Below are 57671 nucleotides of genomic sequence, written 5' to 3'. Positions count from 1 at the left end.
TCCGAGGGATCGGGCTGGTAGACGTCGTCCCCCCAGCCGTCCGTGTCCACGACTACCTCCAGGTGGTGAGGACGGCCCGGTGCCGTCCCAGTGGGCGACGGGCCGTCGGCACGCACGGCACGGGGACACACCGGAAACCGCCAGGTTCCCGGGCACGCCCCCAGCCGGTGCCGCTTTCCAGCCTTCCACCCCTGTTCGGGACCGCGCAACGGCACGCGTCCCGACGGGGCCGCGCGCCCGCGCACGGGGACCCGGCCGGACCGACCGGTGCCCGGTCCCGGCAACCTGACGGTCGCCGGACCCGGTGTCCGGGACCCCGCCGGCTAGGACGGTTTCCCTGTCGGCGAGGGCGGGCGTCGCCACCGGCCGATCCGGCCGAGGGAAGCAACTGGGTCGAGCCGATCAAGCCGGGCGAGCGGACCGAGCTGATCAGGTCGGTCCCGCTGATCAAGCGGACCGAGCGGACCGAGCTGATCAAGCCGCCTGAGCTGATCAAGCGGACCGAGCGGACCGAGCTGATCAAGCCGCCCGAGCTGATCAAGCGGACCGAGCGGGCCGAGCTGATCAAGCCGCCCGAGCTGATCAAGCAGACCGAGTGGGCCGAGCGGACCACGCCGACCCGACCGAGCCGACCCGACCAGGCCCGCCCAACCGACCGAGTTGGTCGAGCCGACCGCGGCAATCAAGCCCGCTCCGCCGACCCAGCGAGCCTCGCCGGCCGCGCCCGCCCAGCCACCCTGTCCACCGCGACAGCGCAGCCGCAGCCACCGACCCAGCGGCCCCAGCTACCCCGCCACCGCCCCTTCCGGCGCAGTCACCCCCTCGTCCCGACCCCTGTCACCCCGATTTCACCCGTGCCAAGACCGCCACAGCGCCGCGTACGCGCCCTCAGCCGCGACCAGCTCCTCGTGGCTGCCCAGCTCGCTGATGCGGCCGTTCTCGACGACGGCGATCACATCGGCGTCATGGGCGGTGTGCAGACGGTGGGCGATGGCGACGACGGTGCGGCCGTCGAGGACACGCGCCAGGGAGCGTTCCAGATGGCGGGCCGCGCGCGGGTCGAGCAACGAGGTCGCCTCGTCCAGGACCAGCGTGTGCGGATCGGCCAGCACCAGCCGGGCCAGCGCGATCTGCTGGGCCTGCGCCGGGGTCAGCGCCAGACCGCCGGAGCCCACCTCGGTGTCCAGGCCGTCGTCCAGTGCCCGCGCCCACCCGTCCGCGTCGACCGCGCCGAGGGCCGCCCACAGCTCGGCGTCCGTCGCGCCGGCGCGCGCCAGCAGAAGGTTGTCGCGCAGGGAGCCCACGAAGACGTGGTGCTCCTGGTTGACGAGGGCGACGTGCGAGCGGACGCGTTCCGCGGGCATCCGGGACAGCTCCGCCCCGCCCAGAGTGACCCGGCCGTCCCGGGGCGCGTAGATCCCGGCGAGCAGCCTGCCCAGCGTGGACTTGCCCGCGCCGGACGGGCCGACGAGGGCGAGCCGGGTGCCCGGCGCGACCTCCAGGGAGACCTTGCGCAGCACGTCGACGCCCTCGCGGTAGCCGAAGTGCACCCGGTCGGCATGCACGACCCGTCCGTCGGGGGCCAGCGCGGCCTCCCCGGCCGCCGGCTCGATGTCCCGGACACCGACCAGCCGGGCCAGCGACACCTGGGCGACCTGCACCTCGTCGTACCAGCGCAGGATCAGGTTCACGGGGTCGACGAGCATCTGCGCGATGAGCGCGCCCGTGGTGAGCTGGCCGACGCCGATCCAGCCGTGCAGGACGAAGAAGCCGCCGACCATGAGGACCGAACCGAGCACGAGGAGGTGGACGGTGTTGATGACCGGGAAGAGCACGGAGCGCAGCCACAGGGTGTAGCGCTCCCATGCCGTCCATTCCTTGATCCGCCGCTCCGACAGGGCCACGCGACGGGCGCCGAGGCGGTGTGCCTCGATGGTGTGGCCCGCGTCCACGGTCTCGGCGAGAGCGGCGGCGACGGCGGCGTACCCGGCGGCTTCCGAGCGGTAGCCGGACGGAGCCCGCTTGAAGTACCAGCGGCAGCCGGCCACCAGGACCGGGACGGCGAGCAGTACGGCGGCGGCCAGCGGCGGGGCCGTCACGACCAGCCCGCCGAGCAGCAGCAGGGCCCACACGACACCGATGGCCAGCTGTGGCACGGCCTCGCGCATGGCGTTGGACAGGCGGTCGATGTCGGTCGTGATGCGGGAGAGCAGGTCACCGGTGCCCGCCCTTTCCAGCACGCTCGGCGGCAGTCCGACGGACCGCACGAGGAAGTCCTCGCGCAGGTCGGCCAGCATCCGCTCGCCGAGCATGGCGCCCCGCAGCCGCACCTGCCGGACGAACCCGGTCTGTACGGCCAGCGCGAGGACGAACAGCCCGGCGGTGAGGCCGAGATGAAGGTCCCTGTCCTCGTCCGTCACCCGCTCGACCAGGCCGCCGAGCAGGTACGGGCCCACCATGGAGGCGACCACGGCCACCGTGTTGACGGCGATGAGCAGCAGGAAGGCCCGGCGGTGCCGGCGGAACAGCTCGGTGACGTAGGCGCGTACGGTCGCGGCGGCGCCGACGGGCAGGGTGGTGGCGGTCGTCGGGGCCGCCGGGTCGTACGCCGGTGGCGCAACGCCGATCATGCGCTCTCCTCGATCTCTTCCAGCTCCTGGAACGCGTCCAGCAGCAAGCTGTCGCCGTCGTCGGCCGCGGCCAGTTCCTCGTCGGTCTCCCGGGTCACCACGGCTCGGTACCGCGGCTCGCCGTCGATGAGTTCGCGGTGCTCGCCCACCGCCACCACCTCGCCCTCGTGGACCAGGGCGACCCGGTCCGCGCGGTCGAGCAGCAGCGGGGAGGAGGTGAACACCACCGTCGTCCGCCCCGACCGCAGCCGGCGCAGCCCGTCCGCGATCCGGGCCTCGGTGTGCGAGTCGACCGCGGAGGTCGGTTCGTCCAGCACCAGTACCTCCGGATCGGTGACGAGCGACCGGGCGAGGGCGAGCCGCTGCCGCTGGCCGCCGGACAGTGAGCGTCCGCGCTCGGTGATGCGGGCGTCCATCGGGTCGGCCGCGTCCAGCGAACCCTGCACGAGCGCGTCCAGCACGTCCTCGCACTGCGCTGCCGCCAGCGCGTCCTCGGCCCGTACGGCACCGGAGGCGGGTACGTCGAGCAGTTCGCGCAGCGTGCCGGAGAGGAGTACCGGGTCCTTGTCCTGGACGAGGACGGCGGTGCGGGCGCTGTCGAGGGGGAGTTCGTCCAGGGGGACGCCGCCGAGCAGCGCCGACCGGCCCGGCTCCGTGGGGTGGCCGCCCAGCCGTTCGGCGAGCCTGCCCGCCGCGTCCGGGTCACCACAGACGACGGCGGTGAACCGGCCGGCGGGAGCGAGCAGACCGGTCGCGGGGTCGTACAGGTCGCCGCCCGGCACCTCCGCCGTGCGGGTGCCGTCGGTGGCCGTGGACCGCTCCAGCGACAGCACGCGCGCGGCGCGTTTGGCCGAGGGGCGGGAGAAGGAGTACGCCATGGCGATCTCCTCGAAGTGCCGCAGCGGGTAGTTCAGGACCATGACGGCGCTGTAGACCGTGACGAGTTCACCGATCGTGATCCGGCCCTGGCGGGCCAGGTTGATGCCGTGCCAGACGACGGCGATCAGCAGCAGGCCGGGCAGCAGCACCTGGACGGCGGAGATCAGCGACCACATCCGGGCGCTGCGCACGGCGGCGTGCCGTACCTCCTGCGAGGCCCGGCGGTAGCGGTCGAGGAACAGTTCCTCGCCGCCGATGCCGCGCAGCACCCGCAGGCCGGCGACGGTGTCGGAGGCCAGCTCGGTGGCCCGTCCCGCCTTCTCGCGCTGCACGTCGGCGCGGCGCGTCGCCCGGGGCAGCAGCGGCAGTACCGCGAGGGCCACGACCGGCACGCCCACGGCGACGACCACGCCGAGCGCGGGCTGGTACACGAGCAGGCTGACGCAGACGACCAGGACCGTGAGCGCGGCCGCGGTGAACCGGGAGACGGCTTCGACGAACCAGCCGATCTTCTCCACGTCGCCGGTGGACACGGCCACCACCTCGCCGGCGGCCACCCGCCGGGTCAGGGCGGAGCCGAGCTGGGCGGCCTTGCGCGCCAGCAGCTGCTGGATGCGGGCGGCGGCGGTGATCCAGTTGGTGACGGCGGTCCGGTGCAGGAAGGTGTCGCCGACGGCGATGCCGGTTCCGCACACCAGCATCAGACCACCCGTCAGGGCGAGCCGGGTGCCGGAGCGGTCGACGGCCGCCTGCACGGCGAGGCCGACGCAGAAGGGGAGCGCGGAGACGGAGACGAAGTGCAGCAGGCCCCAGGCGAGCGACTTCAGCTGCCCGCCCAGCTGGTTGCGCCAGAGCCACCACAGGAATCGGGGACCCGAACGCGCGTCCGGCACGCCCGGATCGGGATACGGAAGGTCTTGAATCTGCATGACGTCCCAGTGGCTCGTGTCAAGGGCAGGGAAGGAGCGGAACGTCGCGGTGAGCGACGACAAGCCGTGAAAGGTTCGCGTCGCAGAGTGGGGAATTTCAAACGGTTTTCTCCCGGCCCCGCGCAATTCGCCGAGTTCCGGCCAGGACCCGTCGTTCCGGCAGGCACACGTCACCCCGCCTGGCACGCGCGGCGCGGCCGTATCACCCCGCGCGCAGCCTGCCCCCCGACACGTGGATTGCCGGAAAGGACCCGCGCGCCGTATGACGGTCACGGGGACGGCCGTCGGAACCCTCCGGGCACTGTCCGCCCGCCGCACGACCACTACGACGCACGGCGCGCGGGGTGCCCACGGCCAGGCCGCACGGACCCCGCCGTCCCTCGGTCCCACGGCCGACCCGTCTCTCCGTCCCCGCGGCCGACCCGTCCCTCGGTCCCCACGGCCGACCCGTCCCTCCGTCCCCGCGGCCGACCTCGCCATCGACTGCGACGGCCGCAACGGCACCCTGCCGCGCGACCCCGTCCCCCTGGGGGAGGACAAGGGCGGCGGCATCCGGTCCCACATGGACCACGGCAGCGGCACCTCGGCTGCGTCAGCGGCTCCGAGGAGGTCATGGAGTTCCCGCTCACGGCCCGGTGAAGGCGCCGAGCCGCGGCCCCCGCGCGCGGGAGCCGGATCCCGGCTCGCGCGACGTCAGCGCTCGCCCGGCCGGGCGGCCTTCTGTCCCTGCGGTCCTGCCGCGCCGGACGAGTTGATCACGTCCACGTCGCTGGCCCGGACGTACGCGAGCCGGTGGCCGAGCTGGATCTCGTAGTACCTCTCGCGGCCCCACACCACCGGGTTGGGCGTGTCGCTGAAGGACTTGGCGGTGTAGGAACTGCCGACGCCGGCCTGGGTCACGTACCGCTGCCCCGCCAGGACGGGGTACGGGAGCGGCGACTCGGCCGGCCCGTCGATGTCCTCCGGGTAGGCCTCCTCCTCGGGGAGGGCACGGCCGTACACCGGGATCTCGTCCAGACCTTCCTTCGGTGTGACCATGCGTCCGCTCGCACCGACGGCGGTCGGGTGCTTCTTGGGGTTCTTGAACCACGCTTTGCGGCCCTGAAACCAGATCGCCGTCCAGTCGCCGCTGCGGTCGGCGACGGCGAACGTCTGGCCGGTGGAGACGCGAGATCCCAGGTCGTTGACGTCCTTCGTGGAGTCGTCGCCGTCGGGCTTGCGGCCCGGGTCCTGGATCAGCGGGGCCTTCTCGTCCGGTTCGGTGTACAGGCGGACGGCGCTGGAGCCGTGCGGCGGGCACGGTTTGCCGCTGCCGCCGCATCCCGTGTACTCGGGCTTGTGCTGGGCGAAGTCCGGCAGGATCGTCACCATGTCGCTGTCCGGTCCCGCCGTGGCCTTCAGCGGTGCGCCGAGGAGGTCGAAGTAGTGCCGCCAGTCCCAGAAAGGACCGGGGTCGTCGTGCATGTCGGGGATGGTGTCGGCGGTCGGCGCGGGTACATTGTCGTGGCCGAAGATGTGCTGCCGGTCGAGCGGGATGCCGTACTTCTGCGCGAGGTACCGCACCAGGCGCGCCGAGGACTGGTACATCCGCTCCGTGTACCAGGTCCCGGGCTGCGTGAGGAACCCTTCGTGCTCGATCCCGATCGAGCGGGCGTTCACGAACTGGCTGCCGGAGTGCCAGGCCTCGTCCTTGGTCCTGACGTGCTGGGTGACATGGCCGTCGCTGGAGCGGATCGAGTAGTGCCACGACGACTCCGTCGGGTCCTGCACCGTCTGGAGCATGCTCGGCAGCTCGGCCTCGGTGTCGTGGATGACGATGTACTCGATCGGCTGGTCCCTGGGCCGGTCGGCCAGGTCGTGGTTGCCGTAGTCGCTGTCGTCGATCTCCTCGTACGGCGCCCCCAGCCAGTCACAGACCAGTTCGGCGGGGCACTCGACCTGCTTCGGCCGCTGTGGTCCCTGAGCCCGGGGGGTGCGGGGGTGCGGCTGAAGGCTGGGAGTGGCGGGGAGCGCGACGTCCTGTCCTTCGGCGGTGGTGCGGTGTGCTCCCCGCCGGATCAGGGCGAAGACGTCGTCGGCGTAGGCCGCGGCCGACGCGACGTCACGGGTGCCCGGGAAGCGTGCGACCGTCTCCCACCAGTCCGCCGGGTCGGCGCTCAGGGGCTTGCCGAGCTGGCGTTGCGTGGCCGCCAGGAGTGCCGCTCCGCCGCGGACGTTGGCGACGGCGTCCGTGCGCAGGCGTTCCGGCGGGACCTGGATCAGGCGTGCCGCGTTCCGCAGGTCCGCCGGCTGCACGGCGTGGCCCGCCGAGGTACCCGCGGCGGGCTTGGCGGGCGTTCCCGCCGCGCCCGTCTGGGGCCGGGCCTGGGCGTCGAGCGGTGCCTGCGGCGCGGACGGCGCTGCCGAGGCCTGGACGCGGTCGGTGTCCACCAGGTGCATCGGTCCGAAGCCACCGGCGACGCTGGGCGTGCCCGGGTGGGAGTCCCAGCGCGACTGCATGTAGGACACGCTCATGAGCACACTGCGCGGCACGTGGAACTCGCGGGCGGCGTTGGTGAAGGCGTCCTCCAGGCGCTGGTCCGCCGCATCGTCGGTGCCGGACATCGGGAGGATCAGCAGCGGCGGCAGCAGAGCCGCCCCCGCGATCACACAAGCCTTACGGCGGCACCTCCGAATGGCACCCGGGATATGTGCAGAAACATTTCTTCTCATCGCAGAGGCTCTCCCAACCACGCTCGACCGCACCAGGACAAAGGAGTTGCCCGTAGCGCCACCCCTTGTACGTTTCCGTGCCCCGGGCGCCGTGTCGTGGCGAACGTCACCGGGGTGGACCAGCGGTCCGGTGCAGGCCACCCGGTCGGCGGCAGTGACTCGGCTGCCTGGGGCAACCACGCACGACCGCGGGGGCTCAGTCCTCGACCGGGTCCACCTGCCAGTCGGGGTGGCCCGGCATGGGCGGGGTGTGCGCGCCGTACAGCCACGGATTCAGAAACGGCGTCAGGTCCTCACCGGCGACCCGGGACGCGAGCGTGACGAAGTCCCGGGTGCCGGCCGTACGGCCCCGGTACTCGGTCACCCAGGCGCGCTCGATCTTCTCGAAGGTCTCCGCGCCGACCTTCTCCCGCAGCGCGAACAGCACCAGCGCCGAGCCGTCGTACCGCATCACCTTGAACAGCGTGGCGTCGGTGGGCTCGGCGGGTGCCCCTTCGTCGTGCCGCCACTGGTCGTGCTGCTCGTACGCCGACCGCATCACCGACTCCATGCTCACGCCGCCGTGCTCGTCGGAGTACAGGCGTTCGTAGAAACGGGCGTGCCCCTCGCTCAGCCACAGGTCGGACCAGCGCCGGATGGCGACGCTGTCACCCGTCCAATGGTGGGTCAGCTCGTGGACGAGGTTGCGTTCGGCGTCGACCCGGTCGCCCAGCAGGTCGTCCCGCGGCAGGACGGAGAGCGACTGGGTCTCCAGCGCCACCGGCAGATCGGTGTCCCCGACGAGCACGCCGTAGCGGCGGAACGGGTACGGGCCGAGCCGCCGTTCCAGCCAGGCCAGATGGTCCGGGGTGAGCGAGCGGTACTCCTCGGTGTCGGTGACCAGGCCGTCTGGGACCACGTCCCGGACGGGCAGCCCGCGCGGACCTCTGCTGTCGACGAAGGTGAACTTCCCGATCGCCAGCTGGACCAGTTGTGCCGCGAGGGGATGCTCGGAGTCGTACGTCCACCGGGTCCGGCCGTCGGGTCGCCGGACGGTGCCGACGAGCCGGCCGTTGGCCACCGCACTGAGCCCCGGCGGGGTGGTGATGTGGAACGTGACCGGTGCCCGCAGGCTCGGGTGGTCGTTCGCCGGGAAGATCATGCGGGCGCCGTCGGGCTGCGCGCACACGACGGTGCCGTCGGAGGTGGGCACCCAGCCGTAGTCCTGGATCGCGTCGTCGCGGTGCCGTCCCTGCGTCGGATCGGCGGTGTAGGCGACGCGGACGGTGAACGCGCTGCCGCGGGCGATCGGTCGTGCGGGAGTGACGACGAGTTCGTCGCCGTCGCGCCTCGCGGTGGCCGGCACGCCGTCGACGGTGACGTGGTGCAGCGCGTTGCCGGCGAAGTCCAGGTCGAAGCGGGACAGGGCCTGTGTGGCGGTGGCGTGGACGGTGGCGGCGGCCTCGAAGGGCGTGCGGGGTGCCCGCCAGTCGAAATCGAGGGTGTAACGGCGGACGGTGTAGCCGCCGTTGCCGGCGAGCGGCATGAGCGGGTCGCCGATGCCCGGTGCGCCGGGGGCCGGGGGCGGGCCCGACGAGGCGGCCGGACCGGGGGCCGGCGTGCCGTCGGCTCCGTGCGGCAGCATGCCGGCGAAGACCGCGGTACCGGTCAACGCGCCCGCTCCGGCGAGGGTGAGGGCCAGCGTCGCGCGACGGGTGCGGAGGGCATGGCGGGGGCGCTTCTGCCGGGGTTCCTGGTGTGCGGATTCCTCGTCTGACCCCTTGGTGATCTCCATGACCGCACTATGCCAGTAAGATCCGTTTATATCACCAAATGTTCCTTCGCTGGGTGTTCGCCCGGTGCCGTGCGGCGACCGGCCTCATCGTGCCGATCCGTCCGAGGCGTCATTGCGGCGCGGTCCGTCTGCCCGTAGAACACCGGGCATGAGAAGACGGATCGTCATGTCCATGCTCGCCGGGGCGACCCTCGTGGTGAGCGCGCTCTTCGGCACGGGAACCCCCGCCGCCCGAGCGGCCGGTGCACCCGCCGAGTTCGGCACCGACTGGCATGACCCGGTGACCGCGGCACCACCCGTCGACCGGCCCCACACCAAGTCCTGCCAGGTCACCCTCGCCGAGGCCCAGTTCGGTGACTTCACGCCCTACCGGGGCGCGTACACACCCCCCGAGGGCTGCGGCGACCGCTGGAGCAAGGTGGTCCTGCGCCTCGACGGCAAGGTGAAGGGCCGTCAGTACGACCGGCTCGGCTATCTGCACGTCGGCGGCGTCGAGATCCTGCGCACCTCCACGCCGGAGCCCTCGCCCGACGGGATCGCGTGGCACGTCGAGAAGGACGTCACCCGCTACAGCGACACGTTCCGGGCCGCTCAGGACGTCGAGATGCTGATCGGCAACGTCGTGGACGACACGTACACCGGTGTCATCGACGTCCACGTCACGCTGACCTTCTACGCGGGACGCCCCACGGCTCCCGCCCCCGACCGCGTCATCACCCTCGCCGACACGCCCACCGGTACGACCCTCACCACCCCGCGCAACAGCGAACGCGTCGTCGCCGAGGTGTACGCGACCGGCTCGGGCGGTGGGTGCGAGGAGTTCTGGTACCTGACCGTCGCCGACCCGGCGCCGTACTCGTGCAAGGCCGACCGCGGCCCGTACCGCGAGGTGCAGATCAGCGTCGACGGCCGGCTCGCCGGTATCGCGGCGCCGTTCCCGAACGTCTGGACGGGCGGCTGGTCCAACCCCTTCCTCTGGTACGTCGTCCCGGCCCCGCGCGCCTTCGACGTCCGGCCGATCGAGTACGACCTCACGCCCTTCGCCGGCCTCCTCAACGACGGCCGCCCGCACCGCGTGGAGGTGTCCGTCGTCGGCGTGCCCGCGGGACAGCCGGGCTGGAGCGCGCCGGTGAACGTGCTCGTCTGGCAGGACGCGCACCGTGCCCGCGTGCCGGGCGCGCTCACCGAGGACAAGGCGAGCGACCTCGCCGATTCCTCCACCTTCACCCCCGGCGCGGAGAACCGCGTACGCACCGGGGCAGGGCACCGGCTCACCGTCTCCGGGTACCTGGACACCTCGCACGGCCGCGTGACCACCACCGTCACCCGGACCCTCGCCCACACCGCCGTCCACCGCTGGACCGACGGCGAGGCGGTGGACGGGCTCGACGCGACCTGGACCGACGACGAGGAGGTCGGTGTCGCCGGCCACGGCCCCGCGCGGACGACCCGCACGCACCGGACGTACACCATGAACGGCGCGACGACGCTGGGCGCGGACGACCGGCTGCGCACCGTGCTGACCCTCGGCGACCGGGCCTCGGCGGTGACACGCGAAGGCGGCCGGCGCACCGCGTGGTCACGGCTGGACGACACCTACACCGGCGACGCGACGTACACGGTCAACGTCCCGCGCGACCAGCGGCACGCGGTCGGCACATCGGCCGAGCGCTACCGTCTCCTCGGCCCGGACGGCTGCTACGACCGTTCGCTGACGACGGTTCAGGGGGTGCTGACGGAGGACCGCAGCCGCTGCTGAGGCGGGTGGTGCGAGGCGCCCCCCCGCGGGCTGATCCGCGGGGCTGGGCTGGAGGGGGCGCCGTCCAGCCGGAGGCGGACGAGGGCCGTCGCCGTTCAGCAGCGCTGGGCGGCGTCCCCGTCGATCAGGGTGTCCAGCAGGACGCCGAGCACCTGGCGCTCCTTCTCCGTGAGCGGCGCCAGTATCTCCTCGGCCGCCGAGCGGCGGGCCCCGCGCAGTTCGCTAAGGGTCGCGCGCCCCTCGTCCGTCAGCTCGATCCGGGTCACGCGCCGGTTCGCGGGGTCCGGCGCCCGCCGTACCTTGCCGCTCGCCTCCAGCCCGTCCACCAGCGTCGTCACCGCGCGGGGCACGACCTCCAGGCGCTCGGCGAGGTCGGCCATGCGCGGAGGTGAGCCGTAGTGCGCGAGGGTGCGCAGCAGCCGGGACTGCGCCGGGGTGACGCCCAGGTCACGCTGTTCCAGATGGCGCTTCTGGATGCGGTGCACCCGGCGGGTGAGCCGCAGCAACTGCTCGGCGAGCAGGCCGTCGGGATCGGGGGTGGTCATGCGGGAACAATATCAGGATGCCGTTCATTGTGAGTATAGGTAACAATGAGCTATGATCCGTTCCGTTGTCGTCGGCCGACCCCTGACCGGCGCCCGCTCGCCCCGTAGGAGCCCATGCACCCCGACCGTGAACCTTCCTGGACCCCACCTGCCGACGCCGGCGAACAGCCCCGGCAGGTGCGCCGCATCCTGCGGCTCTTCCGTCCCTACCGCGGGCGGCTGGCGATCGTCGGCCTGCTCGTCGGCGCCTCGTCGCTGGTCTCGGTGGCCACGCCGTTCCTGCTGAAGGAAACGCTCGACGTCGCGATCCCGCAGGGCCGCACCGGCCTGCTGAGCCTGCTCGCGCTCGGCATGATCCTCAGCGCCGTCCTGGGCGGCGTCTTCGGCGTGCTGCAGACCCTGATCTCGACCACCGTCGGCCAGCGGGTCATGCACGACCTGCGCACCGCGGTCTTCGGCCGTCTGCAGCGCATGTCGCTGGCCTTCTTCACCCGCACCCGCACCGGCGAGGTGCAGTCCCGCATCGCCAACGACATCGGTGGCATGCAGGCCACCGTCACCTCCACCGCCACCTCCCTGGTGTCCAACGCCACCAGCGTGGTCGCCACGATCGTCGCGATGGTCGCCCTGGACTGGCGGCTGACGATCGTCTCCCTGCTCCTGCTGCCGGTGTTCGTGTGGATCAGCCGCCGCGTCGGCAACGAACGCAAGAAGATCACCACCCAGCGGCAGAAACAGATGGCCGCGATGGCGGCCACGGTCACCGAGTCGCTCTCGGTCAGCGGCATCCTGCTCGGCCGCACCATGGGCCGCTCCGACTCGCTGACGGCGTCCTTCGCCGAGGAGTCCGAGAGCCTGGTCGACCTGGAGGTGCGGTCGAACATGGCCGGGCGCTGGCGCATGGCCGTGATCTCGATCGTCATGGCCGCGATGCCCGCCGTCATCTACTGGACCGCCGGCCTCGCCCTGCGGTTCGGCGGCCCCGAGGTCTCCCTCGGCACCATCGTCGCCTTCGTCTCGCTCCAGCAGGGCCTGTTCCGCCCGGCGGTGAGCCTGCTCGCGACCGGCGTGCAGATCCAGACCTCGCTGGCGCTCTTCCAGCGCATCTTCGAGTATCTGGACCTGCCCGTCGACATCACCGAGCGCGAGCGGCCGGTCCACCTCGACACGATCAAGGGCGAAGTCCGCTTGGAGGACGTCGAGTTCCGCTACGACGACAAGGGCGGCCCCGTGCTCGACGGCGTCGACGTCACCGTGCCGGCCGGCGGCAGCCTCGCCGTCGTCGGCCCGACCGGCGCCGGGAAGTCCACGCTCGGCTATCTGGTGCCCCGCCTGTACGACGTCACCGGTGGCCGCGTGACCCTGGACGGCGTCGACGTCCGCGACCTCGACTTCGACACCCTCGCCCGCGCGGTCGGCGTCGTCTCGCAGGAGACGTACCTCTTCCACGCCTCGGTCGCCGACAACCTGCGCTTCGCCAAACCCGACGCCACCGACGAGGAACTGCACGCGGCGGCCAAGGCGGCCCAGATCCACGACCACATAGCCGCGCTGCCCGACGGCTACGACACCGTCGTCGGCGAACGCGGTCACCGCTTCTCCGGCGGCGAGAAGCAGCGCCTCGCGATCGCCCGCACCATCCTGCGCGACCCGCCGGTCCTCATCCTGGACGAGGCGACGAGCGCGCTCGACACCCGCACGGAAGCCGCCGTCCAGGAGGCCATAGACGCGCTGTCGGCCGACCGCACGACGATCACCATCGCGCACCGCCTGTCCACGATCCGCGGCGCCGACCAGATCGTGGTGCTGGACTCCGGACGGGTCGCCGAACGCGGCACGCACGAGGAACTCCTGGAGCGGGACGGCCGGTACGCGGCCCTGGTGCGCCGGGACGCGCAACTGCAACCCGTGAACTGAACACACGACTGCGGCCGACAAGCTGAACATATGCCGGGTTTGTGAGGATATGCGTATTACCGTGCCCGCATGCAGACGAACACTCCGTCACGGAGCAGGACCCGCCTGACACGCCGCGGCAGACTCGCCGTCCTCGTGGCCGGCGCCGTCATGGCCGGCACCGCCGTGGCGGTGCCGCTGCTGACGCTGGCGACCGGCAGCGACCAGGCAAAACCCGCCACGCTGGTCATCCGGGCGGGCTGGCGCGCCAGTCAGATCTACGACGCGATCGACAAGGCGCTCAAGCTGCCCCCGGGCAGCACCCGATCCTCACTCGGCAAGGCCGCCCTGAAACTGCCGAACGAGGCCGGGGGCAACCCGGAGGGCTATCTCTTCCCGGCGACGTATCCCGTCCGGAAGGGAGCGACGCCCCAGTCCATGCTGCAACTCATGATCGACACCGCGGACCAGAAGTTCAACGGCGCACCCGTCGCGGCCGGGGCCCAGCGCAACGCGATGAACGTCTACCAGGCGGTCACCATCGCCAGCATCGTCCAGGCCGAGGCCGCGACGAAGGCGGACATGGGGAAGATCGCCCGGGTGATCTTCAACCGGCTGAACAGCGGAATGCCGCTGCAGATGGACTCGACCCTCCACTACGCCATGAACCGCAACACCGCCGACACCAGCCAGAGCGACACCCAGGCGGAGAGCCCGTACGACTCCCACCAGCGCATGGGACTGCCGCCCACGCCGATCGACAACCCCGGCGAGGACGCGATGCGCGCCACGCTCAACCCCACGCCGGGCGACTGGCTGTACTTCGTCACGATCGCCCCCGGGGACACCCGCTTCACCGCGGACTACAACACGCACCTGCGGAACGTGGCCGAGTTCAACGCCCTCCACCAGAACGCGGGGACGGCCCAGCCGAGCGGTGACGGCCCGCCGGCGCCTCCGTCCGCGCCCTCCAGCCCCCAGCCCGCGCTGAGCTGAGCCGGCGGGACGTCACGCGGCGACCGGTTCCCCGGCGAGCAGCCGCCTGATGTCCCGGACGGCCGCGCGCCCGGCCCGGTTGGCCCCGATGGTGCTGGCCGAGGGGCCGTAGCCGACGAGGTGGATCCGCGGATCGGCGACCGCGCGCGTGCCCTCCACCCGGATACCGCCGCCCGGCTCGCGCAGCCTCAGCGGAGCGAGATGGTCGAGTGCGGCACGGAACCCGGTCGCCCACAGAATCACATCGGCGGACACCTGCCGGCCGTCCCGCCACGCCACGCCGTCCGGGGTGATCCGGTCGAACATCGGCTGCCGGTCCAGGACCCCGTACGCGAGCCCCTGCCGGACGGCGTCGTTCAGCGGGAGACCGGTGACCGAGACCACACTGCGCGGCGGCAGCCCCTGACTCACCCGCTCCTCCACCAGCGCGACGGCCGCACGCCCCGCCTCCTCGTCGAACGGGCCCTCGCGGAAGACCGGGGGCCGCCGGGTGACCCAGGTGGTCGAGGCGGCGTACGGAGCCAGCTCCAGCAGATGCTGGGTGCCCGAGGCGCCCCCGCCCACCACCACGACCCGCTGCCCGGCGAACTCCTCGGGACCGGCGTACTGCGCGGTGTGCAGCTGCCGGCCGCGGAAGGTCTCCTGCCCGGGGTAACGCGGCCAGAACGGGCGGTCCCAGGTGCCGGTCGCGTTGATCAGCGCCCGCGTCGACCAGGTGCCGTCGGACGTCTCCACGAGCAGCCGCCCGCCGGTGCCCTCGCGCACCGCGCGCACATCCACGGGCCGCCGCACCCGCAGGTCGAAGGTGCGCTCGTACCGGTCGAAGTACTCCCGGACGACCTCGGCCGAGGGCCGCGCCGGGTCGGCGTCGGTCAGCTCCATGCCGGGCAGCGCGTGCATGCCGTGCACCTTGCCGAAGGTCAGCGAGGGCCACCGGAACTGCCAGGCGCCGCCCGGCCCGGGGGAGTGGTCCAGGACGACGAAGTCGCGGTCCGGCTCGAAGCCGGTGCGCCGCAGGTGATAGGCGGCGGCCAGACCCGCCTGACCGGCACCGATGACGACGACCTCGACCTCACGCACTTCGTTCACGCTTCAAGCAACAGCGAGCCGCGCACGGATCTTCCCCGCTGTTCAGTCCTTGGCCGGGGTCGTCGACGGCGGCAGGTCGCCGTTGTACCGCGGGTCCGTGAAGTCGGCGAAGTCGACCTTCCCGGGGATGAGCCTCAGCTCGGTGAACGCGTCGGCGATCCGCTGTTCGGAGGCGATGAGCTGCTTGTCGACGGCGACCGGGACACGGGTGGAGTTGGTGCGCTTCACGGAGGCCAGCGCCACCTCGTAGGGCAACCCGGTGTCCTTCGCCCACACCTTGGCCCACTCCTCCTGGTGGTCGTACACCCAGGCCGTGGCCCGCCGCAGCCGTGCCAGGTAGTCCTTGATCGCGGCGGCCTTCCCGGGGTCTTTCAGGGCGGCCGGCGCCGCGACCTGGAAGGTGAGCCCGTTGGTGATGCCGTCGCCCGTGGTGAGCACGCGGCCCCGCCGGGTCTGGAGGATCTGCGAGGTGTACGGGTCCCAGACCGCCCACGCGTCGACCTTGCCGGAGGTGAACGCGGCGAGAGCGTCGGCCGGCTGGAGATACTTGACCTTGACGTCGGCGAGGCTCAGCCCGGCCGCCTTGAGGGAGGCGACCAGCTGGTAGTGCGCGGAGGAACCCTGCGCGACCGCGACGGACCTGCCCTTGAGCCGGCGCGGACCGGTCAGCTTCGAGCCGTTCGGCACGAGGACGGTGTCGCCCTTGGAGGTGCCGTGCCAGGCGGCGACGACGGTGATCTTCGAACCGGCGCCGGCCGCGAAGACGGGCGGGGTGTTGCCGACGCCGCCGATGTCGACGGCCTTGGCGTTCACCGCCTCCAGCAACGGCGGCCCGGAGGTGAAGGTCGACCACTTGATCCTGTAGTCCAGGTTCTTCAGCTCTCCGGCGGCGCGGAGGATGGCCTCCGAACCGCCCTTCTGGTCACCGACGTTCAGCGTGACGGAGCCCTTACCGTCGATGTCGGCGCCGGTCTGGGCGGACGAATTGCCGCCGCAGGCGGTGAGCAGGAGCGCGAAGGGCAGCAGCGCGGCGGGGACGAGGCGTCGTCGCATGACGGTTCCGTTCGTGTGCGAGGGTGGGCGTTCAGGCGGCTGCGGCGGTGGTGTCGACGCCGAGCCGTTCCAGCAGTCGGGCGCGCAGGGCGGCGAACCGGGGGTCGGTGATCTCACGCGGCCGGTCCAGTTCGATGTGCTGCTCATGGGCGATCCGGCCGCCGTCCATGACCAGGACGCGGTCGGCGAGCAGTACCGCCTCCTCGACGTCGTGCGTGACCAGCAGCACCGCGCAGCCCCGGCGCTGCCACACCTCTCCGACCAGGCGCTGGGCCTTGATCCGGGTGAGCGCGTCGAGGGCGCCGAACGGCTCGTCGAGCAGCAGCAGGTCGGGCTCGCGCACCAGCGCGCGGGCGAGGGAGGCGCGCTGCGCCTCGCCTCCGGACAGGGTCTTCGGCCAGGCGTCGACGCGATGACCGAGGCCGACCTCGTCCAACGCCCGCTCGGCGACGTCCCGTTCGGGGCGGCCCGGCAGTCCGAGCAGGACGTTGCGCCACACCTTCTTCCAGGGCATGAGCCGGGGTGCCTGGAAGGCGACGGCCCGGCGGCGCGGGACCAGGGCCGTGCCCTCGATGTCCCGGTCGAGGCCCGCGAGAATGCGCAGCAAGGTGGACTTGCCGCAGCCGCTGCGCCCGAGCAGGGCGACGAACTCGCCGGGTGCGATGTCGAGTCGGAGGTCGTCGATGACGGCGCGGCCGTCGAAGGAGCGGGTCAGCCCCTCGACATGGACCGCGGGCCCGGTCACCGTCCGGTGAACGTCGGTCGCCATTGCAGCAGCAGCCTTTCGAGGGAGCGGACGATGAAGTCGGCGAGCAGGCCGAGGAAGGCGTAGACGATCAGGCAGACCACGATCACGTCGGTCCGCAGGAAGTCCCGCGCCTGCACCATCAGGAATCCGATGCCTGCGTCGGCGTTGACCTGCTCGGCGAAGACGAGCGCGAGCCAGGCGATGCCGAGGGAGTACCGCAGCCCGGTCAGCGCCCCGGGGAGCGCGCCCGGCAGCACCACGTGCCGTACCAGCCCCCATCGGGACAGCCCCAACGACTCACCGGCTTCGATGAGCTGGCTGTCGACACCCCGGATGCCGGCGTAGACGTTGAGGTAGAGCGGGAAGGTCACCCCGAGCGTGATGATCGCGATCTTCGGGGTCTCGCCGATGCCGAACCAGATGATGAACAGCGGGATGAGACCCACGAACGGCACCGTGCGCAGCATCTGCACCGGTGCGTCGACCAGGTCCTCGCCGATCCGGAACAGCCCCGAGAGCAAGGCGAGCCCGGTGCCGATCACCGTGCCGAACAGCAATCCGAACGCGACGCGCTGGAGGGAGGTGCCCATGGCCGACGGCAGCGAACCGTCGGCGATCAGATCCCAGCCGACCCGCGCGATCCGGCCCGGCGAGGCGAGCACGTCGGCTGCCAGCACGCCGGTGGCGCTGAGGAGTTGCCACAGGGCCAGCAGCAGGAGCGGGCCGGTGGTGCGGCGCAGCCAGCGGGGGACCCGGGCGCGGCGAGTGGAGGCGGGGACCACGGGCTGGAGGGCGGGGGACGCGGGGCCGGAAGCTTCCGTGGCGGCGGCTTGCGACGTGGACGTACCCGAAATGTCGGGCCCGGGGGAGTTGGGTGGGGCATGGCTGATGCTCATGAATGCTCCACTGGGAGAGAGCCGGGGGCGGGGGAGACGCGGCTCGGCGCGGTTACGTCATGTCCCGCTCAACGGCGAGCTGATCAGGGGTGACGTACGGACGCACGGGGGTAGGGCGAGGTACCCCGCAGCGCGGAAAGCCGCGAAGGGAAGGAGGAGGAAGGAAAGGGCGTCAGCGGCCGCGGCGACACGCGGCGGAGGCCACCCGCAGCAGGTCGATGTGACCGCGCGTGGTGAGCAGGGCTGAACGCAACATGCGGCAGAACGTAGCCAGATGACAGCGGACAGGTCAACGGTGTCTCGTCCTGTGGACCACGTGTATCGGAAAACGCGGGTGCCACGGGGTGTGGGAACCGGCGTATGGGTCAGGATGAGGGCATGTCCGATGCCTTCACCACACGCGTGCTGAACGTCTCCACCGGCAGCCGGGAACGCGTCGTCGACCTCACCGCCGACTGCGAGGAGTTCCTGCGGGAGGCGGCGGCCGGCCGCGACGGTCTGCTCAACATCTTCGTCCCGCACGCCACCGCCGGAATCGCCGTGATCGAGACGGGTGCCGGGAGCGACGACGACCTCCTCGCCGCCCTGCACACCCTGCTCCCCGCCGACGACCGCTGGCAGCACCGGCACGGCAGCCCCGGCCACGGCCGCGACCACGTCCTGCCCGCCATCGTGCCGCCGCACGCGACCCTGCCGGTGATCGGTGGACGCCTGGAGCTGGGCACCTGGCAGTCGGTGTGTCTGGTGGACACCAACAAGGACAATCCGGACCGCCGGGTCCGGCTGAGCTTCCTCGGCTGAGCTTCACCGGCTCACCGCATGGACACGGTGCCGGGTCAGGAAGGGTGAGGCCGGGCGGCATCGGCCGGAGGGGGCATCGGTACCAGGCCGAGCCGCTGCGCGCGCAGTACCGTGCCGACGCGGTCACGGGTGCCCAGCTTGCGGTAGATGTTCTCCACGTGCTTGTGCACCGTGCGGACCGAGATGCCGAGGCGGCGGCCGATCGCGTCCGCGGTGAGCGCGTCCGTGAGCAGCAGCAGGACGGCGGTCTCGCGCGGGGTCAGCGCGCAGTCCGCCGCCCGCTGGTCCGGCGTACCGGCCGGGCCGAGCGCCCGCCGCCACTCCTCCAGCAGTTGCCGCTGCCGCTCGACCGCCGCCAGCAGCGGCTGCGCGCGCTCGGCGACGGCCAGGTGGTCGTCGCTGAAGTCCTGGCCGGCGCGGTACACCAGGCACCCGGTGATCGGGGCGGCGCTCCCCGGGAGCGGCACGCCCAGCACATGGTCGACGTCCAGGACCTCACGGAGCAGGCGGGCCGTGGGACTGGAGGGCCAGGTACGACCCGCCGCCCGGTGCGCGCTGACCGGCGTCCGGTCGGTTCCGGCCGCGTAGTGACCGGCGAAGGGGTAGCCCGCCCGCAGCAGGCCCAGGTCGGCTTCCCCGAGCCGGGCCAGCTCGGCGGCGGCGGCATCCGGCACCGTGCCCATCGTGCCCGCGCTCTCGCTCCACTCGTCCATTTTGTGGATGACCGCCTCGCCCCCGCACACCTCCGCCAGCGTGCCGGCCAGCATCGGCCACAGCCGCTCGGGTTCCCGTTCGTGCAGTGCCGCCACGGCGACGGCCGTCATGCGCTCGTAGGCCTTCTCCAGCCGCACGGTTCCTCTCCGGTTGCCTTGCGTACCCGTCCTCCCCGTCGGCGTACGTAGTTGTACGCATACCCCTGCGGTCCCCGGCTGTCGCACACTTCAACCCGGCGACACCGGCCTGGTCGGACACAGCGCGTCCGAGGGGCCGCCGGCACGGGGGAACGGCGGCCCGTCCGGTGTCGCCCTCTGTGTGCCGGTTCCCCGCCCGCCCGGCCGTCCGACCGACAACGGACAACGCCCCCCGGGCGGAGCCGGAGGGCGTCGGGATGGACGGAAGGATCAGCCGCGCTCGGCGCCGCCGTCCCTCTTCTCCGCCTTCTCCGCCTTCTGCTTCTTCAGGTCGTTGAGCCGCGCGGCCTCCTTGCGGACCTCCGCCTGGGTGGCGCGCTCCTTCTCCAGCCACTCGGGCCGCTCCTGCCTGAGCGCCTCGATCTGCTCGGTGGTCAGCGGCTCGGTGACCCCGCCCCGGGCGAGACCCGCGATGGACACGCCCAGCCTGGCGGCCACCACAGGACGCGGGTGGGGACCGTTGCTCCGCAGCTCGCGCAGCCACTCGGGCGGGTTGGCCTGCAACTCGTTCAGCTCGGCGCGCGTGACCACACCCTCCTGGAAGGAGGCGGGGGTGGCGGGGAGGTACACACCCAGCTTCTTCGCCGCGGTCGCGGGCTTCATCGTCTGGGTGCTCTGCTGCGACTTCATGTCCTCAAGGGTATCGGCCGCATATGGGAGGGCCGACCACGGCGGGTGACGAGGGCCTGGGGTCGCTCGCGCCGAAGCGCGGGTGGCACCTGCCGGCCAAGGCCTGATGGCGACTGACGCCGGGGCGCAGCCGGGCATCTGCGGGCGAGGCCCGGTGGGACCGGTGACGGCGAGCCGTGTCGGCGGCCCGTATCAGGGACCCGTATCAGCGGCCCGTGCCGGCGGCTCGTGGCGGAGGCTTCCGGCCGGGCCGGTAACCTGGCCTGATGACTGGCTCGGAGGATTCACCGTCGTTCCGGCTCGCGTACGTTCCCGGAGTGACGCCCGCCAAGTGGGTGAGGATCTGGAACGAGCGCCTGCCCGACGTCCCGCTCACCCTCGTCCAGGTCCCGCCCGCCGAGGCGCCGGAGGTGCTGCGCGCGGGCGAGGCCGACGCGGGCTTGGTCCGGCTGCCGGTCGACCGTACGTTCTTCAGCGCGATCCCGCTGTACCTCGAGACCACGGTGGTCGTCGTCCCCAAGGACCACCTGATCACGGCGGCGGACGAGGTGACCCTGGCCGACCTCGCCGACGAGGTGCTCTTCCACCCCTTGGACGACGTCTTCGACTGGGACGCGCCCCCCGGTGAACCGGCCTTCGAGCGACCCGCCACGACCGCGGACGCCGTCGAACTGGTGGCGGCGAACGTCGGTCTCCTGATCGTCCCGCAGTCCCTCGCCCGTCTGCACCACCGCCGGGACCTCACCTACCGCCCGGTCGTCGACGCCCCCCAGTCGGGCGTCGCCCTGTCCTGGCCGGAGGAGGCCACCACCGACCTGGTGGAGGAGTTCATCGGCATCGTGCGCGGACGCACGGTCAACAGCACCAGGGGTCGTACGGCGGTGAAGCCCTCGGCCGACGAGCAGGGCAAGCGCTCCGACCAGGGCGGCAGCCGCCCGACACCTGCGGCGAAGTCGCAGGCCAAGTCGTCCGGCAAGCCGTCGGCGAAGTCCTCGGGCAAGCCGGCCGGCCGCACGGCCCGCGCCCGCACGGGCGGCGGGGGCAAGCCGGCCAAGCGGGGGAAGCCGCGCCGGAGGTCGTGAGGCGAGGGACCACGACGAAGGCGGCCGACGCGCTTGGTGCCGTCTGTGCCGGTGCCTTCGGTGCTCTCGGCGCGCTCTGTGCCGAGCACTCCGCGCTCTCACCGCCCCCTCGCGGATCTCCCACCGGAGCCCCCTCGTCTCCCACCGGAGCCCCGCGCCCGTTCCCTCACGGACCAGGCCGGACGCTCTCCACGGCGCCCCCCTCGTCCCAGCCCCGCCCGATCGGCTCCGCGGACTTCTCCTGCTCGGGGCGTACCTGGCGTTCGCGCAGATCGGCGATCGCCAGCACCAGGGCGACCAGGATGATTCCCGCGATGGCCAGCAGCCCGAGCTGGAGCGCCGTGTCCGCACGGCCGTGATTGGCGAGGTGGGCGAAGTACACCGCGCCCACCACCGCGATCCCGGCGGCCGAGCCGACGCGCTGGCCCGTCTGGAGGACGCCACCGGCGGCGCCCGCCCGGTGCACGGGGACGCGGGTCAGGGTGAGGGTGGTGTTCGGGGAGACCGTCAGGCCGGACCCGATGCCGCCGATGAGCAGGGGCAGCGCCGACGCCCATCCCACGTTCCGTCCGGGCACCAGCTCCACCGCCACCACCACCCCGAGCACGCCCAGTGCCACCCCGGCCAGCCCCATGACGACCAGCTTGCGGCCGAAGCGCACCACCAGCCGACCGCCGATGGCCGCGCCGACCGCCGAGGCAGCCGCGAAGGGCAGGACCGTGAGCCCCGACGCCAGCGCGCTGTATCCCACGCCGTTCTGGAGGTACAGGGCGTAGAGGAAGAAGACGGTGGTGAAGCCCGCGAAGTAGCTGAGGCTGATCAGGGCGCCGAGCGTGAAGGAGCGCAGGGAGAACAGCGCCAGGTCGACCAGCGGGGCCCGGCCGAGCCGTCCCTGCCGCTTCTCCCACGCCCAGAACGCGCCCAGCAGCACCACGGCCAGCGGCATCAGCGCCCACTTCTCCCGTCCCGTCCACTGCTGCTCCTGGACCAGGGGCAGCATGAGCGCGAGGACACCTGTGCCCAGGAGGAAGACTCCGAACAGGTCGAACTCCTCGTGCTTCCCCGTCGCCGGGAAACGCGGCAGCAGCCGGAGGCCCGCGACGAAGGCGGCCACCCCGATCGGCAGGTTGACGAAGAACACCCAGCGCCAGCCGTCGTCGGTGCCGGCGGCATCGATCAGCAGGCCGCCCGCCAGGGGGCCCGCCGCCGTGGACACCCCGATGACGGTGCCGAGCACCCCGAAGGCCTTGGCCCGCTCGGAGCCCTGGAACATCTGCTGGATCAGCCCAGAGGTCTGCGGCGCGACGATGCCCGCGGCCGTGCCCTGGATCAGCCGGAACACCACCAGCCAGCCGGTACTGGGCGCGAATCCGCACGCCGCCGAGGCCACCGTGAACACGGCGAGCCCGAAGAGGAAGGCCTGGCGCCGGCCACGCATGTCGCCCAGCCGGCCGGCCGGGACCAGCGCCAGCCCGAAGGTGAGGGCGTACCCGGAGACCACCCATGCCTGGGTCGCCTCCGAGGCCCCCAGTCCGCGCTCCAGCGAGGGCAGCGCCACATTGACGATCGAGGTGTCGAGGAGCGAGATGAAGCCCGCTGCCAGACAGACCCCGAGCGCCTTCCACCGCCGCTCGTCGGGGGCGGTCCGGGCCTGTTCTGTGCTCATGGGGTCACGCTATGCAGTCATGGCCGCGCGCGCACGCCGGGAACGACCGTGCGGAACCCCGGGAACGGCGCCTTCCTCGCCTCCGGTTCCGTCCCCGGCCGAGGCAGTTCAGGAGATGTACGACGCCCTTCGCGCCGTACGCACCACGGCCTCTCCGTCCGCGCGCCCCAGTCGTCCTTCGGCCGCCAGGCGTCCACGGTGCTCCCCACGTGGACGACCAGCGCCCCCTTGCTCCGAAAGGGCGCTCCCGCCACACCCTCGGTGCCGTGCAGGGGGAAGTGGAGCGGGAACCGGGGACCGGGGTCAGGGACGGCAGCAGATCGCAGACGTGGAGGGAGCGGAGGAGCGTCAGCGGTACTGCCGGTAAGGGGATTGCTCACGGGCCGTGTCCCGCAGCCACGCGTACGCCGACCGCGCCGTGAACTCGGTCTGGCCGCCCCGCAGGAGCAGGCTCGCGGTGCCGAACTCGGGGGCGTCGGCCTGGGCGGGGACGTACGGGACGGCCACGCAGCGCATGCCGGCCGCGTGGGCGGCGGCCGCCCCCGGGGCCGCGTCCTCCAGGACCATGCAGTCGACCGGGTCGGCGCCGAGCCGGCGGGCTGCCTCCAGGAAGACGTCGGGCGCGGGCTTGCCGTGCGGGACCTCGTCTGCCGAGACCACCGTGCGCAGGAAGGCGCCCAGGCCGGTGCCCGCCAGGATCGCCTCGATGGCCTCCGGCGAGGAGCCCGACGCCACCGCCATCGGGACGTCCTCGGCGGCCAGCAGCTCCACGAACGCGCGCATCTCCGGATACGCACGCGTACGGGTGCGGGCCAGCTCCAGATAGCGGCGGTTCGTCGCGGCCAGCAGCTCCGCCGCCGAGGCGCGCAGGCCGTAGCGCTCCCGCCAGATCGTCACCGTCTCCCGGGTGCTGATGCCGACGTAGCCCTCGTGGTCCGCCCAGGTGAAGTCGGGGACGCCGTGCTCGGCCAGGGTCTGCCGGCTCGCCTCGTAGTAGTTCGGCTCGCTGTCCACCAGCGTTCCGTCGAGATCGAAGATGACCGAGAGGGCGCCGAGATCGCTCATGGCGTCCAGGATGCCAAGCGTCAGACGCGGGCCGCCCGGCCCACCGACTCCACCAGGGGCAGCAGCCGGTACGGGACGCGCTCGCGCAGCGCCACCTCGGTGCGGGTGCGCACCACGCCCGGGAGGCTGATCAGCTTCTGGATCACGTCCTCCAGGTGCGCGTTGTCCCGGCCCACCACGCGTGCGAGCAGGTCACCGCCTCCGGTGATCGAGAAGGCCTCCACGATCTCAGGCACGGCGGCCAGCGCGTCCCCCACGTCGTCGAGATGGCCCTGGGTGACCTCGATGTGCACGAACGCCAGTACCGGATGGTCGAGCGCGGCGGGGGACAGGGAGGGACCCGTACCGGTGATCACGCCGTCCCGTTCCATCCGGTCCAGCCGGGCCTGGAGCGTGCCGCGGGCCACGCCGAGGATGCGGGCGTACTCGCGCACGCTGGTGCGCGGCTGCTCCAGAAGCAGCCGCAGGATGCGGGTGTCGAGTGCGTCCACGGCCATGATGGACGACTGTACCAATGGTCCAGGTGATCCTGAGACGCGTGTGCCGTCCCACCTGGTCCGTTGGTATTCCGGTCAGTGGGCGTGCCGGGTTGATGCTGTGCCAATGGCTCAGCGATTCGCGTCACACTTGAGCCAGTGACCCCGGTGATGCTCTTATGGACGTGTCGATGGCGCTGCGGACCCCCGCGGCGCCTTTTCTGTGCCGGTGTACCCATGCACCCCAGGGGAGGGCAGCAGTGCTGAAGAGGATGTTCGTGGCTCCGGACCCGGGACGGGCGCGGTTGCGCTTCGCCGCGCGGGCCGTCCTCGGCATCGGACTGGCGGTGGTGGTCTGCGGACTGGCCGGACACTCCCTCGCAGGCGCCGTCACCGGCGGCCTCGCCGCGCTGCTCGCCCTGTTCACCGTCACCGACCCGACCGTGCGCGGACAGGCGGTCACCACGGCCCTGCTGCCCGTCGTGGGCGTGCCCGTGCTCGCCGCCGCGGCCGAGTTGCACGACCACCCCGTCGCCCGCGACCTCACCTTCCTCGCCGTCGTCGGCGCCGGCGTCTACGCCCGCCGATGGGGCCCGCGCGGGCACAGCCTCGGCGTCTTCGCCTTCATGACGTTCTTCGTGGCCCAGTTCCTGCACGCGGCCCCGGGACAACTGCCCGAGCTGTACGCCGCCGTCCTGCTCTCCGTGCTCAGCGCGGCCCTCGTGCGGTTCGGTGTCTGGTGCTACGAGCGCCGGCTGCCCCCGGCCGCCGTACCGGTCCCGACGGCCGGGGCCGGGCTGGCCCGGGTGACCACCCGGCAGGCCGTCCAGGCCACCGCGGGCGCCGGTTTCGCGCTCGTCGTCGGCCAACTGGTGTCCGGACAGCGCTGGTACTGGGCCGTCGGCGCCACCTGGTGGATCTTCGTCAACACCGCCTCGCGCGGCGAGACGCTGGTCCGCGGCTTCCGCCGGGTCCTCGGCACGGTCATCGGCATCTGCCTGGGCTTCCTGATCGCGGTCCCCGCGCACGGCGCGCCCCTGCCGACGGCCGTCCTCGTCGCGGTCGCCGTGTTCGGCATCTTCTACACGGCTGCCGTCTCCTACACCTGGATGATGCTCTGGGTGACCCTGCTCGCCGAGTCCCTGTACGGCCTCCTCGGCGTCCTCAGCCCCGGACTGCTCGCGCTGCGGCTCGTCGAGACCGGCGTCGGGGCGCTCGGCGCCGCGCTCGCCGTCCTGTTCGTGCTGCCGGTCACCACCCACGCCACCACCGACGCCTGGATCCAGCGGGCCCTGCGCTGCGTGCACGCCTGCACGGCCGAGGCCGCCGCCCGCCTCGCCGGCTCCACCACGGCCGACCCCGCGCCGCGCGTGGCCGAACTGGAGCAGTTGCTCGGCCGGGTCCGGCTCTCGGTCGCCCCGCTGGTGCACCCGCTGAACCCGATGCCGGCGCGCAAGGCGCGGGCCCGCCGGGTCCTGGCGCTGCTCGACGACTGCGCCCGCGAGATCCGGGGCCTGGTCGCGGTCGCCGCCGACCCGGAGGCCTCCCACGACGCCCGCCTCGCCGCCGCCTGCTGGCGTGTGGAGGCCGCCGTCGAGGCCCTCACCGACGGCCGCGCCGAACCCCTCCTCCGCCCCGCCGAGCCGCCCGCCGAACCCGCCCTGGTGCATCTGCACGGCCTGGAGCGCGCCCTGGCCGAACTCGCGGAGCCGCTGCGCACGCCGTCGGGCTCCCGGCTGGTCGGCGCGTGACCGGGCGGGGCGCACGAGAACCGAGTGCGCCCCCACTCGCAAGGAAGTGCGCCAACTCCCGGAAGAACCGCCCTGCCACCCCGGCTCCTTGGTCTAGACCTCGGGTGATCGACTGCTACCGTCGGGCCCGGACCGGCGCGAGGGGCTCGACCGAGAGGGGACAGCGGTGGCACAGGACGGCAGGGCGGGCAGGCGCCGGGCGTTCATCGGATCGTTCACGGCGGCGGGCGGACCCGGACTGGTGACCGCCGACGTCGCGCCGGACACCGGGGCGCTCACCCTTCTCTCCGCCGTGCGGGACGTCCCCGACCCCTCCTACCTGGCCCTGTCACCGGACGGGCACACGCTCTACGCGGTCAGCGAGACGGCCGAGGGCGCCGTCGCCGCCTACCGCGTCACCGGTGACCGGCCCGAACCCGCCGGACCCCGGGTGCCGGTGGCCGGCAGCGGCCCCACCCACCTGAGCCTGTACGACGGGCACGTGCTGACCGCCAACTACGGCTGCGGCAGCGTCACCGCCGTCCCCGTGCGCCCGGACGGCACGCTCGCCGGGGCGCCCTCCGGACGGCTCCAGCACTCCGGCTCAGGACCGCACGACCGGCGCCAGCGCGGCCCGCACGCCCACCAGGTGCAGCCCGACCCCAGCGGGCGGTGGGTCGTCAGCGTCGATCTCGGGACCGACTCGGTGCGCGTGTGCACCCTCGCGGGCGGCAGCCCCGCCGTGCACCGCGAGATCGCCCTGCGCCCCGGTTCCGGACCGCGCCACCTCGCCTTCCACCCGGACGGCGAGCACGCCTACGTGGTCAACGAGCTGACCCCCACGGTCACCGTGTGCCGCTGGGACGCCGCGGGCGGGTCTTTGAAGCCGCTGACGGAGGTACCCGTGCTGCCCGGCGCACCCGCCGGTGACGCCTACCCCTCGGGGATCGTCGTCTCGCCCGACGGCCGCTTCGTTTGGACCGCGACCCGCGGTGAGGACGTCCTGTCCGTCCTCGCCGTCGAGGCGGACGGACTCCGGCTGACCGGTACGGTGCCCTGCGGCGGGCACTGGCCGCGCGCGCTGGCCGAGCACGACAACTTCCTTTACGCCGCGAACGAGCGCTCCGGCGAGGTGACCTGGTTCGCCGTGGACGAGGCGACGGGCGTCCCTCGTTACGACGGCTCCGTGCGGGTTCCGGCGGCCTCTTGCGTGGTGTTCGGCTAGCGGGCGGGGCGGGGGACGACGGGCTCGGGCAAAGCGAAGGGCTCCGGTAAGGCGAAGGGCCCGCTCCGGGTGAGGAGCGGGCCCTGTGTCGTACAGGTGCCGGGTGGTCCGGGGAGGCCGGGCGCCGGGGCGTCAGCGGACCGGTGCGCTCTGCGGTTGCTGCGGGGTGATGCCCAGCGCCGTCGTGTACTTGGCGAGCGCGAGCTTGCCGATCGCCGGGTACGCGCCGAGCGCCTCGGACGTGGAGCAGCCCGCCTCCTCGGCGGCCGCGGCCAGCAGTGCCGGGTCGATCTCCGGGCCGATCAGATACGGCGCCAGGGCAAGCTGCTGCGAGCCGGAGGAACGGAGCTGCTCGGCCACGGAGGCGATGGAGCCCTCCTGGTCCAGGGCCGCCGCCATCACCGGCACGGCCAGCCGTGCGGCGAGCAGCATGCCGGTGATCCCCGCTGCCTGGACGGCCTCCTCGCCGCCCACGGAGGCCAGGATGATGCCGTCCGCGGCGGTGGCCACGGTGAACAGCCGCGCGCGGTCGGCGCGGGCCAGGCCCGCCTCCGACAGCCGCACGTGCAGCGCCTCGGCGAGCAGCGGGTGCGGGCCGAGGACATCGGTCAGCTCGGCGGCGACCCGGCTGTCCATCACGGCCTGACGGATCTGACGCAGCAGCGCGCTGTCCGGACCGGCCAGCAGCGGGACGACGACGGCGACCGGGCCGTCGGGCTCCTTGATTCCCTCGACCCCCGCGGCGACGGCCTGCTCGTACCGGGCGGTGCGCTCCTCGGCGGCGTGCGCCAGCACGGAACGGAGCGCGGGGAACTCGGAGTCGTCCCCGTCCAGGTACCCGATCCGGGCGTCGAGACCGGGCAGCTCCGAGCGGGCGATGCTCACGACCTCCTCGGCGAGGCTGCGCGTGGTGGTGCTGGGCACACCGGGCACCGCGAGGACGAGCGCGGGCGCGCCCTCAGGAGCCACCAGCGGTTCCGGACGGCGGTGGCGTCCGGGCTGGCGGGGTCGCGGCATTCGTACGGGCAGGCCGGACGCGGGTCCAGTGGGGGAGCTCATGGCGTCGCATGTTACTGGCTTCCTGCCCTCCGTCGTTCGGGGAGGGTGCAGGTGAGCGGTATCCGTCCGGTTTTGTCTGATGAGTTACGCGTGGAGGACGCGTGCAGGAGGCACGTGCCCGGTGCATGTGCAGGACGTCGCCGATGAACCGGTACGGAACCGCTGGTCGGAGGCGCTCGCCCAGCCGTGCCGGACTCCGGCGGGTCCAGCCGAGGCGCCCTGGGATCACGCAGACGTCCGCCACCCCAAGCCGACGGCCCCGAGGCTCAGGCCGACGGTTCGTCCGGGCTCGGGTGTTCCGGATGTACCGTGCCCGGCCGGGGTGCGCCCCGGGGGCCGGTGCCGGCCTCGTCCGTGTCCGGTACGACGTCCTCGTCCGGTTCGTCGTCGACCGCGTTTCCCGGGGTCACGTCCCACGGGTCCTTGTCGAACCCGGCCTGCTGGTCGGGGCGGTTACGGCAGGCGCCAGTCCACCGGCTGTCCGCCCTGCTGGATCAGCAGGTCGTTGGCGCGGCTGAACGGGCGCGAGCCGAAGAAGCCGCGGTCGGCCGACATCGGCGAGGGGTGCGCGGACTCCACCGCCGGCAGACGGCCCAGCAACGGACGCAGATTGCGGGCGTCACGGCCCCACAGGATGGACACCAGCGGCTTGCCGCGTGCCGCCAGGGCCCGAATCGCCTGCTCGGTGACCTCTTCCCAGCCCTTGCCGCGATGCGCGCCCGGGCTGCGCGGCGCGGTCGTGAGCGCCCTGTTGAGCAGCAGCACGCCCTGCTCGGTCCACGGCGTGAGATCCCCGGTGGACGGCTGGGGCAGCCCCAGGTCGCCGGTCAGCTCACGGAAGATGTTGATCAGGCTGGCCGGCAGCGGGCGCACGTCGGGTGCCACGGAGAACGACAGGCCCACCGCGTGCCCCGGGGTGGGATACGGGTCCTGACCCACGATCAGGACCCGTACCTCGTCGAAGGGTTGCTGGAAGGCCCGCAGGACGTTCGGTCCGGCCGGGAGGTACGTGCGCCCCGCGGCGATCTCCGCGCGCAGGAAGTCGCCCATCGCGGCGATCCGTCCGGCGACGGGTTCCAGGGCCTTCGCCCAGCCCGGTTCGACGATTTCATGCAAGGGTCGTGGTGCCACGGGCGTCACCCTACTGCCGTACACCCGTCGGTGATCAACCGATGGCCGGAGCACGGCAGCGGGCGGCGCCTCGCCGCTGTCCGCTTCTTGAGAGGCCGGGCGGTGCGGAGTCAGCCGATCACCGCCGCCCGTACGCACAGCACGTCCGGCAGATGGGCGGCCAGCAACTGCCAGCTGTCGCCGTCGTCGGCCGAGGCGTACACCTCGCCGTTGCGGTTGCCGAAGTACACCCCGGCGGGGTCGGAGTCGTCCGTGCACAGGGCGTCCCGCAGGACCGTGCCGTAATGGTCCTCCTCCGGCAGCCCCTTGGACAGCGGCTCCCAGGTGCGGCCCGCGTCGGCCGTGCGGAAGACCCGGCAGCGCCGCCCTGCGGGCACCCGGTCCGCGTCCGCGGTGATCGGGAAGATGTACGCCGTGTCCCCCCGGCGCGGATGCGCGGCTGCCGCGAAGCCGAACGTCGACGGCAGGCCCTCGCCGATGTCGGTCCAGTGCACGCCCGCGTCGTCGCTGCGGTACACCCCCCAGTGGTTCTGCAGATACAGCCGGTCCGGGTCGACCGGATCTCTGGCGATCTTGTGCACGCACTGGCCGAACTCCGGGTTCGGGTCCGGCAGGAACACCGCCGACACACCGGAGTTGGACGGCGACCAGCTCGCGCCGCCGTCGATCGACCGGAACACGCCCGCCGCGGAGACGGCCACCGTCACGGTCCTGGGGTCGCGCGCGTCGGTGAGGACCGTGTGCAGGCACTGGCCACCCGCGCCCGGCACCCACTGCGAGCGGGACGGGTGTTCCCAGAGCGGCCGGACCAGCTCGAACGTCTCGCCGCGGTCCTCCGAGCGGTACAGCGCGGCCGGCTCCGTGCCCGCGTACACCACATCGGGCTCGGCGGCGGACGGGTGGAGCTGCCAGACGCGCTCCAGGGAAGCGCCGGTCTCCTTCGGGAACTTCACGGCGGGCCGGGCCGGTTCGGTCCAGGTGCGGCCGAGGTCGTCGGAGTGGAACACCGACGGACCCCAGTGCGCGCTGTCACCGCCCGCCAGCAGCCGGGGCCGGGCACCCCGGGTGTCGATCGCCACCGAATAGACCGCCTGCGCGTTGAAATACGGACTCTCGTCGAACTCCCAGGGGCCGTCGCCCCTCCGCCGCGCGATGAACAGGCCTTTGCGGGTTCCCACCGCGAGCAGTACCTCGGTCATGCCGATCACCTCCGGGACGCCGTCGTCCCGATAGCCGTCAGATATCGGCCAGTCTGCACCCCACCACTGACACTCTCCCCGAGACCGGGTGTTCGCGCAGGTCACCCACTGTGTCGCGGGGGTGTGGCGAAGATCGGCCGGTTCCGTTCCCACATGCGCCTGCGCGAAGGGGGTGTCTCGTGCGACCGTCGGGAGACGGCTCGTCGTGAGCAACGGAGCGGTCTTCCGCGTATGGGAGGGCGGTCCGGCCGGTCGGTGCGCTCGTGAGGAGGATGCCCTTGAAGGCGTTCCGTGGTCCGAAGGTGTGGCTGTGGCGCTGGCGGCGCAACCCGCTCAAACGCCGGGCCGACGTCGTGGAGGCCTGGGTGGTGCTCGGTGCCTGTCTGCTGACCGTTCTGGCCGGTGTGCTCGCCGGCCTCGCGGCGGCCGGCTCGGTGGAGCACGGACTCGCCCGCGAGCGGGCCTCCTGGCGGCCCACCGTGGCCCGGGTCGTCGCGCAGGTGCCGGGGAAGTCCCCGGCGCACAGCAGCCATGCCTCCGCCGGGGAACAGGTCTGGGCCGAGGTCCGCTGGACCGTCACCGACGGCTCCGCCCACACCGGTCAGATCCGGGTGGAGCCCGGCAGCAGGCCCGGTACGCCGGTCACCGTCTGGACCGACCCGCAGGGCCGTCTGGTCTCCCGCCCCACCACCGCCTCCGAGGCCGCGTTCCGGTCCACCCTGATAGGCCTCCTGGTCGGCGCGAGTGCCGCCGCCGTCCCCTTCGCGGCGGGCCTGGCCGTACGGGGCCGTCTGGAACGCCGGCGCATGGACGCCTGGGACACGGAATGGGCCAGGCTGGGCCCACAGTGGGGCCGCATGGTCTGACGTGCCCAGCGGGGCCGCATGGTCCGACGCCGGGCGTCCGGTAGGCCTCGCCGAGCAGTCATCGTTGTCCGGACGGTGCCAGAGGGGTACGTCGGCGGGCGGGGTGGGGCTCAAGGCCCGGCGTTGCCCAACCGCGGGGCGCCGCCCCCGATGGCGCCGGCACCCTCAGGCCGCCGTCGCCGTCGCCGTCGCCGTCAACACCGTCAGCACCGCGCATCCCGGCTTCCCTCGGCTCCGCCGGCCCCTTTCCGCCACGAGCCCAGCCCCCACGCCCGGCTAAAGCCCCGCCAGCACCTCCCGGCACCTCTTCAGCAGCTCCTCGTCGTCCCGGATGTCACGGCTGCCGTAGGCGCCCTCGTGGGCCGTGTGCCGGCGCGGGTGGGTCAGCTCTGCGGTGATCAGGTCGCGCAGCGGCGCCGCGGCCGGGCCCATCGTGGTCAGGCACCTGGCGATCGGGCCACGCGTGCGGGGAGCCGCCGTCCAGGCTGACCGGAAGACCGGCCGAACCGGTTCGGCGTCCCCGGTGACGCGCCACAGCGCGCACGCGGCCGGTATCCGCTCCCGCACCGGTCCGGACCGGGCGAGGCGGCGCAGCCCGGGCAGCGCGGGGCGCGCGGCCGGGCCCAGCCTGCCGAGCTGCCGGGCGGCGGCGCGCCGGGCGTCCGGATCGTCCCGCCCCAACTCCCGCAGCAGGACGGGGAGTACTGCGGTGGCGTCCCCGTCCGCCAGCCACAGCGCGCCCGCCGCGGTGGCCGCGTGCCGGGTGTGGAGCAGCCGGCGCAGGAGCGGTGCCGTCTGCGCGGCGGCGCCCAGCTCCGCCAGCGTTTCGATCACCTGGCCGGTGACCGCGTCCCGCGCTCCCAGGCCGTCGGGGGCGCCCGAGAGCAGCCGTATCAGTTCGGGGACGGCCTCCTTGTCGCCGATGGCCCTGATCGCCGCCAGCAGTGGGGTGGCGAGCCGGGCGGCGGTGGGCGAGGTGAGCGGGACGCGCCCGAGGCGGAGCCGCAACGCGGGGGCCAGCGGCGCCGCGGCCCGGCCCAGGTGCGCGGCTTCGTGGCCCAGCCCGACGGGCGCCGCCGGACCGGCCAGCAGCAGGGCCAGGGGCGGGACCGCGCGGGGATCCCCGGTCCTGGCCAGCGCCTTGAGCGGGCCGCCGAGCGAGGGGGAGCCGCGCTCCCAGCGATGCGTCCACAGATCGGGCCGGGTGGTCACCAGCGCGTGCAGGTCGTCCGCGGCGGGCGCGGCCAGCGCGTACAGCTCCGCCAGGACCGAGACCGCCGCGTCCCGTAAGCGGTCCTGATCGGTGCTCAGTTGGGCGCCGAGCAGCCGGACGGGTGCGTCGTAGTCGCCGCGCCAGCCACGGAACAGGGCCGCCGACATCCAGACGGCATTGCACCGATCCACCGGGTCCGGGCTGGTCAACTGCCCGGTGAGCAGGGCGATCCGGTCGTGCACCCGGTCCCCGAGCGCGTTGTGGAGAGTACGCAGCAGCGCGGCGCCCTGTTCGTCCGAGGGGCGCAGCCGCCGTATCCGGCGCACCAGGGTGTCCGTGCCGGAGCGTTCCGCGGGCGGCCGGCGCCGTGCGGACCGCTCGTGCAGCAGCCGGACGGCCGTGGGCACCAGGTCGGCGGGGAGCCGGACGGGCGCGTGGAGCGCGAGCTGGCCGAGTGCCGCGAGCCGAGGGCCCGGCGCGTGGGGCGGCGCGCTCTGTTCGGTCAGGAGGTCCAGCGCGCCGTCCGCGAGGGCGGGATACCGGTGTGCGAACAGCGCGAGCGCCTCCGTGACGGCCGGCAGGACGTGATCGTCCCGCTCGGCCCGCAGTCGTCGCCGCAGCAGCTCCAGGACCCTGGCGGGCTGGTCCAGGAAGCGCACGAGGGCTCCGGCAGCCGCCCGGCGCACGACCGGATCCGGGTCCCCGGCGAGCGCGACGAAGGCCTCTGCGTCGGCGCACACCGCCTCCCGTGCCGCGTTCTCCGCGCCCGCGCGCTCTCCGGCCTCCGCCCCCTCCGCCCTCTCCCCACCGATACCGACCAGCAGTTCCACGATGCAGCCCCGGTCCGGTACCTCCTCGCATGCCGCCAGCGCGAACAGGAAGGGCACGCAGGCCGGCGTCGCCTCGTACGCCCTTCCTTCGTGGTGCACCGCGTCGTACAGCCCGTCGAGCGCGGTCGCTCGCTCGACGGTGTCCGGGGACGCCAGGGCCCGTAACCATCCGGGCACGTCCTCCGCGCTGCCGTGCGCGTGCCGCAGCGAGGCCCAGTCGACCTCGTCGATCCCCGTGAACACGTCGTCCTCCCTGTCCTCCCCAGGTGAGTGGCACCTGATCGGGAGTGTGCACCACGGCACTGACAACGGTCCGGAACCGCATGCTGACTGTGTGCGATCCGTCGGCGCTGACCGGCCACCGGACACGGCCGCACGGCACGCGCGCGTGTAGGGGTCAGTTCCGGTCGGGCAGGGCGCGCTCCAGGATGGCGTCGAGGTCGGTCCCCGCGGACAGGGTGCCGAACGCGTGACCCCAGTCGCCGCCCAGCCGGCTCGCGCAGAAGGCGTCCGCGACCGGGTGCGGAGCGTGCCGGACGAGCAGGGAGGCCTGGAGCGCGAGCGCCATCCGCTCGACCAGCCGGCGCGCTCCCACCTGGTCGGTTCCGGCCAGTTCGTGCTTGATCGCGGCCACGGCCGTGTCGAGCCGGGCGTCCGCCCCGCGCGCGAGGGCGAGTTCGGCGAACAGGGCCTCGGCGGTGTCCGGTTCGCGGCTGAGGGCGCGCAGCACGTCGAGCGCGTTGACGTTGCCGGAGCCCTCCCAGATCGACAGCAGCGGAGCCTCCCGGTAGTGCCGGGGCATGCCGGAGTCCTCGACGTACCCGTTCCCGCCCAGGCACTCCAGCGCCTCGGCGGTGAAGGCCGGGCCCCGCTTGGTGACCCAGTACTTGCCGACGGCCGTGGCGATGCGCCGGAAGGCCCGCTCCCCGGCGTCCCCGCGCACCGCGCGGTCGGCCGCCCCGGCCAGCCGCAGCGTGAGCGTCGTCGCCGCCTCCGACTCCAGCGCGAGATCGGCCAGGACGTTGCGCATCAGCGGCTGGTCGATCAGCCGGGCGTCGAACGCGCTGCGGTACCGGGCGTGGTGCCCCGCCTCGACCAGTGTCTTGCGCATCAGGGTCGCCGAGGACATCACACAGTCCAGGCGGGTGCAGTTGACCATCTCGATGATGGTCTTCACGCCCCGCCCCTCCGGACCCACCAGCCAGGCGACGGTCCGGTCGAACTCCGGCTCCGATGAGGCGTTGGACCGGTTGCCCAGCTTGTCCTTCAGCCGCTGGATGCGGAAGGTGTTGCGGCTGCCGTCCGGCAGGACGCGCGGCACCAGGAAGCACGACAGCCCGCCCGGTGCCTGCGCGAGCACCAGGAAGACGTCGCACATCGGCGCCGACGTGAACCACTTGTGCCCGCGGAGCGTGTAGACGCCCGGCTCCCCGGTGGGCGTGGCCGTGGTGGTGTTCGTCCGGACGTCGGAGCCGCCCTGCTTCTCGGTCATGCCCATCCCGGCGAGCAGCCCGGGCTTCTCGGTGGGAACGCGCAGCCGGGGGTCGTACTCCCGGCTGGTGAGCAGCGGCTCGTACACCTTGGCGAGATCCGGCTGTGCGCGCAGGGCGGGCACAGCGGCGTACGTCATCGACGTGGGGCAGCCGTGTCCCGCCTCCGTGTGCCCCCACACCAGGCCGCCCGCGGTCCGGGCGACGTGCGCGCCCGGCCGGTCGTCGGCCCACGGGGCACCGGCCAGGCCCTCGGCGACCGCCGTCCGCATCAGGTGGTGCCAGCTCGGGTGGAACTCCACCTCGTCGACCCGGTGGCCGTAGCGGTCGTGGGTGCGCAGCACCGGCTCGTACCGGTTCGCCAGCTCGCCCCACTCCTGCGCCTCCGCGCTGCCGGCGCGCGCCCCCAGCCGCCGGATGCCCTCCTCGGCCCACTCCGCGCCCTCCCGGCGCAGCCCCTCCAGCAGGGCGGCGTCGTCGGAGGAGTCGTACGGGGCGAGCGGCGGGGGCTGGTTGGTCACGTCGTGCGTGGCGTACGACGGCTGGGACGGCGACGGCGGCTGCGACTGCTCGGAAATCGAGACCATAACAGCATGTTGCACTCTTTCTGCGGCTGTAGCAATGATGCAACAAGGGAACGCACGTACAGTACGGGGCCATGCGCATGAACGTCTCCGCGGAGCCGGACGCGGATGCGGCCGGCCTGCGACCGCTGTCCGCCCGGTCGGTCGTGCTGAGCCTGCTCCTCGGCGTGCATCCGCCCGAGCTGCCGGTGAAGGACCTGGTCCGGCTGGTGGAGCCGTTCGGGGTCGGCGGCTCCACGCTGCGGGCCGCGCTGAGCCGGATGGTGACCGCCGGCGACCTCCGGCGCACCGACGCCGTCTACCGGCTCAGTGACCGGCTGCTGGCCCGGCAGCGCCGCCAGGACGAAGCCGTGCGTCCCCGCACGCGCGCGTGGGACGGCGACTGGGAGATGGTGGTGATCACGGCGACGGGCCGCGGCCCCGCGGAACGCGCCGACCTGCGTGCCCGGCTGACCGCCCTGCGCCTGGCCGAACTGCGCGAGGGCGTCTGGCTGCGCCCGGACAACCTCGACCGTCCGCTGCCGGATGATGTGCGCCAGGTGGCGCTGACGTACGCCGCGCGCCCCGACGAGCCCCCGCGCGACCTCGCCGCCCGGCTCTGGCCGCTGGCCGACTGGGCGGCCACCGCACGCTCGCTGCTCGCCCACGCGACCGGGTCCGGCCACCCGGCCGGCCGGCTCACCGCCTACGCGGCGGCCGTCCGGCACCTGCTCACCGACCCGGTCCTGCCGTCCGCGCTGCTGCCCCCGGACTGGCCGGGGGAGGCCCTGCGGACCGCCTACGCCGACTACCGGCGGGAGCTGACCACGACCCTGGACGCGCCGGAACCGGAAGACGAACGCTGACCGCGCGGCCCGTCCACCAGAAGGGGGCACGGACGGCGGATCGGCCCGCCGAGACGGCTCAGACCGGGACGGGGCAGGCGGGGCCCGCCGTGGTGTCCCGCTCACGGTGGTGTCCAGGCCGCGCGAGTGCCCGGGGTGGTGGTGACACCCCGGGCGCCCGGCCGTCGATCACTTGTAGGTGATGTCCGAGCTGGAGTACTTGCAGTACGTGCCGTCCGGGCCCGAGCCGTTCGTGGTCGGCTCCTTGCCGGTGTTGTTGCCGGTGTACTTCTGGCACGGAACGATCTTCTTGCTCGTGTCCCCGACGATGGTGATGTTCTTCAGGGTCGCGCTGTCGCCGTAGTTGGTGTTGATGCCGACGAGCTTGCTGCCCTTGTAGGTCGCCTCGATGCCGCTGAGGTTGATCGTCCGCTTGTACTGCGTCTTGCAGTTGCCGCAGGAGCGGGCGAACGTGCCGAAGTTCCGCACCGCGAAGCCGGAGACGTTCAGCGTGCCGGCGCCGTTGAACTGGAACACCTTGTCACTGGCCTCCTTCGCCCCGCCGCCGCTGACGGTGTAGACGTTGGACGACGAGGAGCCGAGGAAGGTGGCCGCGTCCTCACCGACGTCCTCCCACCACACGTTCTGCAGCGTGCAGCTCCCGAGGCAGTGGATGCCGTCCGCGGCGGGGGAGCCGATGATGACGTTCTTGAGGACCGTGCCCGGGGCGAGTTCCAGGATGGGGCCCTGGTCCTCGTCCTGGCTGTCGCTGCCGAGGTCGCCGGTGCCGTACAGCCGCTTCATCCCGTAGTCCTTGGTGCCGGACAGGGAGATGGTGGCGGAGACCGCCTGACTGCCGTTGGCGTTGGGCCAGGTGGCCGCGCCCGCGGGCGCACCGGACGTCATGATCATGCCAAGCGTGAGTCCGAGGGTGGCCAGGCCGCCCAGCAGACCGCGCGCGGATGCTGATGAGGTCATGTCCCGAATGCCTTCTTCCGAGTGAGGTCAGAGTGAGGTGTGAGTGAGATCGGAGGGGGTCCTGCGGGAGATCCGAGTGGGCGTCGGAGTGGGGGTCCGACGGGAGATCCGGGCGGAGGTCGGAGTGGAGGTCCGACGGAAGGTCCGAGCGGGGCTCAGATCCTCCCGGCGCCCGCGCCCGACGTCACCGAAGCGACGACGCCGGAGGCGGGTTCGGCCGTGTAGTCGTACGGCGGGGTGGTGAAGGTGCCGTTCCGCGAGATCTCGGTCGCGGCTCCGCCGAGGTCGTTGCCGCGCAGGACGGCGTATCCGTCGACGTCGCTGTCCCGGCTGGTGGTGACGGCGACCCGGGTGTCGCGGAAGACGTTGTTCTCCACGAGCATCTGCGCGCCCATGCGGGAGTGCACGGCGGTCTCCGCGCCGACCACGTAGTTGTCGTAGAAATGCCCGGTGCCGAAACGCAGGCTCGGGATGCGGGAGTTGACGTTGTCGAACCAGTTGTGGTGGTACGTCACCCGCAGGTGTCCGGTGTCCTCGGCCGCGTTCTTGTCGCTGTGGCCGACCAGTGAGCCCTTGTAGTGGTCCTTGAAGACGTTCCAGGCCACCGTGACCTGGTCGGACCCGTGGCTGATGTCGACCAGGCCGTCGTAGTGGTCCTTGCCGTGCTCGCGGTCCGAGGACAGGGTGTTGTGGTCGATCCACACCTTCGTGGAGGCCTGCACGGTGAGGGCGTCCGTCTTGACGGCCTTGCCGATGTTCAGGTTGCGGACGACGACGTTGCCGACCTTCTTCAGGCGCAGTCCGCCGCCGGTGAAGCCGGAGGACGAACCGACGCCCAGCACGGTGGTGTTGGAGCCGATGTCGACCTGGCCGCTCAGTGTGATCAGGCCGCTCACCTTCACCACCTTCGCCGAACTGCCGGTCACGGCCGCCTTGAAGGCGTCCAGGGTGGACACCGTCACCGCGGGGGCGTTGCCGCCGCCGGTCGTCCCGGCGCCGAAGCCGACCGGTGTGGACGACGCGGCGCCGGCCGGGTGGGGCAGGGCGAGGACGGTCGCCGTCGCGAGGGCGATGGCCGTCCCGGCAGCGCCGGAAACTCTTCTGATGCGCATGCGGGTGCGTCCCTTCTCTGTGGGGGAGGGGTTACGTACATGAATCCTGTACGCCATACGGAACGCATGTAGGGGGTGCTGGCACCTCAGGGGTCAGTTAAGGCGCCAGCCGGTCACGCTGATGAACGGACCGTAGGGTGCAAGCGCTTTCTAGTCAACAGGTCGCGCAGAGCGTTTCCGGTCGGTGAGAAGTGGCGTGGGAGCGCTTCCATGAATTGCGTGTCCATGCCACCATGCCGGGTGTTCCTCGCACGACGCGCACGCAGCGCGCCCTCGCACGAGCCGCGACCGGAAGGGACGGGTGACGTGCCCCCCACACCGCACCGCTCGGGAACCGGCCTTCCCAGGGCACTTGTCACCCTCCTGGGTGCCCTCCTGCCACTCGCGGCGCCGGCCCTCGCCGCGCCGCCGGCCCTGGCCCGGGAGCGGGCGGCATGACCGGCCCGGCGCGCATCCCGCCGCGCCGGACCTCCGGGCACCCCCACGCCCCCGCCGTCCCCGCGCACCCCGCAGCACCGGTGCCCCCCCGATCCCGTCGTGCCCGTCGTCGCCCCGCACCCCGGAAAGGTCTCCGTGAAGTCGCCCAGCAGAACGCCGCTCGCCACCGTCCTCAGCACCTGCGTCCTCGTCCTCGCCCTCGCCGTGACGGCCTCACTGCTCACGGCGCTGGTCAAGAGGGCGGCTCCGGCCACCGCCGCGGCCGGCCCCGGCCGGCACTGGGTGAACACCTGGACCGGCATGCCCCAGCTGACCGAGCCCGCCAACCTGCCGCCCGCGCCGTACACCGGTGACAAGTCGGTCCTCGTCGACACCACCCTGCGGCAGACGGTGCGCGTCACCGCCGGCGGCCCCCGCATCCGGCTGCGGTTCTCCAACGCGTACGGCGACACCCCGCTGCCGCTGACCGCCGTCACCGTGGCCCTGCCCCTCGACGGCAAGGCCGGCGTCAGCGCGGTGGAACCCGCGACCCTGCGCCGGGTCACCTTCGCGGGCCGGAACTCCACGACCGTCCCGGTGGGCGCACAGATGGTCTCCGACCCCCTCGACTTCGAGCTGCGCGCCGGGTCCGAGCTGACGGTGACGGCGTACACCGCGCGCGGCCAGGCGTCGCTCGCGCTCACCTCCCACCCCGGCTCGCGCACCACCTCGTACCTCGCGCACGGCGACCACACGCGCGACCAGGACCTCCCGGGCGCGACCGCCGTTGACCACTGGTACCTGCTCAGCGACGTCGAGGTGCTGGCTTCCGGCCGTACCGAGGCGGTGGCCCTCGTAGGAGACTCCCTCACCGACGGGCGCGGCTCCACCACCAACGGCAACGACCGCTGGCCCGACCAGTTCTACGACCGCCTGCACAGCAACCCGGCCACCTCGGACATCGCCGTCCTCAACCAGGCGGCCGGCGGCAACCGCGTCCTCAACGACGGGCTCGGCCCCAACGTGCTCGCCCGGCTCGACCGGGACGTCCTCTCCCGCAGCGGCGTGACCCGGCTGATCCTCTTCGAGGGCGTCAACGACATCGGCACCGCCGACGCCACCCCCGCAGCGCAGCGCGCGGTCACCGACGACCTGATCGCCGGGTACCGGCAGATCGTCGTCCGCGCCCACGCCCTTGGCATCCGGGTCTACGGCGCGACCCTCACCCCGTTCGGCGGCAGCACCCCGTACGACGATCCGGCGGGCGAGCGGGAGGCCGCCCGGCAGCGCGTCAACGCCTGGATCCGCACCCCCGGCCACTTCGACGCGGTGATCGACTTCGACCGGGCGGTGCGGGACCCCGCGGCCCCGGACCGGCTCCAGCCCACGCTGCACGCCGGGGACTGGCTCCACCTCAACCCCGAGGGGTACGGCGTCCTCGCCTCCGCCGTGCCGGAGGGGCTGTTCCGGCACACCTCCTGACACCCGGGGCAGGTGGCGTCGAAGCGATTCGTGGCATTTCCTGGGAAATGGTGGTTTCCCTACGAAAAGAGGGGATGACCAGCATGGTCGCGGGCACTCGGTGGGGCACGCAAGACGATCTCACCCGAGGAGAGTCATGGCTGAGCAGAAGTCGTCGGCCCTCACGGCGCCCCTGCGCGGCGCGGCCTCGGTACTGCGCAGGGTGCCCGGCGCCGGAACGGTGACCAGGGCCGCCGAGGAAACACTGGACAAGGTCGGCGCGGTCTCACCCCGCGGACGGCGCATCGCGGTCTACGCGGGCGCCGGGGTGCTCGGTGCCGCGGGCGTGGTGGAGTGGCCCGTGGCCCTCACCGGCGCGGCGGTGGCCTGGCTCACCCAGCCCCGGCCCCCGCAGCCGGCGGACGCGGCCGCACCCGCCGAACCCGCGCACGACATGGGCACCGCGGCCCTCAGGTCCGGCGACGGGGGCGCCGGGCAGGGTCCGGCCGCCGGGACCGGCGCGGGCACCCGGGCGCCGGCGCCTGCCAAGGAGGCCGGACACGCGTCGGCACCCAGCCCGCCCGAGGCCCCCCACGGTGCCCGGGCGTCGGCGGGCAGGACGTCCTCCGGTCCCCTCGGGCCCACCGCGCGACCCGATCGCACCACGCTCTGAGGAGGACATGTGCCCGGTCTGCTGACAGCGCCGTCGTCCGCCGTCCGCCTGCTGCCGGCGGCGCCACGCCTGCTCGCGCGGGCGGCGGCACCGGCGGTCGGACTGGCCGCCGGTGCCGCTGCCGGAACCGCGCGCGCCGGCGTGCGGGGCCTGGACGCCGCCGCGCGTGTGGGGCGAGTGGCGCGCAACGCGCTGCCCGGCTCCGGCGACCACTGGCGGTCCGGTGCCCGCACCCACCTGGCGGTACGGCCTCTGGAACCGGAGCAGGCGCGGCGCGCGGGCGGCACGGAACACCTGGCGCGCCGGATGGCCGAGGCGCTGGCGGACCACCCCGACGTACTCCTCGCCTACTGGGACCAGGGACTCGCCCGTCTGGTGGTGACCGCGACCGAAGAGGAGGCCGCCGACCGGGTCCTGGACCACGCGGCCGGCCTCGCCGAGCGGCACGGGCTCGTCCTCGCGGGCGGAGACGTGGAGGAGACCACGCATCCGGCCGACCCGGCCGGGGTGCGTGCCGCGGTGGCCACGCTCGCCGCCGACGGCGCCGGGATCGCGGTGGCCCTGACCGCTTACTGGCTGCGGCTGCCGCCCTCGCCCCGGATGGCGACCGCGGCCGTGACCCTCCTGCGGGAGAACCCGCGCTTCCGCGCATGGCTGCGCGCCCGGCTCGGCGACACCCGGATGGACCTCCTGCTGGCCTGCGCGAACGCCGCCGTGCACGGCGCCGGCCAGACCCCCACCTCCCTGGTGCTCGACGGCGCCCTGCGGGCCTGCCAGGTGGCCGAGACGGTGGCCCGCTCGGCCGCCTTCGACGCCGTGCACGACCAGCTGTGCGGCCCCGACCGCGTCAGCCTCGCCGCGCAGGGTCCGCCGCGCCCGCCGCTGCGCGTCTCCCCGGCCCAGGAGTACGCGGCCCACGCCTCCGCCGGCAGCCTGCTGGGTGCGGCGGCCACCCTCCTGGTCAAACACGACGGCGCCGAGGCGGCCGAAGCGGTGCTGGCCGGCTCCCCGAAGGCCGCCCGCTACGGTCCCGCCGCCTTCCACGCCGTGCTCAGCACCGCCCTGGCCCGCACCGGCGTGCTGGTCCGCGACCCGGAGCGGCTGCGCGAGCTGGAGATGGCCGGCACGGTCGTCCTGCACCCCAGCGCGCTGCGCGCCGAGGGCGGCGAGGCCGACGCGTGGGCCGAACCGGTGCTGGACGCGGCCCGCCGGGCCGGGCTCCGGGTCGTCCTCGTGGACGATCCGGCCCTGGAGGACTTCACCGGCCTCGCCGACCAGGTCGTCGACGCCCGCCGGCCGCTGGACGACGTCGTGTACGAGGCGCGTGGCGACGAGGGCGCCGTCCTGGTGGTCGCCCGGGTCCGGTCGGCCGACGAGCACGACGTGCTGGGCGCCCTGCGGGCCGCCGATGTCGCGCTCGCCCTGACCGACCGGGACGGAGCGGTGGTCTGGGGCGCGGACATCCTCGCCCTGCACGGCCTGCCCGACGTGTGGCGGGTGCTGACCGCGATCCCGGCCGCCCGCCGGGTCGGCCACCGGGCCCAGACCCTGGCCCGCTCCGGTGCCGCGCTCTCCGGGCTGCTCGTCGCCGTCGGCGAGTCCGGCGGCGGGCGCGGCCGACGGTCCGTGCTGCCGGGGCTCCGGCACGCACCCGTCGACGCCGGTGCCGCCGTGGCCCTGCTGTCCGGGATCCGGTCCGCACTGGGCGTGGCGGTGGCCCGCTCCCCGCACCCGCGCCCCCGGGTGCACTGGCACGAGCTGGACCCGGACCAGGCCCGGGAACGGCTGGCCCACGAACCGGCCGCGGAGGCCGGCCCGTTCGACGCGTTCACCACCCGGATGCGCAAGGCCGCCGAGGGCGTCGGCCGGCACCCGGCCACGGCGCCCGTCCGCTGGTCCTACCGGCTCGGCCGCGCCGTCCGCGGGGAACTCCAGGACCCGCTCACCCCCGTCCTGGCCGTCGGCTCGGCCGCCTCGGCGATCCTCGGCTCGGTCATGGACGCGCTGCTCGTCGTCGGCGCACTCGACCTGAACGCCCTGGTCGGCGGCATCCAGCGGCTGCGGGCCGAGCGGGCGCTGTCCGGACTGGTCGCGGACCAGAAGCAGAAGGCGCGCCTGGTGCCGCCGGAGACCGAGGCCCCGGTCGGCGGCACCCGCACGGTGGAGGCGGGCAAGCTCCGGCCCGGCGACCTGATCCAGCTCAAGACGGACGACGTGGTGCCCGCCGACGCCCGGCTGCTGTGGCAGGAGGGCCTGGAGGTGGACGAGTCCGCCCTGACCGGCGAGTCGCTGCCGGTGGAGAAGCAGACGGACCCCACCCCGCACGCTCCGGTGGCCGACCGGCGGTGCATGCTCTTCGAGGGCACGACGGTGGTGGCGGGCGAGGCCCGGGCCGTCGTGGTCGACACCGGCGACCGCACCGAGGCCGCCCGTGCCGTCCACCTCGCCGCCCGTACGCCCTCGGCCGCCGGCGTCCAGGCCAGGCTCCAGGAACTGACCCGCAAGGCGCTGCCGCTGACCCTGGGGGGCGGCGCCGCGGTGACCGGGCTGGCGCTGCTGCGCGGCACCCCGATCCGCGAGGCGGTCAGCGGCGGGGTGGCGGTGGCCGTGGCGGCCGTACCGGAAGGTCTGCCGCTGGTGGCGACGGTCGCGCAGCTGGCGGCCGCCCGGCGGCTGAGCCGGGGCGGTGTCCTGGTGCGCACCCCGCGCACGCTGGAGGCGCTGGGCCGCATGGACACCATCTGCTTCGACAAGACCGGCACGCTCACCGAGAACCGGCTGCGGCTGGTGCGCACCTCCGACGCCGGGGGCACGGTCCGCGCGGTGGACGACGCCGGTTCCGAGGAGACGATCCGGGCCGCCGCACGGGCCTGCCCGCGGCTGAACGGCGACTCCGACCGGCCGGTGCACGCCACCGACGAAGCCGTGCTGGCCGCGGCGCCGCCCGACCCGGACTGGACCCAGCTCGCCGACCTGCCGTTCGAGGCCGCGCGCGGATACGCCGCCGCCGTGGGCAGGATCGGGGACGGCCCGGCCGTCCTGGTGGTCAAGGGCGCCCCGGAGACCGTGCTGCCCGCCTGCACCGGGCTGCCGGCGCACGCCTCCGAGTCCGCGCACACGCTGGCCGGGGCCGGTCTGCGGGTCCTGGCGGTGGCCGAACGCCGGCTCGGCGCGGGCGAGCAGGAGTCGGACGTCCTCGAACAGCCGCTCCGGGACTTCGAGTTCGTCGGCCTGCTGGCGCTGTCCGACGTACCGCGCGAGACCTCCACGGCGCTGGTGAACGGGCTGAACGGGGCGGGCGTACGACCGGTCATGCTCACCGGCGACCATCCGCAGACCGCGCGGGCCATCGCCGCCGACCTGGGCTGGCCGGAGGACACCGTGGTGGTCACCGGCGACGAGCTGGCCGCGGCCGACCGCGCGTCCCGGGCCCGGATGCTGCGTGACGCGGGCGTGGTGGCCCGGGTGGCGCCCGAGCAGAAGCTCCAGGTCGTGGAGGCGCTGCGGGACGCGGGCCGGGTGGTCGGCATGGTCGGCGACGGCGCCAACGACGCCGCGGCGATCCGCGCCGCCGACATCGGCGTCGGCATCAACGCGCGCGGGTCGGCCGCCGCGCGCAACGCCGCGGACATCGTCCTGACCGACGACGACCTGACGGTGCTGATCGACGCGGTCGGCGAGGGCCGCGCGCTGTGGCACAGCGTGGCCGACGCGATCGCCATCCTGATCGGCGGCAACGCGGGCGAGGTCGGGTTCGGCATCCTCGGCACGCTGCTGTCCGGGCGGGCTCCGCTGTCCACCCGGCAGATGCTCATGGTGAACCTCTTCACCGACCTGTTCCCGTCGATGGCGGTGGCCGTGACGGAGAAGGAGGGCGAGGCGGACCTGGGGCATGTGGAGGAGGCCGCCGGCGTGCTCGGCGATCCGCTGCTGCGGCAGATCCGGCACCGGGCCCTGACCACCTGCCTGGGCGCGGTCACGGCCTGGCTGATCGGCCGCTTCACGCCGGGCACCGCCCGGCGCTCCAGCACCATGGCGCTGTGCGGGGTGGTCGGCACCCAGCTCGTGCAGACCCTGCTCGACCGGCGCGACAGCCGCCTGGTGCAGCTCACCTCGCTGGGCTCCGCACTGGCCCTGGTGGCCGTGGTCCAGACCCCGGGCATCAGCCGCGTCGTCGGCTGCACCCCGCTCGGCCCGTTCGCCTGGGCGGGCGTGGTGGCCGCGATCGCCCTCGCCCTGGCGGGCCAGCGCACACTGCCCCGCCTGGAGCGGGCCGTCGGGCAGCTGCTGCCGACCTGACCCCGCACCGCCGGGCCGGTGAACCGGCCCGGCGGCCCCGGCTCAGACCGAGCGGTGGTACTGGTCCGGAACCCGGACCCGCGCGTTCAGTTCGCGTGCCGCCTGGCGGGCCCAGGACGGGTTGCGCAGGAGTTCCCGGCCGAGCAGGACGACGTCCGCCTCGCCGTTCGCCACGATCTTCTCGGCCTGCCCGGGCTCGGTGATCAGACCCACGGCGGCGACCGGCATCGGGGTCTCGGCCTTCACCCGGGCGGCGAACGGGACCTGGTAGCCCGGCCCGGTCGGGATGGTCACGCCGGAGGCGTTCCCGCCGGTGGAGACGTCGAGCAGGTCGATGCCGTGGGCGTGCAGGTCGCCGGCGAAGCGGACCGTGTCCTCGGGGGTCCAGCCGCCGTCCTGGAGCCAGTCGGTGGCCGAGACGCGGAAGAACACCGGCTTGTCGGCGGGCCACACCTCCCGTACGGCGTCCACGACCTCCAGGGCGAACCGGGTGCGGTTCTCGTACGAGCCGCCGTAGGCGTCGGTGCGGTGGTTGGAGTGCGGGGAGAGGAACTCGTTGATCAGGTACCCGTGGGCACCGTGGATCTCGACGGCCTCGAACCCGGCGGCGAGCGCGCGGCGCGCGGCGGCGGCGAACTGCCCGACGACCTCGCCGATCCGGTCCACCGTCAGCTCCGTGGGGACCGGATGGCGTTCGTCGAACGGCAGTGCGCTCGGGGCGAGCGGCTGCCAGCCGTGCGCCTCCGGTCCGACGGGCGCGCCGCCCTTCCACGGCTGGTCGGTGGACGCCTTGCGGCCAGCGTGGCCGAGCTGGACCGCCGGCACGGTGCCCTGCGCGGCGAGGAAGCGGGTGATCCGGCGGAAGGCCTCCACCTGGGTGTCGTTCCACAGCCCGAGGTCGTACGGGGAGATCCGGCCCTCGGGCGAGACCGCGGTGGCCTCCACCACGATCAGACCGGTACCGCCGACGGCCCGCGCCGCGTAGTGCGCGAAGTGCCAGTCCTGCGGAACACCGGTGAGCGGCCCCTCCGGGTCGGCCGAGTACTGGCACATCGGGGGCATCCACACCCGGTTCGGGATGGTCACTTCGCGCAGGGTGATGGGCTCGAAGAGCGCACTCACGACGGACTCCATTCGTCACGGACCGCTGTTCGGTTCGTACGGTACTCCTCGTACTACGAGAGATGTCAAACTACGATGACCCTCGTACAATGGAGGCATGGGAGCTTCTCGTGAGGAAGGGGCAGTCGCCGTGACCGACACCGCCACCGCCGGCCGCGCGCTGCCGCACCCGGCACGGGAGCAGATCCGGCTGGAGTCCGTGCTGCACGCGCTCTCCGACCCGATGCGGCTCCAGATCGTGCGCGAACTCGCGTCCGGGGGCGCGGAGCTGACCTGCTCGCAGTTCGACCTGCCGGTCACCAAGTCCACCAGCACGCACCACTTCCGGGTGCTGCGGGAGAGCGGGGTCATCCGGCAGGTCTACCGGGGCACGGCCAAGATGAACGGCCTGCGCCGGGACGATCTAGACGGACTCTTCCCGGGACTGCTCGACAGTCTCCTCACCGCCGCCGACCGGCAGGCCGGCCGACTCGGCGCCGGCGGCTGAACCACCCTTCACCGGAAGGTGGTTGAAGAGCAGGTTCAGCACGATCGCGGACAGGCAGCCCGCGCTGATCCCGCTGTTCATCACCGTCTGGAACCAGTCCGGGAACTTCGCGTACACCGTGGGCACGCCCACCGGCAGCATGCCGATCGCCACCGAGACGGCCACCACGGTCAGGTTGTCGTTGCCCTTGAAGTCGACCCGGGCCAGCGTCCGCACCCCGCTCGCCGCGACCGTCCCGAACATCACCAGACCGGCCCCGCCGAGCACCGGTGCCGGGATCGCCGCGACGACCGCGCCCAGCTTGGGCAGCAGGCCGAGCAGCACCAGGATCCCGCCGGCCGCCGCCACCACCCAGCGGCTGCGCACCCGGGTCATGCCGACCAGGCCCACGTTCTGCGCGTACGCCGTGTACGGGAAGGTGTTGAACACCCCGCCCAGCACGGTCGACAGGCCGTCCGCCCGCAGCCCGTCGGCGAGGGGGCGCGGCTCGACCTTCCGCCCGGTCAGCTCGCCGACGGCGATGAGGTCACCCGTCGTCTCGGTCATGGTGACCAGCGCGACGACCAGCATCGACATGATCGCGGACACGCGGAACTCCGGCGCCCCGAAGTGGAACGGCGTGCTGACGCCCACCCAGTCGGCGTCCCCGACCCCGCCGAAGTCGGTGAACCCGAACGGCACGGCGACCGCCAGGCCGACCGCGATACCGAGGAGCACGGCGATCCGGGAGAGGAAGGCGGGCGCGAACCGCTGCACGCCGAGCACCACGGCCAGCACGAAAGCCGCCAGCGCCAGGTTCTTCGGCTCCCCGAAGTCCTTCGCCCCGGCGCCGCCCGCCGACCAGTTGCCCGCGACCGGCAGCAACGAGACCCCGATGATCAGGATCACCGTGCCGGTCACCAGCGGCGGGAAGAAACGCAGCAGCCGGCCGAAGACCGGCGCGAGCAGCATGATGGCCAGCCCGGCGACGATCACCGAGCCGTAGATCGCGGGCAGCCCGCCCCCCGTCGTCCCGATGAGCACCATGGGTGACACGGCGGCGAACGTGCACCCCTGCATGATCGGCAGCCGGACCCCGAACCGCCAGAAGCCGACGCACTGGATCAGCGTGGCGATGCCGCACACCAGCAGGTCCGCGGTGATCAGGTACGCCAGGTCGGCGGGCGACAGCTTCAGCGCCCCGCCCACGATCAACGGCACGGCGACCGCGCCCGCATACATCGCGAGCACGTGCTGGAGCCCGAAGGCGGCGAGCTGTCGTACCGGGGGTATCTCGTCGACGGGGTGCACGTCTGCGGTCGTGGCCATGGGAACTCCATCAGCGGCGGGTGGGGAGTGGCATCCGGACAGAACGAGACCGTAGGCGCCTTGAACAGTTTGTTGATTTCCGGCCTGTTGCCGGTGTGTGTCCTGCCCGCCCTGGGACGACCGCGTTACGACAGCACTCGCGCCGCCCCGAGCAGCGCCTCCCAGTCGGAGAGCTTGACCACGCCGCGCCCCAGCCGCGCCCCCAGTTCGGCCTCGGCGCGCTCGATCGCCAGCCAGCCGTCCCAGGGCACGGGCTCGACGCCCGCCGCCCGCAGGGCCGGGACCGGATCCTCCGGCACGTCCGGACGAGCGAGTGCGGGCGCGTCCGTGAGCAGGGAGGTCACCGTCTCCTTGGCGCAGGGCCGGTTGGTGCCGATGACCCCGGTCGGACCGCGCTTGATCCACCCGGAGACGTACTCGCCGGGGGAGGGGACGCCGGCGCGCAGCACCCGGCCCTCCTGGTGCGGGACCGTGCCGCTCGCCGGGTCGAACGGCAGGCCTTCCAGCGGCACTCCGCGATAGCCCACCGAGCGCAGCACCAACTGGGCGGGCACGTCCTCGTACCGGCCGGTCCCGGTCACGCCGCCCGTGCCGTCCGGCGCCGTCCGTTCGAAGCGCACGGCACCCACCCGGCCGCCGTCCGCGAGCAGTTCCACCGGCCGCAGGAAGAACCGCAGCCGGATCCGCCGCGCGGCGGCCTCCGCGGCAGGCCGTGCCGCCCAGTCGCGCAGCACCTCCACATTGCGCCGCGGCCCCGCCGGCAGCGCGCCGGGATCGGCCGGATCCAGCGCCAGCTCGGCCTTGTCCACGATCACATCGGTGCCCGGCAGTCCGCCCAGCTCCCGCAGCTCCTTGGTGGTGAAACGGGCCTGTGCGGGGCCGCGCCGGCCCACCATCTGCACCTCGGTGAGCCCGCTCGCCGCCAGCGTGTCCAGCGCGGCCTGCGGAATGTCCGTGGGCCGCAGCTCCGCCGCACCCCGGACCAGCATCCGGGTGACGTCCACCGCGACATTGCCCACCCCGATGACGACCGCCGAGCGCACCCCGCGCAGGAAGCCCGCGTCGGCCGCGTCCGGATGCGCGCTGTACCAGGACACGAACTCGGTCGCCGACCAGCTGCCCGGCAGATCCTCGCCGGGGATCCCGAGCCGGCGGTCGGTGGCCGCGCCCACGCAGTACACCACCGCGTGGTAGAGCCCCCTCAGCATCTGCGTCGGCAGCCCGCCCGGGCCGCCCACCCGGACCCCGCCGAGGAACCGCACCCGCTCGTGCTCCAGGACCGTCCGCAGGCTGCCCTGGAGGGACTTGATCTTCTCGTGGTCCGGGGCGACGCCGTAGCGGACCAGGCCGTAGGGGCACGGCAGCCGGTCCAGGACGTCCACCTGGACCTCCGGATCAAGCTGAACGAGGCTCTGGGCGGTGTAACACCCACTCGGCCCGGAACCGACGACGGCGACACGCAGCACGGCGGTACTCCTCGCCCGAAGGAGGGTGTGCGGACGGCTCCAGCATGGCACCGCATGGCCCCCGACGGCAGGGGCCGGTGGGGTGACCCGGGTGCGTGTCCATGCGGATGGGTGTGGTCACGACGTTACGTTGCGTGTGTGCCAGAAGCATCCTTTCTTGATCTTCCTGATCGGAACGCGGAGGATGGCGCGGTCTCCGTGTGGCCCGCGTGGCAGGTGCGGGAGCACGGTGGCGTCACTTCCTGGTTCCAGGTCCGGCTGGCCTTCCCCGACGGGGCCCGCGTCGACGCCCTGGCCGTGGTGAGCGCGGGACGTGTCTCCATCGAGGACGTCCAGGCCGAGCCGGCCCTGTCCCTTGCCGACCTGACCGCGCTCGCCGACTGGATCGAGGGACCGCTGTTCGAGGCGTGCGGTGTGGACGTCGACACCGGCCCGGCGCGCGACGGGGACGCCGGTGCCGAGATGGCCCGCGGTGTGGATGCCGATACCCGCTCGGCGTGCGGCCTGGACACGGGCGAGGCGGGTGACGGCACGACTCCGGACGCCGGGTGCCCGCCAGCCGAGGAACCCGGGCCGGACGCCGCGTGCTCGCGGCCCGAGGAGCCCCAGCCGGGCGCCGGGTGCCCGCAGACCGAAGAGCCCGAGCCGGACGTCGGCCAGCCCGTCGTCAGCCGTGCCCGGCCCCCCTGGCCCCGAGGCATCGAGGGCCGCCGGCTCGTCGCGCGGGAGTACCGCGCGGCGCAGGACGAGGGCGTCGACCCGGTGCTGGCCGTGATGAACGCGACCGGACGCGGTCGCCGGCGCGCCCTCCGGCTGATCGCCCAGGCGCGGGACGCGGGCCTACTGGCACCCCGCCACGCCCGGCGCTGACCGAGCGGCTGGACACCCGTCAGGGGGTGCCCGGCCGCTCCTCCGTGGCGAAGAACCGGGACAGATCCTCTTGCCCCGCCCCCGCCCCCGCATCGCTCTCCGGGGGCACACCCATCTCCCAGTCGAGCCCGTACCGCTGGAACAGCTCCGCCCGCAGCACCGGAACGGGCATCGGCACCCCCGGCACCAGCGCCGCGAACACCGCGCCCATCAACAGGGCCCGCAGCATCGGATAGTCGGCCGAGACGTTCTGCGCGCCGTACCGGGCGACGGTGTCGCCGAGCAGCTCCGCCAGCCGGCGCTGCTCGGGGCACTGCACGAAGCCCTCGGCCTGGAGCAGGCCCGCCATGTGCTGGCGCATCAGCACGGGCCGGTCCCGGGCGAGGCCCAGGATCGCGTCGATGGCCCGGGCCAGCCGCTCCCGGCCGTCCTCGGTGCGCGGCTCCCGCTCCAGCGCCTCCTCCAGCGTGCGGTGCATCAGCCGGTGCACGGCCGACTGCACCAACTGGCGTTTGCCGGGGAAGTAGTACGACACCAGGCCGCGCGCCGAACCGGCCCGGTCCGCGATGTCGCCCAGCGTCGTGGCCTCGAACCCGCGCTCGCCGACCAGCTCCACGGCGGCCTGCAGCAGCCGTTCCCGGGAACGGCGCCGCAATTCTTCATTGACCGAGGCGCTGCGCGGGGACATTCTGTAACTCCTGCGTTGACTGGCTGCCAGCCAACTATACTCAACGCAGCGGGGCGCCCCTATGCCTGGGGCCCGCCCGGAACAGCCGTCCGTCTGGGGCGACGCGGGGGATCGTCTCAGACGGGCGGTGTGGCGCGCCCGCTCACGTGGGCGCTCAGCCCACGAGATCCAGTACGGGCAGCAGCGCGTCCGGGCGCTGGGACGTCGGCAGGTGGTCCACGAAGTGCACCCGGCAGCCGAGCGCGGTGGCGCCGCCGTCCGCCGCCCTGTTGTCGCCGACCATCAGCACCTCCCGCGGATCGGCGCCGAGCGCCTCGCAGGCGATCGCGAACAGCCGCGGATCCGGCTTCTGCACCCCGTGCTCGTACGACAGCACGTACGCGTCCACGTATGCGTCGAGCCCGTGCTCCCGGAAGACCGGACGCAGATCCCAGCCGATGTTGCTGACCACGCCGACACCGATCCCGCGCTCGCGCAGGGTGCGCAGCACCTTCTCGGCGTCGGGGTACGGGGTCCAGGCGGCGGGGGACATGTGCCGCTCGTACAGGGCGTCGTGCAGCCCGGGATCCGGCAGCGGCACCCGGCGGGACAGGCCCGTGAAGGCGGCCCGGTGCAGTTCCGCGCTCTCGTCCCGCACCGCCCACAGCTCCGCGAGGTCCGCGGGCAGCTCCAGCGGCGCGGCACCGCCCGGCAGCGCGCCGGCCTCCTCCAAAGCCCGTGCCGTGCTGGCCAGTTCGGGCTCGGACAGGGTGTGGCCGGTCCCGGCCAGCACCGCACGCAGCCAGGACTCGGCGGACTCGGCGCGCAACAACGTCCCGGAGAAGTCGAACAGCACGGCGGTCATGCGCCGGACTCTACCGCCCGGCCGACGGCCGCGCCCGGCCGTCGCGCGGCCACTCGTGGACCGCCACCGCGGCCGCGACCAGCGCCGCGCCGGCCAGCCACCCGCCGAGCACGTCCGAGGGCCAGTGGACGCCCAGCCACACCCGGGTGACGCCCACGCCCACCACCGAGACGAGCGCCGCGGTCACCGCCGTACGCCACACGGCGGGGCGTGGGCCGTGGCGGTGCAGCAGCCACAGCAGCAGACCGCAGACGACGGTGGCGGTCATCGCGTGACCCGACGGGAAGGCCGCGTAGTGCGCGGAGTCGACCGGGTTCGGCCAGACCGGGCGGGGCCGGCCGACGACGGCCTTCACGGCCTGCTGCACGATCGTGGCCACCGCGCAGGTGATCCCCAGCCACAAGGCCGTCCACCAGGCCGCGCGCCGCCAGACGAGCCACACCGCCGCCGCCGCGCAGACCAGACGCATGGTGGTCGGGTCCCACACCCAGTCCGTCAGCACCCGGAAGACTCGCGTCACCTCGTGGTCGCGGACCGCCCAGCGGTGGGTGGTGCGGGAGATGTCGCCGTCGACGGTGATCAGGGGGTGCCAGCGCAGGGCGACGAGGACCAGCAGCACCAGGAAGCAGGCGCCGAGAGCGCCGGCCGTGCGGGCGGCCCTGCGGAGCGTCGTCGGCGGCTCGGGGGCGGGGGGCGACGGAGGAGCGGAGGGGCGATGGCGCATGCCGTGATCCTTGTGGAAGCGAGGGGCCGTGGCCAAGTCCCGGTGGGACAGGGGCGCCGCGGCCACGTCGCCACCGGGGCGGATCCGTCAGACGGGCGGCATCAGCCCAGCGCCCGCAGCCCGGGCACCAGCGCCACCAGCACCGGGACCACCGGCACCAGCGCGGCGGTCGCCGTCAGGCGCAGTCTGCGCAGGGCCGGCAGCCGGTCCGGTGCCGTCAGCAGCCGTCGGACGCGGTGCGGCACATGCGCCTGCGGCGTCGGACAGGGCCCGAACACGCCGCGGTCCTCGTTGAGTCCGACCAGGGCGAGGGCCGTCGTCAGCCGGCCGAAGCGCCGGGACGCCATGTCGTCGGCGGCCAGCTCGACCAGCCGGTGCATCTCGTCGCGGAACGCGGCGAAGACGGGGACCTGCGGGAATCCGCCCGCCAGGGCGGCCGAACAGTGCAGCAGCCAGTCGTGCCGGGCCTGCGCGTGTCCCTGCTCGTGCGCGAGCAGCGCGTCCAGTTGACGCCCCTTCAGGCGGCGCAGCGCGGCCGTGGTGATGACGAGCCGGGGCGCGGCGCCGGTCAGCCACCAGGCGTCGGGGCGGTCGCCCTCCAGCACCACCAGCCGGCCGCCCGCCGGTTCCTCGCCCGGCAGCAGCGGTGCGCGCACCAGCAGTTCGGCGCGCCGCGCACGTCGCCGCGTCCGGGCCCGTACGACCTCCCGGACCAGCATGGCCACACTCCACAGGCCGCCGCAGGCGAGCAGTACGGCGGTGGGTGCCGCCCAGGAACCGGCCGCGCCGAGGGCGTAGGCGTCCACGACCGCGCGCGGCGCCGTGGCGAACACGTGCCCGCGCACCGCCTGCCAGGCCGCCGCCGCACTGAGGGTCATGGACAGGGCACAGCACAACAGGACGGCCGCCACCACGCACTGCCACACCCACAGGGCGACGACCGGCTCGCGGTCCGGCCAGTCGGCCCGGGCGAGCAGTCGCGGGGCGACGACGGCGGTCAGGGCGCCGAGCAGCAGCAGGGCCACGGAGACCATCATGGTCAGCACCCTATGAGCGCGAGGCCGCTCAGCGGTACGGTCCGCGGCACCGACGTGACGCAAGCAACGCGTGCGTTCTGGGGGTGGCGCCGGGCGTCGGGGTCCGGGTAGTGGCGCGCGGGTGGTGGGTCCGGTAATGGCCCGTGGATGTGGGCGTTCCGGACGGTGGCGCATGGGTGCGGGGTCCGGGTGGTGGCGCGCGGATGTGCGTGTTCCGGGTGGGGGTGTGAGCGTGCAGGGGTCCCGGGCGGTGGAGCGAGGGTGGGGGGCCGGGGTTGTGGCGGGAGGGTGTGGGCGTTCCGGGTGGCGGCGCGAGGGTGCGGGGGGCCCGGAGTTGCGACGCGAGGGTGTGGGCGTTCCGCACGGTGAGCGGGGGTCTGGGCCTTCCGGGGCCGGTCGTCACATCGCCAGCAGCATCGCCACCATGCCGATGCCCATCGACAGCCGGCAGGCCCGGGCCAGCTCGGGGCGGTCGCCCCAGCGGGCCGGGACCGTTCCGCCCGCCGGGGCGGGAGCGGGTACCAGCCGGGCGCCGGAGAGCAGCACATAGCCCGTGAAGTACAGCAGCAGCGCGCCGGTCAGCAGGGGCACGCCGGTGCCACCGTGCCCGTGGTGGACCGCGGGCGGCGACGCGGCCATCGCCACCGCCATGTAGACCATCGCGGCGCTGCCCACCAGATGGTGCAGATGGTGCGGGGCGCCGCGCGCGGCCCACAGCGCGCGCAGGGCCGCCGCGCCGAACACGGCCGCGTACACCGGCCACGCCCATTTCGGCTGTGTGAACACCGCCGCCGGGACGGCCATCGCGGCCATGCCGAAACCCATCAGCGCCTCGCCGCCCGCGGCCCGGCGCTGCTCCTCGACACCGCTGCGCATCCGCAGCAGGCAGTAGGCCCCGGTCGCCGCGCACAGCGCGACCAGCAGCCAGGCGATCGACACCGGTCCGTGCACGCGCACCTCCACGCTCGACGGTCGGTCGAGGGTGCGATGCCCGCCACCGGCGGAGCGCACGCGAGCGCAAGGGTGTACACGGGGAGCATGCGGGGGAGCGCGGTCGGTGACCAGGCGGCCCGCCGACTATTTTACGAGTAAAACACGTGCTAAATTGATGGTATGAGCAGTGCGACCCCCCACCGTCTTCCCCTCGCCGGAACGCTCCGCCTCGGGCGCCCCTCCGACATCTGGTTCAAGCCCGCGCTGAGCGTGGTGGCCGCGGTCGCCCCGCCCAACCTCACCCTGCTCGCGCTCGGCCGCCTCGACCTCGCGATGTACACGATGGCCGGCTCCCTGTGCGCGCTCTACGGCCACAACCGGCCCTACGCCGCCCGCGCCCGCGCCCTCGCCTGGGTCGTGCTCGGCATGGTCGGCGGCCTCGCCGTCGCCCTGCTCGCCGCGGCGCTCACCACGAACGCCGTCGTCCTCGTCACCGTCGGCGCCGTCCTCGCGGCGGTCCAGAAGACCGCGTGCGACGCCACCCGGATCGGACCGCCCGGCAATGTGGTCCTCACCTTCATCAGTTCCGCCTCGCTGTTCGCGCCGCAGACCACCGGCCAGGTCCCCGGACACGTCGGGCTGGCCCTGGCCGCCGGTGTCTGGGCCTGGCTGGTCGGCATGGCCCCCGGGCTGCTCCGCCCGCACGGCCCCGAGCGCCGCGCCACCGCCCTGGCCCTGAACGCCGCCGCCGCGTACGCCGACACGCGCGGCACCGCCGACGGCCACGCCCGGGCCCGCGCCACGACCGCCGCCGCGATCCACGCCGCCTGGCAGTCGCTGCTCGCCACCGGCGCCCGCCCCGACCGCACCCGACGCGCTCTCGAACGGCTCCTCGTCCGCGCCGAGGTCGCCCTGGCCGCGCCCGCGGACACCGACCCCGCGCGGCTGCGCGCCTGGGCCCGCGACCTGCGCGGCACCGGCCGCGTTCCGCGTGTGGAGGCGCCGCGCGAGTCCGCCGACGAACTCCTCGGCCTGGCCGCCGAACAGGCCCTGCCGCCCCGCTCGGCCTGGCACAGTCTGGCTCCCCTCGCCCCGCTCGCCGTGCGCACCGCGCTCGGCTGCGCCCTCGCCGGATACGCCGCCCTCGCCCTCGGCGTCGGCCGCCCCTACTGGGCGCTCGTCACCGCGGCCTCTCTCTACCAGGCCAACGTCACCCTCACCTGGAGCCGGGGCGTCCAGCGGGTCGTCGGCAACCTCGTCGGCGTCCTCCTCTTCGCCGCCCTCGCCCCGCTCGCCCATGTGCACCCGGCCGCCCTGGTGCTGTGCTGCCTCGCCCTCAACTTCGGTGCCGAGGCGCTGATCGGCCGCAACTACTGGCTGGGTAGCGTCTGCGTCACCCCGATGGCCCTGCTCATCACCGAGTTCGCCCGCAGCCAGGACCCGGCCGAGCTGATCACCGACCGGATCGCGGACACCCTCGTCGGTGCCCTGGTCGGCTTCGTCGCCGCCGTCGCCGTCACCAACCGGCGCGCGGGCGACCGCCTGGAGCGCGCGCTGACCGCGGCCGAGCGGGCCCGCGAGCACGCCGCCCGCCTGCTCGCCGAGCCGCGGCCGGAGCCCCGCGCCGTGGAGTCCGCCCGCCGCGCCCTCGCCGCCGCCCTGGTCGATCTGCGCGCCACGGCCGACGCCGCCGCAGGCGAATGGTGGCAGCGCGCCCTGCCCGAGGAACGGGTCGTGCTCACCGAGCAGGCCGGACACCGTACGCTCGCGGCGACGGTACGGTGCCAGGGCCTCGTACCACAGGACCCGGACAGCCCCCAGGCACCGGGCCGTGACCAGGACCGGGACCGGGTCCGGGACCCGGGCAGGACGACGGAGGACATACGGCCATGACGGCGACGAACGGCGGACCGACGCCCGGAAGCGACGCGACCGGCGCCCGGCCAGGGGCCGGCACCGACCCCGCGCGCGGCGACACCGTCTCCGCCGTCGTCCGCCAGTGGCGGGCCGTCCACCCCGAGCTGGACACCGGGCCCATGGAGATCATCGGCCGGATCAACCGCTGCGCCGCCCTGCTCCAGCAGGCCGAGGACGCCCCGCTGCGCCGCGCCGGCCTGAGCCGCGCCGAGTTCGACCTGCTCGGCGCGCTCCGCCGCACCGGCCACGAGCTGACGCCGGGCGAGCTGGCCCGGGAGACCTTCTCCTCCGGGGCCGCCGTCACCAAGCGGATCAAGCAGCTGACCGAGCGCGGTCTGGTCGAACGGCGCGGTGACACCCGCGACCGCCGTGTGGCCCACGTCCGCCTCACGGACACCGGCCGCGACCTGGTCGACGGCATCCTCCCCGAACAACTCGCCTACGAGACGGCCGTACTGTCCGTGCTCGACCCGGCAGGCCAGAGCGAACTGGCGGGCCTCCTCACCGAGTTGCTCAGCCGCCTGGAGGGCCGGATGAGCGGGCTCCGGGCCTAGGCAGTGTCTTCAAATGATCTTGAGTGGTGGATCATGGACGGGTGATACGTCGCCATGAACTGTCCGATGCCGAGTGGGAGTTCGTCCGGCCGT

Annotated in this window: 48 protein-coding genes (1 of these 48 running past the window's edge); 16 read left to right on the top strand and 32 right to left on the bottom strand. The window is 73.5% G+C overall.

The window, feature by feature from the left end:
• The 5 genes from OO52_RS31715 to OO52_RS31695 form a co-directional block, all read right to left on the bottom strand.
• Positions 1–50, bottom strand: partial view of a DUF5709 domain-containing protein gene (locus tag OO52_RS31715; RefSeq protein ID WP_030651189.1) — the beginning only. The gene continues 418 nt to the left of window position 1, outside the view; 50 of the gene's 468 nt are visible here — the first part of the coding sequence; the start codon lies at positions 48–50; its stop codon lies off the left edge, out of view.
• Positions 51–848: 798 nt separating this feature from the next.
• Complete coding sequence (locus tag OO52_RS31710; protein WP_030651186.1) at positions 849–2630, bottom strand: ABC transporter ATP-binding protein; 1782 nt, start codon at positions 2628–2630, stop codon at positions 849–851.
• Complete coding sequence (locus OO52_RS31705) at positions 2627–4438, bottom strand: ABC transporter transmembrane domain-containing protein (protein WP_030651184.1); 1812 nt, start codon at positions 4436–4438, stop codon at positions 2627–2629. Before OO52_RS31705 ends, OO52_RS31710 begins: the two co-directional genes overlap by 4 nt.
• Before the next feature lie 693 nt (positions 4439–5131).
• Positions 5132–7087 carry an N-acetylmuramoyl-L-alanine amidase gene (locus OO52_RS31700; RefSeq protein ID WP_030651181.1) on the bottom strand — a complete coding sequence of 652 codons (1956 nt, stop codon included), beginning with the start codon at positions 7085–7087 and terminating at the stop codon, positions 5132–5134.
• Positions 7088–7346: 259 nt separating this feature from the next.
• On the bottom strand, positions 7347–8924 hold the full coding sequence (locus OO52_RS31695) for a M1 family metallopeptidase (RefSeq protein ID WP_234339820.1): 1578 nt from the start codon (positions 8922–8924) through the stop codon (positions 7347–7349).
• 148 nt (positions 8925–9072) lie between these two features.
• Between OO52_RS31695 and OO52_RS31690 the strand changes: the two genes are divergently transcribed.
• On the top strand, positions 9073–10683 hold the full coding sequence (locus OO52_RS31690) for a peptide-N4-asparagine amidase (RefSeq protein ID WP_234339819.1): 1611 nt from the start codon (positions 9073–9075) through the stop codon (positions 10681–10683).
• A gap of 95 nt (positions 10684–10778) precedes the next feature.
• On the opposite strand, the gene OO52_RS31685 is transcribed toward OO52_RS31690, so the two are convergent.
• Entirely contained in the window at positions 10779–11228 is a 450-nt protein-coding gene (locus OO52_RS31685) for a MarR family winged helix-turn-helix transcriptional regulator (protein ID WP_030651171.1), read from the bottom strand.
• Positions 11229–11342: 114 nt separating this feature from the next.
• Between OO52_RS31685 and OO52_RS31680 the strand changes: the two genes are divergently transcribed.
• Positions 11343–13145: an ABC transporter ATP-binding protein gene (locus tag OO52_RS31680; protein WP_030651167.1), complete on the top strand. Its 1803-nt coding sequence runs from the start codon at positions 11343–11345 to the stop codon at positions 13143–13145.
• A 69-nt stretch (positions 13146–13214) separates the two neighbouring features.
• On the top strand, positions 13215–14120 hold the full coding sequence (mltG, locus tag OO52_RS31675) for an endolytic transglycosylase MltG (protein WP_167347941.1): 906 nt from the start codon (positions 13215–13217) through the stop codon (positions 14118–14120).
• 12 nt (positions 14121–14132) lie between these two features.
• On the opposite strand, the gene OO52_RS31670 is transcribed toward mltG, so the two are convergent.
• From OO52_RS31670 to OO52_RS54715, 5 genes are all read right to left on the bottom strand, one after another.
• Positions 14133–15209 (bottom strand): NAD(P)-binding domain-containing protein, encoded by a 1077-nt coding sequence (locus OO52_RS31670; protein ID WP_030651159.1) that lies wholly within the window; start codon positions 15207–15209, stop codon positions 14133–14135.
• A 42-nt stretch (positions 15210–15251) separates the two neighbouring features.
• Positions 15252–16262 carry an ABC transporter substrate-binding protein gene (locus OO52_RS31665; RefSeq protein ID WP_030651156.1) on the bottom strand — a complete coding sequence of 337 codons (1011 nt, stop codon included), beginning with the start codon at positions 16260–16262 and terminating at the stop codon, positions 15252–15254.
• 31 nt (positions 16263–16293) lie between these two features.
• Entirely contained in the window at positions 16294–17031 is a 738-nt protein-coding gene (locus OO52_RS31660) for an ABC transporter ATP-binding protein (protein ID WP_030938713.1), read from the bottom strand.
• Entirely contained in the window at positions 17004–17906 is a 903-nt protein-coding gene (locus OO52_RS31655) for an ABC transporter permease (protein WP_030651150.1), read from the bottom strand. The genes OO52_RS31660 and OO52_RS31655 overlap by 28 nt, the downstream gene beginning before the upstream one ends.
• 172 nt (positions 17907–18078) lie before the next feature.
• The gene (locus tag OO52_RS54715; RefSeq protein ID WP_313884353.1) at positions 18079–18162 is read right to left on the bottom strand and encodes a putative leader peptide; all 84 of its coding nucleotides are present in this window, start codon (positions 18160–18162) and stop codon (positions 18079–18081) included.
• A 122-nt stretch (positions 18163–18284) separates the two neighbouring features.
• On the opposite strand from OO52_RS54715, the gene OO52_RS31650 reads away from it, so the two are divergent.
• Complete coding sequence (locus tag OO52_RS31650) at positions 18285–18707, top strand: secondary thiamine-phosphate synthase enzyme YjbQ (RefSeq protein WP_030651147.1); 423 nt, start codon at positions 18285–18287, stop codon at positions 18705–18707.
• Between the two features lie 35 nt (positions 18708–18742).
• On the opposite strand, the gene OO52_RS31645 is transcribed toward OO52_RS31650, so the two are convergent.
• Positions 18743–19558 (bottom strand): helix-turn-helix transcriptional regulator, encoded by an 816-nt coding sequence (locus OO52_RS31645; RefSeq protein ID WP_030651145.1) that lies wholly within the window; start codon positions 19556–19558, stop codon positions 18743–18745.
• A gap of 270 nt (positions 19559–19828) precedes the next feature.
• Entirely contained in the window at positions 19829–20248 is a 420-nt protein-coding gene (locus OO52_RS31640) for a DUF5997 family protein (protein WP_030651143.1), read from the bottom strand.
• A gap of 266 nt (positions 20249–20514) precedes the next feature.
• On the opposite strand from OO52_RS31640, the gene OO52_RS31635 reads away from it, so the two are divergent.
• On the top strand, positions 20515–21330 hold the full coding sequence (locus OO52_RS31635) for a LysR family substrate-binding domain-containing protein (protein WP_030651140.1): 816 nt from the start codon (positions 20515–20517) through the stop codon (positions 21328–21330).
• 166 nt (positions 21331–21496) lie between these two features.
• Here OO52_RS31635 and OO52_RS31630 read toward each other — a convergent pair whose 3' ends face one another.
• From OO52_RS31630 to OO52_RS31620, 3 genes are all read right to left on the bottom strand, one after another.
• A complete protein-coding gene (locus OO52_RS31630; RefSeq protein WP_030651137.1) occupies positions 21497–22996 on the bottom strand; it encodes an MFS transporter in 1500 nt (499 codons plus the stop codon).
• A gap of 348 nt (positions 22997–23344) precedes the next feature.
• Complete coding sequence (locus OO52_RS31625; RefSeq protein WP_030651134.1) at positions 23345–24061, bottom strand: HAD family hydrolase; 717 nt, start codon at positions 24059–24061, stop codon at positions 23345–23347.
• Between the two features lie 20 nt (positions 24062–24081).
• Positions 24082–24558: an Lrp/AsnC family transcriptional regulator gene (locus OO52_RS31620; protein ID WP_030651131.1), complete on the bottom strand. Its 477-nt coding sequence runs from the start codon at positions 24556–24558 to the stop codon at positions 24082–24084.
• Positions 24559–24797: 239 nt separating this feature from the next.
• On the opposite strand from OO52_RS31620, the gene OO52_RS31615 reads away from it, so the two are divergent.
• Positions 24798–26288, top strand: coding sequence for an FUSC family protein (locus OO52_RS31615; RefSeq protein ID WP_030651129.1), 1491 nt, complete (start codon positions 24798–24800; stop codon positions 26286–26288).
• A gap of 166 nt (positions 26289–26454) precedes the next feature.
• Positions 26455–27492, top strand: coding sequence for a lactonase family protein (locus OO52_RS31610; RefSeq protein ID WP_030651125.1), 1038 nt, complete (start codon positions 26455–26457; stop codon positions 27490–27492).
• Positions 27493–27624: 132 nt separating this feature from the next.
• On the opposite strand, the gene OO52_RS31605 is transcribed toward OO52_RS31610, so the two are convergent.
• The 4 genes from OO52_RS31605 to OO52_RS31590 form a co-directional block, all read right to left on the bottom strand.
• Positions 27625–28551, bottom strand: coding sequence for a sirohydrochlorin chelatase (locus OO52_RS31605; protein ID WP_106972094.1), 927 nt, complete (start codon positions 28549–28551; stop codon positions 27625–27627).
• Positions 28552–28817: 266 nt separating this feature from the next.
• On the bottom strand, positions 28818–28961 hold the full coding sequence (locus OO52_RS51720; RefSeq protein WP_167347940.1) for a hypothetical protein: 144 nt from the start codon (positions 28959–28961) through the stop codon (positions 28818–28820).
• Between the two features lie 43 nt (positions 28962–29004).
• Positions 29005–29682 (bottom strand): uracil-DNA glycosylase, encoded by a 678-nt coding sequence (locus OO52_RS31595; RefSeq protein ID WP_030651119.1) that lies wholly within the window; start codon positions 29680–29682, stop codon positions 29005–29007.
• Between the two features lie 110 nt (positions 29683–29792).
• Entirely contained in the window at positions 29793–30881 is a 1089-nt protein-coding gene (locus OO52_RS31590) for a WD40/YVTN/BNR-like repeat-containing protein (RefSeq protein ID WP_030651117.1), read from the bottom strand.
• A gap of 278 nt (positions 30882–31159) precedes the next feature.
• Here OO52_RS31590 and OO52_RS31585 point away from each other — a divergent pair, with 278 nt between their 5' ends.
• Complete coding sequence (locus tag OO52_RS31585) at positions 31160–31747, top strand: Rv1733c family protein (protein ID WP_078877113.1); 588 nt, start codon at positions 31160–31162, stop codon at positions 31745–31747.
• A 276-nt stretch (positions 31748–32023) separates the two neighbouring features.
• Here OO52_RS31585 and OO52_RS31580 read toward each other — a convergent pair whose 3' ends face one another.
• Both OO52_RS31580 and OO52_RS31575 read right to left on the bottom strand, forming a co-directional pair.
• Positions 32024–34033, bottom strand: coding sequence for a PBS lyase (locus tag OO52_RS31580; RefSeq protein ID WP_030651113.1), 2010 nt, complete (start codon positions 34031–34033; stop codon positions 32024–32026).
• Between the two features lie 154 nt (positions 34034–34187).
• The gene (locus OO52_RS31575) at positions 34188–35867 is read right to left on the bottom strand and encodes an acyl-CoA dehydrogenase family protein (RefSeq protein ID WP_030651112.1); all 1680 of its coding nucleotides are present in this window, start codon (positions 35865–35867) and stop codon (positions 34188–34190) included.
• A gap of 71 nt (positions 35868–35938) precedes the next feature.
• Between OO52_RS31575 and OO52_RS31570 the strand changes: the two genes are divergently transcribed.
• Positions 35939–36709 (top strand): PaaX family transcriptional regulator C-terminal domain-containing protein, encoded by a 771-nt coding sequence (locus tag OO52_RS31570; protein ID WP_030651109.1) that lies wholly within the window; start codon positions 35939–35941, stop codon positions 36707–36709.
• Positions 36710–36877: 168 nt separating this feature from the next.
• Here OO52_RS31570 and OO52_RS31565 read toward each other — a convergent pair whose 3' ends face one another.
• Positions 36878–37666 (bottom strand): pectate lyase, encoded by a 789-nt coding sequence (locus tag OO52_RS31565; protein ID WP_030651106.1) that lies wholly within the window; start codon positions 37664–37666, stop codon positions 36878–36880.
• 155 nt (positions 37667–37821) lie between these two features.
• Positions 37822–38778, bottom strand: a complete 957-nt coding sequence (locus OO52_RS31560) for a pectate lyase family protein (RefSeq protein ID WP_030651104.1) — start codon at positions 38776–38778, stop codon at positions 37822–37824.
• A 573-nt stretch (positions 38779–39351) separates the two neighbouring features.
• Between OO52_RS31560 and OO52_RS31555 the strand changes: the two genes are divergently transcribed.
• The 3 genes from OO52_RS31555 to OO52_RS31545 all read left to right on the top strand — a co-directional run bounded on the left by OO52_RS31555 (position 39352) and on the right by OO52_RS31545 (position 45628).
• On the top strand, positions 39352–40677 hold the full coding sequence (locus OO52_RS31555) for an SGNH/GDSL hydrolase family protein (RefSeq protein WP_030651102.1): 1326 nt from the start codon (positions 39352–39354) through the stop codon (positions 40675–40677).
• A gap of 136 nt (positions 40678–40813) precedes the next feature.
• Entirely contained in the window at positions 40814–41329 is a 516-nt protein-coding gene (locus OO52_RS31550; protein ID WP_030651100.1) for a hypothetical protein, read from the top strand.
• Positions 41330–41338: 9 nt separating this feature from the next.
• The gene (locus tag OO52_RS31545) at positions 41339–45628 is read left to right on the top strand and encodes a cation-translocating P-type ATPase (RefSeq protein WP_030651098.1); all 4290 of its coding nucleotides are present in this window, start codon (positions 41339–41341) and stop codon (positions 45626–45628) included.
• A gap of 42 nt (positions 45629–45670) precedes the next feature.
• On the opposite strand, the gene OO52_RS31540 is transcribed toward OO52_RS31545, so the two are convergent.
• On the bottom strand, positions 45671–46750 hold the full coding sequence (locus OO52_RS31540; RefSeq protein ID WP_037630061.1) for an NADH:flavin oxidoreductase/NADH oxidase: 1080 nt from the start codon (positions 46748–46750) through the stop codon (positions 45671–45673).
• 97 nt (positions 46751–46847) lie between these two features.
• On the opposite strand from OO52_RS31540, the gene OO52_RS31535 reads away from it, so the two are divergent.
• Positions 46848–47237 carry an ArsR/SmtB family transcription factor gene (locus OO52_RS31535; protein ID WP_048910388.1) on the top strand — a complete coding sequence of 130 codons (390 nt, stop codon included), beginning with the start codon at positions 46848–46850 and terminating at the stop codon, positions 47235–47237.
• On the opposite strand, the gene OO52_RS31530 is transcribed toward OO52_RS31535, so the two are convergent.
• Positions 47154–48545: a nucleobase:cation symporter-2 family protein gene (locus tag OO52_RS31530; RefSeq protein ID WP_030651089.1), complete on the bottom strand. Its 1392-nt coding sequence runs from the start codon at positions 48543–48545 to the stop codon at positions 47154–47156. The genes OO52_RS31535 and OO52_RS31530 overlap by 84 nt on opposite strands.
• Positions 48546–48670: 125 nt before the next feature.
• Positions 48671–50011, bottom strand: coding sequence for an FAD-dependent oxidoreductase (locus OO52_RS31525; protein WP_030651086.1), 1341 nt, complete (start codon positions 50009–50011; stop codon positions 48671–48673).
• Positions 50012–50209: 198 nt separating this feature from the next.
• Between OO52_RS31525 and OO52_RS31520 the strand changes: the two genes are divergently transcribed.
• Positions 50210–50881, top strand: a complete 672-nt coding sequence (locus tag OO52_RS31520; protein WP_030651082.1) for a DUF6214 family protein — start codon at positions 50210–50212, stop codon at positions 50879–50881.
• Between the two features lie 19 nt (positions 50882–50900).
• Here the strand turns inward: OO52_RS31520 and OO52_RS31515 are convergent, their stop codons facing one another.
• From OO52_RS31515 to OO52_RS31495, 5 genes are all read right to left on the bottom strand, one after another.
• Complete coding sequence (locus OO52_RS31515) at positions 50901–51569, bottom strand: TetR/AcrR family transcriptional regulator (protein ID WP_030651079.1); 669 nt, start codon at positions 51567–51569, stop codon at positions 50901–50903.
• Between the two features lie 154 nt (positions 51570–51723).
• Positions 51724–52413, bottom strand: coding sequence for an HAD family hydrolase (locus OO52_RS31510; RefSeq protein WP_030651076.1), 690 nt, complete (start codon positions 52411–52413; stop codon positions 51724–51726).
• Positions 52414–52423: 10 nt separating this feature from the next.
• A complete protein-coding gene (locus tag OO52_RS31505) occupies positions 52424–53137 on the bottom strand; it encodes a phosphatase PAP2 family protein (protein ID WP_231406671.1) in 714 nt (237 codons plus the stop codon).
• A gap of 101 nt (positions 53138–53238) precedes the next feature.
• Entirely contained in the window at positions 53239–54174 is a 936-nt protein-coding gene (locus OO52_RS31500; RefSeq protein WP_030651069.1) for a M56 family metallopeptidase, read from the bottom strand.
• 399 nt (positions 54175–54573) lie between these two features.
• The gene (locus OO52_RS31495) at positions 54574–55125 is read right to left on the bottom strand and encodes a DUF5134 domain-containing protein (RefSeq protein WP_030659219.1); all 552 of its coding nucleotides are present in this window, start codon (positions 55123–55125) and stop codon (positions 54574–54576) included.
• Between the two features lie 162 nt (positions 55126–55287).
• Here OO52_RS31495 and OO52_RS31490 point away from each other — a divergent pair, with 162 nt between their 5' ends.
• Both OO52_RS31490 and OO52_RS31485 read left to right on the top strand, forming a co-directional pair.
• Positions 55288–57000 carry an FUSC family protein gene (locus OO52_RS31490; protein WP_030659217.1) on the top strand — a complete coding sequence of 571 codons (1713 nt, stop codon included), beginning with the start codon at positions 55288–55290 and terminating at the stop codon, positions 56998–57000.
• Positions 56997–57578: a MarR family winged helix-turn-helix transcriptional regulator gene (locus OO52_RS31485; RefSeq protein WP_030659215.1), complete on the top strand. Its 582-nt coding sequence runs from the start codon at positions 56997–56999 to the stop codon at positions 57576–57578. Before OO52_RS31490 ends, OO52_RS31485 begins: the two co-directional genes overlap by 4 nt.
• Positions 57579–57671 lie beyond the last annotated feature (93 nt).

The organism is Streptomyces flaveolus (assembly GCF_000716535.1).
Taxonomy (GTDB): domain Bacteria; phylum Actinomycetota; class Actinomycetes; order Streptomycetales; family Streptomycetaceae; genus Streptomyces; species Streptomyces flaveolus_A.
This window is presented reverse-complemented; position numbering and strand designations above follow the sequence as displayed.

Bases quoted from the DNA above. Each gene is read 5' to 3' on its own strand.
- OO52_RS31500 (WP_030651069.1), bottom strand. From the start codon at position 54,174: ATGATGGTCTCCGTGGCCCTGCTGCTGCTCGGCGCCCTGACCGCCGTC.
- OO52_RS31660 (WP_030938713.1), bottom strand. From the start codon at position 17,031: ATGGCGACCGACGTTCACCGGACGGTGACCGGGCCCGCGGTCCATGTC.
- OO52_RS31575 (WP_030651112.1), bottom strand. From the start codon at position 35,867: ATGGTCTCGATTTCCGAGCAGTCGCAGCCGCCGTCGCCGTCCCAGCCG.
- OO52_RS31695 (WP_234339820.1), bottom strand. From the start codon at position 8,924: ATGGAGATCACCAAGGGGTCAGACGAGGAATCCGCACACCAGGAACCC.
- OO52_RS31565 (WP_030651106.1), bottom strand. From the start codon at position 37,666: ATGACCTCATCAGCATCCGCGCGCGGTCTGCTGGGCGGCCTGGCCACC.
- OO52_RS31605 (WP_106972094.1), bottom strand. From the start codon at position 28,551: ATGAGCTCCCCCACTGGACCCGCGTCCGGCCTGCCCGTACGAATGCCG.
- OO52_RS31685 (WP_030651171.1), bottom strand. From the start codon at position 11,228: ATGACCACCCCCGATCCCGACGGCCTGCTCGCCGAGCAGTTGCTGCGG.
- OO52_RS31510 (WP_030651076.1), bottom strand. From the start codon at position 52,413: ATGACCGCCGTGCTGTTCGACTTCTCCGGGACGTTGTTGCGCGCCGAG.
- OO52_RS54715 (WP_313884353.1), bottom strand. From the start codon at position 18,162: ATGTTGCGTTCAGCCCTGCTCACCACGCGCGGTCACATCGACCTGCTG.
- OO52_RS31550 (WP_030651100.1), top strand. From the start codon at position 40,814: ATGGCTGAGCAGAAGTCGTCGGCCCTCACGGCGCCCCTGCGCGGCGCG.
- OO52_RS31690 (WP_234339819.1), top strand. From the start codon at position 9,073: ATGAGAAGACGGATCGTCATGTCCATGCTCGCCGGGGCGACCCTCGTG.
- OO52_RS31485 (WP_030659215.1), top strand. From the start codon at position 56,997: ATGACGGCGACGAACGGCGGACCGACGCCCGGAAGCGACGCGACCGGC.
- OO52_RS31490 (WP_030659217.1), top strand. From the start codon at position 55,288: ATGAGCAGTGCGACCCCCCACCGTCTTCCCCTCGCCGGAACGCTCCGC.
- mltG (WP_167347941.1), top strand. From the start codon at position 13,215: ATGCAGACGAACACTCCGTCACGGAGCAGGACCCGCCTGACACGCCGC.
- OO52_RS31535 (WP_048910388.1), top strand. From the start codon at position 46,848: ATGGGAGCTTCTCGTGAGGAAGGGGCAGTCGCCGTGACCGACACCGCC.
- OO52_RS31530 (WP_030651089.1), bottom strand. From the start codon at position 48,545: ATGGCCACGACCGCAGACGTGCACCCCGTCGACGAGATACCCCCGGTA.
- OO52_RS31505 (WP_231406671.1), bottom strand. From the start codon at position 53,137: ATGCGCCATCGCCCCTCCGCTCCTCCGTCGCCCCCCGCCCCCGAGCCG.
- OO52_RS31655 (WP_030651150.1), bottom strand. From the start codon at position 17,906: ATGAGCATCAGCCATGCCCCACCCAACTCCCCCGGGCCCGACATTTCG.
- OO52_RS31620 (WP_030651131.1), bottom strand. From the start codon at position 24,558: ATGGCCGTGGACGCACTCGACACCCGCATCCTGCGGCTGCTTCTGGAG.
- OO52_RS31640 (WP_030651143.1), bottom strand. From the start codon at position 20,248: ATGAAGTCGCAGCAGAGCACCCAGACGATGAAGCCCGCGACCGCGGCG.
- OO52_RS31680 (WP_030651167.1), top strand. From the start codon at position 11,343: ATGCACCCCGACCGTGAACCTTCCTGGACCCCACCTGCCGACGCCGGC.
- OO52_RS31570 (WP_030651109.1), top strand. From the start codon at position 35,939: ATGCGCATGAACGTCTCCGCGGAGCCGGACGCGGATGCGGCCGGCCTG.
- OO52_RS31710 (WP_030651186.1), bottom strand. From the start codon at position 2,630: ATGATCGGCGTTGCGCCACCGGCGTACGACCCGGCGGCCCCGACGACC.
- OO52_RS31590 (WP_030651117.1), bottom strand. From the start codon at position 30,881: ATGACCGAGGTACTGCTCGCGGTGGGAACCCGCAAAGGCCTGTTCATC.
- OO52_RS31650 (WP_030651147.1), top strand. From the start codon at position 18,285: ATGTCCGATGCCTTCACCACACGCGTGCTGAACGTCTCCACCGGCAGC.
- OO52_RS31665 (WP_030651156.1), bottom strand. From the start codon at position 16,262: ATGCGACGACGCCTCGTCCCCGCCGCGCTGCTGCCCTTCGCGCTCCTG.
- OO52_RS31705 (WP_030651184.1), bottom strand. From the start codon at position 4,438: ATGCAGATTCAAGACCTTCCGTATCCCGATCCGGGCGTGCCGGACGCG.
- OO52_RS31625 (WP_030651134.1), bottom strand. From the start codon at position 24,061: ATGAGCGATCTCGGCGCCCTCTCGGTCATCTTCGATCTCGACGGAACG.
- OO52_RS31515 (WP_030651079.1), bottom strand. From the start codon at position 51,569: ATGTCCCCGCGCAGCGCCTCGGTCAATGAAGAATTGCGGCGCCGTTCC.
- OO52_RS31635 (WP_030651140.1), top strand. From the start codon at position 20,515: ATGACTGGCTCGGAGGATTCACCGTCGTTCCGGCTCGCGTACGTTCCC.
- OO52_RS31560 (WP_030651104.1), bottom strand. From the start codon at position 38,778: ATGCGCATCAGAAGAGTTTCCGGCGCTGCCGGGACGGCCATCGCCCTC.
- OO52_RS31630 (WP_030651137.1), bottom strand. From the start codon at position 22,996: ATGAGCACAGAACAGGCCCGGACCGCCCCCGACGAGCGGCGGTGGAAG.